We start from the raw sequence: 57,006 nt of genomic DNA, 5'->3' as shown, positions 1-57,006 counted from the left end.
ACCTGATCAGGTACGCCGTCGCGCAGGACGACGTTGGAAAGTTGAGCGTTGTTGTTGATGAGCGACGTCTCGAATAGGTCGTTGGCCAAACGTCCGCGGAAACCCTGGAAAAGGAAGTCGTAATAGACCTCAAGATTGTCGGCGGGCTTCCACTGGACGCTGGCATTGACCGCCGGACGCCAGCGCTTACCGCTGTCATTGTAGACGCCGACACGTTCGGGAATGCGGAACGCGCGCCCGACTGACGCCGGGCTCACCGTCACTCCTGCCGGCAGTTCAGTTGGGACAAAGCCACTCGCCCAGCGCACGGCGTTGCGATATTGAGCTTGCGCGTAGGAGGCGTTGACCAGCACGCCGATCTCGCCCAGCGCCGTATCGCTCCGTGCGCTGACCAGGATATTGCCCAAGGGGTCGTATTTCTTGCTCTGGTCGTTGTACGTACCGCGAATGCCTCCAGCGACGACGAACTTCTCGGAGAAATCGAACGGGCGGTTCGAGCGGACGTTGACGAGCCCGGCCAGCCCGGGCTCGAGCAAATCGGCCGTGCCCGACTTGTATACCTCCAGCCCCGCCAGCACGCCGGCCGGAAAATCCTGAAGCTGGGATCGGCGAAGCTCGGCAGTGAAGATGTCGCGGCCGTTGAAGGTTGTGGCGACGTTGGGGAGGCCACGTACCAGAACCCCCGTTACTTCGTCGCTACCTCTCGTCACCTGAACGCCGGTAATTCGGGCAAGTGATTCGGCAGCTGTATTATCTGGCAGCTTACCGATGTCTTGCGCGACCACTGCGTCGAGGATCGCATCCGAGTTTCGTTTGATCTGCTGAGCGGTACCTAGGCTGGCTCGATAGCCGGTGATGACGATGTCGGCTGCATCGACAGGCTGATCGATATTCTGCGTGGCCTCCACTCCCGGACTGCGACCTTCCGCGTTTGCCACCGAGCGATCTTGGGCAAGAGGCGCTTGATCCTCAATAGAGGCATCATCCTTGGTCGTTGCCGCCCTGGTATCCGCAGAACTGCTCTGAGCAAATGATGGCATCGGGCATAAGGCCACGGCAGCGGCTGACGTGAGCAACATGAAGCGAAACATGGCAATCCCCTCGTGTAACCGCCCGATTTTCCCGGATCAGTCATTTAACTTGTCCGACATTCATTAGCTTGGTCAAGCGTGATGTATGGGATAATTGCATGAGAGAAGCGGGCGTTGCGGATTGGCAACAAAGCGTAAGGGCGACTTACTTTTTCCCAGAGGTAGGCAATTGATCACGTCATTTGGCTCAATCGGCTCTAGCGTCAATGCTTGGGTGAAGCCGATCGATATGACAGATATTCCATGCGACCTTGTATGATCATGGCATTATGTTGTCTTATCCGATTGATATTCAGTGATATAACTGACGATACGGTAAATTATCCTATCGACAGAATTTGTTGCGCCCCCCGCTGATGGCGCTCATTCACGAGCGGCGGCAGCTCGTTCAGCAAGAGACAGGTCCGCTTGGACGCCCGGCAGACACCTGGTTCACCTTCTCCTATTCGCGCGTTCTCGACGGCGATGGTGAGATCGCCGGCCTGTTCATCGTCACCACCGAAGCCACCGAGCGGGTGCTGGCCGACGCCGCTCTGAAGAAGAGTCAGGCGGACCTTCATGCCGCAAACGAAAATTCTGAAACAGCGCGTCGAGGAACGCACCGCCGAACGTGACCGCGTGTGGCAGCTGACCAACGACCTGATGGCAACGGCTCGGCTCGACGGCTACCGCATCCAGGTCAATCCGGCCTAGGCACGGCTGCTCGGCTGGACCAAGGACGAACTGCTGACCCGTCCGTTCATCGAGATTGCCGATCACGCCGAAACGGCGAACGTCGTCGCCACGCTTGCCCAGGGTGAGATGGTGACCGGCTTCGTCGATCATGTGCTGGCAAGTGATGGCACCACGCGCACGGTCATGTGGACCGCCGTTTCCGACGTGAAGTCCAATCTCTTCTACATCATCGGCCGCGATCTCACCGATCAGGAGCGGATCGAAGAATCGCTCCGCCAGACGCAGAAGATGGAGGCGGTTGGACAGCTGACCGGCGGTCTTGCTCACGACTTCAACAATCTTCTGACCGGCGTGATGGGCAATCTCGAGCTCCTGCAGCACCGGGTGGCGAAAGGCCGGATCGATGATCTCGATCGCCTCGTTCTCGCGGCGCAAGGAGCCGGCCGACGTGCCGCCTCCCTGACGCAGCGTCTGCTCGCCTTCTCACGCCGCCAGACCCTCGACCCCAAGCCCACCGACATCAACCGGCTGATCGCCGGCCTGGAGGATCTCCTCCGACGTACGATCGGTCCCGAGAACACGTTGGAGATCGTCGGCGCCGGTGGCCTGTGGACGGCTAACATCAATGCCGGCCAGCTTGAGAATCCGATCCTCAACCTGTGCATCAACGTGCGAGACGCCATGCCTGAAGGCGGCCGCATCACCATCGAGACGGCCAACAAGTGGCTGGATGACCGCAGCGGGCGTGAGCGGGACCTGCTACCAGGGCAGTATCTGTCGATTTGCGTCACCGACACAGGCTGCGGCATGGACGAACACACCATCGAGCGCGCGTTCGAGCCCTTCTTCACTACCAAACCGATAGGACAGGGTACGGGGCTGGACTTATCAATGATCTACGGCTTTGCCCGGCAATCGGGAGGCCAGGTGCGCATCTACTCCGAGGTAGGCATAGGCACGACCTTGTGCATCTACCTGCCGCGCTACAGTGGCGATGCGTCGAACAAGAGCGGAGAGCATGAGGCGGCGCTGCCGGACAGCTGCAGCGGTACGGTCCTGATCGTCGATGACGAAGCTACCATTCGCGATCTAGGCCGGATCGACATTCATCGTAGCCAGATCATGGCGGCGGCGAGATGAACGAAGCCGGTGAAATGGGTGGTTCGGCGGTCGTAGCGAGTGGCGAAGCGGCGGAAATGTTTGAGGCGGCTGAAGCATCGTTCGATCTGGTTGCGATGCCTGTAGATTTCCGCATCGTGCGGGATGGCGACCTTGCGGTTGCGCTTGGACGGGATCACCGCCTCGGCGTGCATCGCGGCGATCTGGTCACGTAAGTCGTTGCCATCATACGCCTTGTCGGCAAGCACCGCTTTTCCGCGCTGACCTTCGAGTAAGCCGGATGCCGAGGCGATGTCGCTGGCTTGGCCGGGCGTGATGCGAAACCGCAAGGGGCGGCCGAACGTGTCGGCGAGCATGTGTATCTTGGTGGTCAGTCCGCCTCGGGAACGCCCCAGCGCCTGATCCTTGGCCCCCCTTTTCCGGTCGCCGCCTGTTGGTGCGCGCGAACGATGGTGCTGTCGATCATCAGATACTGGTTGTCGCGGTCAGCCGTCAGCGCCTCGAACACCCGCTCCCAGACGCCAGCGTGGCACCAGCGGCTGAAGCGTCGATGGACTGTCTTCCACTTGCCGTAGCGTTCCGGAAGGTCGCACCAGTGTGCGCCCGAGCGCAGTACCCAAAGACATCCGTTCACGAACAAGCGGTTGTCCGCACCCGTCCGGCCAGGATCAGCGCTCTTGCCGGGAACCAGCAACGCAATCCGCGACCATTGCGCCTTGCTCAACTCGTACCGCTTAATCCCCATCATCCACTCCGCGCCACAACACGGATGCCTATGAATCAGCCTTTACGCCATTTGGGAATCCTGAATGTCGATCCGGCCTAGTCGACGAGGTGCTCGATGAGGTTGGCTACACCGTGATCGGAGCGGCGGATGGTGCGGCCGGGGTAAAGGTGCTGCAGTCGGGGGCGAGGTTCGATCTCCTCATTACCGACGTAGGCTTGCCCAACGGTATGAACGGCCGATAGGTCGCCGATGCCGCCCGATCGCTTGGCCCCGATTTGAAGCCTCTCTTTATCACCGGCTATGCCGAGAATGCCGCAGTCGGAAACGGTCATCTCGAGCCCGGTATGGAACTGCTTACAAAGCTATTCACGCTAGATGCGCTGATCGGTAAGGTGAATGAGATGATGACGTAAGGGCGAACCGCAAGCTTCGCCTTTGCACTGAGTCGCCGCTGATCCGCCCGACTGTCCAATACAATCTTTTCTGGGACGGCTGGCGGGCGGGGCGGAGGGTAATGCTGAGGCTCAGCACCTCCAGCGCTTTCAGCATGAATGGATGACAGAAGGTGGGGAGCCGAAAAGAGGCCGCGAATGACCGCATGTGGGTCATCTGCCTTCAAGTTGAAGTACCGGACGGGTCAACTACGCAATCGCCGCAGCGCCTGCGGTGGTTACCCGAACGCGCGGAGGAAGGCGCGCCGCATCCGCTCGGGATCGCGAAAGCCTGTAGTCGCGGCGATCCGCTCGATCGGTTCGCGGGAGTTTTTAACCCGCTCGCGGGCCGCTTCCAGCTGCAGCCGCTCGACCGCCTTCGCCGGACCGACGCCGGCCTCCCTGGTGAAAGCGCGGGAGAAGTTGCGCGGGCTCATCGCCATGCGCGCGGAGAGCTCGTCGATCGTTAGCCGCTGCGACAGATTGGCGCGCATCCAGTCGAACAGCGACGAGAACGCGGTAACGTCACCGCCGAGTTCGGCAAGGGCGGAGAACTGCGACTGCCCGCCGGGGCGACGGTAATATAACCATCTCCTGCGCCACGCGCCGCGCGACGGTCTCGCCCAAATCATCGGCGATGAGTGCCAGCGCCAGATCGATCCCCGCGCTGATCCCCGCAGACGTCCAGATATCGCCGTCACGTACATGGATGCGGTCGGGCTCGACCCGGACGTTCGGAAATTGACGCTGGAGCTGTTCGGCGCGACGCTAGTGCGTCGTTGCCCGACGCCCGTCGAGTAGACCTGCAGCGTCGAGCAGGAACGCCCCCGAGCAGACGCTGCATATGCGCCGCGCCTTGCCGGCGGCATGATACAGCCAGCCGGTGCTCGCATCGCATCGCGGCACGGCTGTCTTCGCCGCCGACCACCACGATCGTGTCGACGGGACTGGCCCCTGCCACCGGGTCTGTGTCGATCGCGATACCCGACGAGCTTCGTACCGCACCACCAGCGATCGGCAGCACCGTCATCCGATACGCATCCGGCGCGATGCGCCCGGCGATCTCGAACGCCGTCACCGGACCCGCCGCGTCGAGCAGTTGAAAGTCGGGGTAGAGGAACATGCCGATCGATCGTGACATTGGCCGGAAGTGAGGGATCACTGTCATTCAGTCAACGCCGATTTCCCGTCATGGTACGCATATGATCCTGAAGGGAGCATATCGATGACCGACCAGCCGTTGCGCATCGTCTTCGCCATCTATCCAGGCATGACCCAGCTCGACTTTACCGGCCCGCACCAATTCCTTTCACGACTGCCGGAGAGCGAGGTCGTGATCACCAGCGTGGCAGGCGGCGATGTCCCCAGCGAGGGCCTAACCTTCGCCCATACGACGCGACTGGCCGCCGTCGATCGCTGCGACCTGATCTGCGTTCCGGGCGGCGTTAACGCGACCGAGGTCGCGCTCAACGCGGACTTCGTCGGTGAGGTCCGCCGCCTTGGCGAAGACGCGCGTTACGTCACCTCGGTTTGCACCGGCTCGCTGATTCTCGGTGCCGCCGGGTTGCTGAAGGGTCGCCGGGCGGCATGTCACTGGGCATGGCGGCACCTGCTGCCGGTGTTCGGGACAAATTCACGACGATGCCCGCGTTGTGCGTGATGGCTTGGTCATCACCGGCGGGGGCGTAACGGCGGGTATCGACTTCGCGCTCACCGTGCTGGCAGAGATCGCCGGCCCGCAGGCGGCGCAGGCGACCCAGCTCGGACTGGAGTATGCGCCCGAGCCGCCGTTCGCGGCCGGCCGGCCCAATACCGCGCCGGCCGCGGTGCTGGCGGCGTGTCAGGCCCGCTTCGGTAGCATGATGGCGCGTCGAGAGGCCGAAGCGCGACAGGCCGCAGGACGTCTCGGCCTCGATCGGAAGTACGATGATGAGCCGACCACCACTGCCGTTGTTCGACATGGCCGGCGCCATCGCCAAGGTTCGCCGCGCGGGAAGACGCCTAGAACGGCCGCGATCCGGAGGCGGTCGCTCTTGCCTACACGCCGGACAGCCAATGGCGGAACCGCTCGATGTTCCTGGCCGGGCGGGCGGCGATCGTGGACTTCCTCGAGCGTAAATGGGCGCGGGAACTGAAGTATCGCCTCATCAAGGAGCTGTGGACTTTCGCCGGCAATCGAATCTCCGCCGTTTCGCCTATGAATGGCATGACAAGGCCGGGCAGTGGTTCCGCTCCTACGGCAACGAGAACTGGGAGTTCGACGACGCCGGCCTGATGCAGCGACGGATCGCCAGCATCAACGATCTGGCCATCGCGCCGGCCGACCGGCTATTTCACTGGCCGTCTGGACGCCGGCCGCTCGATCATCCGGGCTTGAGCGAACTCGGGCTTTGAAGGACGCGAGCATACGGGCACTTTAGCCGGACGCTGACAATAACAGATCAGCGGTGTTTCCCTACGCTGCTGGCCCGTTACCTATGACCCGCGGATGCCAAGTTGCTCGGCCATTGCCGCGGCAGTCACGATGCGGGCGGGTCCGTGCCGTTCGAGGGCGAGCAGGTCGTCCTTGTTGCCGGTTACCAGCCAATCCGCCGGACCCGCCTGGCACAGCGAAAGCAGGAAATCATCGCGAGGATCGGGTGAGCGCCGCACATGCGGCAGCGAAGCCGGCATCTCGGCGATCAGCGTGATCTGGTTGACCAGCCGGCCGACTTCGACGGGGCCGAGCAGGACGCGGACTTTATCGCGTCGCGATACCTCGCGCAGCTCGTCGAGCAGGACCGGGTGGCAGAGCAGCGTGAACCGGCGACCGAGCCACGTTTCGATCAACAGTGCAGGGATACCACGTGCCGAGATCAATCCGCTGAGCAGGACGTTGGTGTCGAGAATGACGCGCACGGATCAGCGGCGGCCGGCTGCCCGGAAGGACGATCCGGTTTCCCGCACCTCGTCTTCGATCAGGCGCTCCAGCTCGTCCGGGTCGGCGTCGGCATTGCGGCTCTGCACGTCACGGATCGTCGCACGCAGTACCTCGCGGTTCACTGCTTCCTCCACGAAGCGCGACAAATCGCCCTTCTTGCCGCCGCGAGTTGCCAGCAGCGTGCGAAGTCCGATGTCCGTTTCACGGGATACCTTGAGGCTCCAGCGGACCAGTTCGACCATCGATCCAACTGTAGTTTGTGCGTCCAGGCGTATAGACGTTTACCCAGCCCAATTCAATGATGAGGCAAAAAAGGGAGTGCCATGTTCGCTCGACAAGCTCTTGAAGCGTCGTGGCGGCGGTGGATCGGAAGACGCATTCTAAAGGAAGGTCGGCGCTAAAATCCGGGCGGACGGAGGGCATCCTCCGCCGAGCGGCAGTTTCTTCTTACTTCCGTTCTAAAACTCGATAGGGCGCCCGCCCTTTGCCTGGAGCCTAAATGTCCCGTGTCGCCCTGTATGCCCGTAACTCCTCCGACCGGAAGCGGACGGCCTCGATCGAAGATCAACTCCGTCTGTGCCGCGATCACGCCATCGCTCGAGGCTGAAAGATCGTCAGCACCTACACTGACGAGGCGGCGTCGGGCGCCAGCCTGAACGGCGGCCCGGGATGCTCGCCATGCTGGGTGCGGCCAGGGAAGGGCGCTTCGACACGTCGTGGCAGAGGCTCTGGACCGCCTGTCGCGTGACCAGGAAGATATCGCTCGGTTGTTCAAGATGTTCCGGTTCGCCGGGATCGGTTTGTCCAGGGTCGGTGAAGGACCGATCGACGAACTGGATGTCGGATTGAAGGGCACGATGAATCCGCGCTTCCTCACCGACCTTGCCAACAAGACCCGCCGGGGATTGCGGGGTCGGATCGAGCAGGGCAGTTCGGGTGGCGGTCTCTGCTACGGCTATGACGTGCGGATCGACGCCGACGGGGAAGTCGGTGGCCGGATCGTCAATGAAGCGCAGGCCGATGTCGTCCGCCGAATCCTGACCGAATAAGCCGATGGATCGGTGCCTCGCGTGATTGCCGAGCGCCTCAACATGGAGGGCATATCAGGTGTCGGCGGAAGGCCGTGGACCGCGTCGACGATTCGTGGTCACCGTGCGCGGAGCGACGGCATGATCAACAACGTGCTCTATGTAGGTGAGCTGGTGTGGTACCGGCAGCGGTTCGTTCGACATCCGGAAACCGGTAGTCGCGTGTCGCGGGTCAATCCCGAAAGCGAATGGGTGAGGCGGAGTGTGCTCGCACTGCGGATCGTCAGCGACCGCCTGTGGCAGGCGGTAAGAACATGCGACGCGACTGTCGAACAGCGCAGTCGGGCGGTCAGTAAAGGGATCCGGCGTTCTCGCGAAATCGCGGTCAATGACGTGAGGCAAACGCCGATGCCGCTGCGTAGGATGCTGATATGTGGTGAATGCGGTAGAACCGTCGGCAGCTCGATCGTGGTCGCTATGGCTGTGTCGATGGCGTGCGGCATCGAAACAGTGGCAATGCCGCTGCAATCCGTGGGCATGACATCGAGACGCGCGTGGCGGTGATCCTGTCGGACGGGTTGAAGCGGCTCGATCATGCAACTGTCGGATTCAACGACGATGATTCGCTTGTACGCGAACGGCGGATGGCGATGGTTTTCGGACCGTCATGCCCTGGCTGAGGTTGAGCGAGGTCTGGCGGGCTTTCTTACCGCGATAGAGGATGGTCTTTACCTTCCTGCCATGAAAGCATGGATGACGCATCTCGACGCCGAGGGCGTCAGGTTACGTGCCAGGATACGCGTCGCATCGACGATGGCGGATGCCCACGCACAGCGTGCCGTCCACGGGCGTCAGCACGATCCGCTCAATGAGGCCGCGAATAATCTCCTGCGCCTGTGTGCGGCTGGCAGAGCCGCGAACGCCCCCAGATTGGCGACCTCCGTCCGCCCTTGCCGCCGGGCGACATACAGCCCGATCACTAGCTACCGGAATACACCGAGGAGCTACGTGTTCAACGTGCTGGGCCTACTCGTCGATCTGGAGCCGCGGCAGAGGGGCGTGCTGGAGCGGATCGTAGACGGGCCGCTAGTGCCGGCGGGATAGTTTGGTGGGAGGCGCAGAGTGAGACAGCCTTCCGCTTCCTGAAGCGCCTGAAGCGCCTGAAGCGCCTGAACGAATGGCCGAAGTTGGGTCAGGGTGCAGCGGAGGTCGAGCCTCGAGTCACCAATTTAACCGCAAAGTTTGGCCACGTTAGGGGCTGCGCTGGATCGGTTCGTGTGAGCATGTCAACCGCTGTCGCCGCGATTTCCTCAATCGGCTGACGAAGGGTGGTAAGGGGGGCCAGGTCAACTGAGCGACGTCGCTATCGTCGAACCCGGCGACCGACAAATCCTCAGGCACGCGGACCCGCGCCTGACCAGCCGCGGCAATGACGCCGGCGGCCATGTCGTCGTTGGTGGCGAAGACAAACGACGCGTTGGCTCCGTCCGCCAGCAATCGCTGGCCAGCCGCGAAGCCGGAGTAGAAGGTGAATGCGCCATGTTCGCGGCGGCTGATCGAGCAGCCGTGACGGGCAACCGCGGTGTGGAACGCCGCACTGCGGGTCGTGGACGCACGATGATCCGGAGGCCCTTCGACGATTGCGAAGGTGCGGTGGCCAAGACGGACGGCGTAGGCGACCAATTCCTCGACCCCGACCTCGTCGTCGATCTGCACCAAGGGCAGACCGCATTTTTGATCGATCGGATCGATCAATACCGCCGGCATTTCCCACCGGGCAAGCGTGTCGAGCAGCGCGGAGTTGTTGCACAGCGGCGGGGGGACGATCACGCCGTGAAGATCCGCCGTCCGCAGCATCCGGTCCATCTGGCCGACGACGTCAGGATCATCCATGTCGATCCGGCCTAGCACGAGGTGATGGCCGCGCTGGAGACAGAGTTCGGCTGCGCCGTAGCTGAACGCAACGCTGTAATGCGCGCTGAGCGCGGCTGACAGCACGCCGATCAGGTAAGTACGATCTGCGGCAAGCGCCCGCGCCGCAGTATTTGGACGATAGGCGAGCGCCGCGATCCACGCATCGACGCGGACAATGGTGTCGCTGCGCACGCCCGATTCGCGATTGACGACACGCGCGACAGTTTTCCAGGAAACCCCAGCGTGGCGGACGACGTCGATGATCGTTGGCCTGCGCATCGCCTTCTCCCTCATGTCATGCGGCCAAAATCACGATAGCGAATAAAGTGTAGAATATGGAAACGTTTTCATATTTGCTTTGACAACGTTGCCATTGCTGACCACCCTTGCCGGATGCTGACGCAGAGCAGCCTGATACGGGAAAGGAAAAGGGATATGGGACTGAAACGCCCGAGAACCGTCGTGTCTGTCACCACGCTGGCGATGATGCTGGCTGTGACCCCCGTGACGGCGCAACAGCGGCCGGGTGACCCGCCCGCCGACAGCGCGCAGCGTACGCAGGACATCAACGGTACGCCCGATCCCTCGCTCGCCCCGGATCGTACCCAGGATCCCTCCTCCGCCTCCGATCAGGGTGTGCCCGGCGATGCGGTGTCGACCGGCGATATCGTCGTGACCGCGACGCGCACGTCGACGCTGGCGTCGAAAACGCCCGTCGCGTTGACTGCGGTCACGGGCGATTCTCTAATCGAAACCGGCGTGACGAACCCGACGCAGATCGGTGAGGTCGTTCCTAATATCTCGATCGACCGCGCCAACGGCCTACAGATCACGATCCGCGGTGTCACCTCGACCGACGGCACCGAGAAGGGCGATCCATCCGCGGCCTTCATGCTGGACGGCATCTATATCGCGCGCAGCCAGGCGCAAGAGACGAGCTTCTTCGACGTGGGCCGTGTCGAGGTGCTGCGCGGACCGCAGGGCACATTGTTTGGGCGCAACACCACCGCCGGCTTGGTAAACGTTATCACCAATCGCCCGACGCAGGAACTCGGTGGGCGTGTCGATGTCAGCTACGGCAATTACGGGCAGATACAGGGGACCGCGGTCATCAACGTCCCGGTGACGGACAATTTCGCGCTTCGCGCCGCTGCGAACATTGACCGCCGCGACAGCTTCATCACGCGCGGGCCGCGGCTGAACGCCGATCTCGACCCGTTCAAGGACAATGTGTCGGGGCGCCTGTCCGCGCTGCTCGATCTGGGCGCAGGCGAGATCATCGTGCGCGGCGATTATTCGCACATCGGCGGCAAGGGACCGAACGGCGTGCTGACGTCAAACTTCTTCAGCAATTTCGGCGCGAACCAAGTGCCGCTATATACCGGGCAGGGGCGGTCGAGCGAGGATCTGCGGCGGCTCAACGTGCCGATCAACAGCGGGCTGGAGCGCGATAATCAGACCTGGGGCATCCAGGGCGAGGTCACGTACGATTTTGGCGGGATCGGCGTCGCCTATCTGGGTTCGTACCGCGAGTTCGACCGGCACGAGGATAGCGTGAGCCTGCTCGGTTCGGGGGCGGCGGCAATCCGCGGTCGCTTCGATGGCAATTACTGGCAGAACAGCCAGGAATTGCGCGTCTTCACGAGCGGCGACGGGCCGGTGAAGGCGCAGGCGGGCGCATACTACTTCAAGGAGCGCTCCGGCATCTCGTACAATCTGTTCGGGCTGTTGTCGCCGACGCCGGGAACGGTCGGCTATGTCTTCGGCTTTCCGCAGGATCCTACGATCGCGCGGTCCTATGCCGGGTTCGGGCAGGTGACCTGGAGCATCGTCGAGCATGTCCGGCTCACCGGTGGCGTGCGTTATTCAAACGACTACAAGTCGCGCATCGGCGCCACGATCCGCTGCGGCACCGTCGCGTGCACCGGGGCGGGCGACGTGGTGACGCGCAATATCGCGCAGCGGACGTTCGACAAGGTGACCTGGCGCGCTGGGCTCGATGTCGACTTGGGTGAACGGACGCTGCTGTTCGGGACGGTATCGACCGGCTACAAGGCGGGCGGATTCAACGATGGCTGTCTGTCGACCAGCTCCGGATGTAACAATCCGTTGCCGGAAGCGGCGCTGTTCTACAATCCCGAAACGCTGACCGCCTACGAAGTTGGGCTGAAGACCCGCTTCCTCGACAATGCAGTGCGGCTGAATTTCGCCGGCTTCCATTACGACTACAGCGGCATCCAGTTGACGCAGGTGTCGGATATCTGCGGCGGCCCGTGTTCGGTGACTACCAATGCCGCCGAGGCGGATGTCACCGGTTTCGAATTGGAAGGAACGATCCAGCCGGTCCGGCCCATGCTGTTCAACTTCGCCGTCTCCTACCTCGATGCGACCTACGCCAATTTCCAAGTGACGCCCGCGGTCAGCTTCACCGGGCGCAACCTCGATCGGTCGCCGGGCTTCACGGTCATCGCGGGCTATACGCATACCTTCGAATTGGGCGGCGGCGGCAATATCGAGGCGAACGTGCGCACGCGGGTGAGCGACAGCTATTACCTGTCGGCGCTGGCCACGCTGAACCAGTTCCGGGTGCCGGGGAGCACGCGCACCGACCTGAACCTGACGTACAATGCGCCGGACGATCGCTTCTATATCCAGGGGTTTGTGAAGAACATCGAGGATGCAATCGTGGTGACGACGGCGGCGTCGGGAACGTTTGCCACCGCCAATTTCGCCGACCCACGAACGTACGGCGTGCGGGCCGGCGTGAAGTTCTGACGCCGCCGACGACGATGCAGTGGAGACGACGATGAAATTGGGAATGACGGTGCTGGCGTGTGGCGGTGCGTTGCTCTGCTGTACGGCGCAGGCGCAAACGGTCACGATCGACACCGGTAAGGTCGCAGGTGTCACTGCGGACGGCATCGTCAGTTGGAAGGGTATTCCGTTTGCGACGCCCCCGGTGGGCGAATTGCGGTGGCGTGCGCCGCAACCGGCGGCGCGCTGGTCGGGCGTACGACAGGCAACCGCTTACGGCCACGACTGCATGCAATTGCCGTTCCCCAGCGATGCCGCTCCGCTGGGGACCACGCCGGCGGAGGATTGCCTGACGGTCAACGTGTGGAAGCCGGCAGCCGCCACGGCGAAGCTGCCGGTCATCGTGTGGATCTATGGCGGTGGCTTCGTGAACGGCGGGGCGTCGCCGCCGACCTATTCGGGTGCGAATTTCGCGCGCCAGGGCGTCATGTTCGTCAGCTTCAATTACCGGCTCGGACGGTTCGGCACGTTCGCGCATCCGCAATTAACCGCGCAGGACCCTGACAAGGGCCGGCTCGGCAATTACGGTTATATGGACCAGATCGCCGCACTCCGGTGGGTGAAGCGCAACATCGTCGCGTTCGGCGGCGATCCCGCGAACGTGACGATCGTGGGCGAAAGCGCCGGGGGCATGTCGGTCAACACGCTGGTTACCTCTCCCCTGGCCAAGGGATTGTTCGCGCGTGCGATCGTGATGTCGGGCGGTGACGGGCATAACCGCGGAAACGACGGACTGACCGGGACCGAGCGGATCGGCGTCGACTTCGCCGCCAGCAAGGGCATCGCGCGTGACGATCCTGCGGCGCTCGCCAAATTGCGCGCGCTGTCCGCCGACGACGTGACCGATGGCCTCAATCTGGCGGCGCTGTTCATGCCCGCACCGGGGCCGAAGACCTTCGCCAGCCCCTATGCCGACGGTGTCGTCGCGGTCGACGCGGCCGCCGCCTATCGCAGCGGGGCGTTTCCGAAGGTGCCGATCATGATCGGGGCGACCGACAACGATATCGGCGGACCGACCGGGTATATGGTGGCGGGCGCGCGCCAGCTTGCCGGGGCGATCGCGGCGGCCGGTGCGCCTGCCTATCACTATCGTTTCTCCTATGTCGCCGAGGGGCTGGGGAAGACCGGGGCAGACCATGCAACCGACATCCCGTGGTTCTTCGACACCGCGACGATCAAATACGGCAATGCGATCACACCGCGTGATCGCCGGATGGCGCGCACGATCAGCGCCTATATCGTGAATTTCGCAAAGACCGGCAATCCCAATAGTGCGGGGTTGCCGCGCTGGCCGCGCTACGATCGCGCGCGCGACGAACTGCTCGACTTCACCGCGAAGGGCGAGGCGGTGTCGGGCAAGGACCCGTTGGGCGCCGCAATCGACGCCGCACCCGCATCCATCCGCTGACCCGCCTGCTACAAGGAACCGACCACATGCGTACATTCAAGCTGGCGACACTGGCGCTGGCCGGCGTGGCGTCCGCCGCGCTGGGCGGGAACGCCGGGATTGTGGGGCAGGCGAGCGTCCACGCGCCCAGCGCGTGGAGCAATCCCGCATTGGCGCCGGAGCAGCGCGCGCAGGCATTGCTGCGCGCGATGACGCTGGAGGAGAAGGCCGGACAGGTCTCGCAGCAATTCATGTTCGGGGCGTTCGATCAATTCGCGCCGATCGTGCGCAGCGGGAAGGTGGGATCGCTGCTGTTCGTCACCGATCCCGCGATCATCAACCGGCTTCAGAAGGTCGCGGTCGAGGAGACGCGGCTGAAGATCCCGCTGATCTTCGGCTACGACGTGATCCACGGGTTCCGCACAATCTTTCCGGTGCCCATCGGCAATGCCGCGTCGTGGGACCCGGCATCAGTGGAACGGGTGCAGGGTGTCGCAGCGGCAGAGGCGCGCGCGGTTGGGCTGCATTGGGCCTTCTCGCCGATGCTCGACATCGCGCGCGACCCACGCTGGGGCCGGATCGTCGAGGGCGCGGGCGAGGACCCGTTTTTGGGCGCGGCGATGGCCCGCGCGCAGGTGCGTGGGTTGCAGGGGCCGGCGATCGGCACGCCCGGCCACGTCATCGCAGGGCCTAAGCATTTCGCCGGCTATGCCACCGCGGAGGGCGGCCGTGATTACGACAGCGTCTATATTTCCGACACGCAGCTCTACAACGTGATCCTGCCGCCGTTTGCCGCGGCGGTGCAAGCCGGCGCCGGCAATATCATGAGCGCCTATATGGACGTGAACGACGTGCCCGCGGTCGCCAACCACTGGTTGTTGACCGACGTGCTGCGTGGGCAGATGGGCTTTGAGGGCTGGGTGGTGTCGGACGCCAACGGCACCAAGAATCAGGTCATTCAGAATTTCGCGCGCGACGAGGCGGATGCCGCCGTGCGCAGCATCGCGGCGGGCAATGACATGGAGATGTCGTTCGGCCCGGCGGCGTCGGCAGAGACGCTTGCGGCGTCCGTCCGTGCGGGCAAGTTGCTGCAGGCGACGCTCGACCGCGCGGTGCTGCCCATCCTTACTGCAAAGTTTCGTATGGGGCTATTCGAGCAGCCGTTCGTCGACGAGGCCGCGGCGAAGACGATCTTGTCAGACCCGGCGCACCGCGCGGTGGCGCAGATAGCGGCCGAGCGGGCGCTGGTGCTGCTGAAGAACGACGATGGCGCATTGCCGTTGGTGGTGGGCGCGAACAAGCGTGTCGCGGTGATCGGCGCGATGGCCAATTCGAAGCGCGACACGCTGGGGCCATGGGCGTTCCAATATGACCTGCCTGAAACCGTAACCGTATTCGAGGGGGTGCGCGATCGGCTTGGCACCGGCGCGACAGTCGAAACCGCGCCGGGGGTGCAGTTGAAGCGCAACGTGCCGTCGATGTTCGAGAGCATCACCATTCCCGGCGCCGCGAAGCCGGAGCCGCGCTGGGACGTTGCCCGCGCGCAGGGCGAGTTCGAGCGCGCGCTGGCATTGGCGAAAAAATCCGACCTCGTGATCCTGACGCTGGGCGAGGCCGAGGACATGAGCGGCGAGGGGGCATCGCGTGCGGACCTGAAGCTGCCAGGCGAGCAGTTGAAGCTGTTCGATGCGATCGCGGCGCTTGGTAAGAAGGTGGTGGTGGTGACGATGAGCGGACGGCCGCTCGAACTCGACCAGGTTCTCGATCGCGCACCGGCGATCCTGCATGCATGGTATGGCGGCACGCGCGGTGGCACGGCGGTGGCCCGCGCGCTGTTCGGCGACGTCAATCCGGGCGGCAAGTTGCCGGTCACCTGGCCGCGCACGGTCGGACAGGTGCCGATCTATTATGCGCACAACACCACGCATAGTCCCAAGGGGCAGGCCAAACGCTATTGGGACATACCGTCAACACCGCAGTTCGAATTTGGATATGGGCTGAGCTACACCAGCTTCACGATGACCGATCCGGTGGTCGGCGGCGGAACGTTGGCGCCGGGTGCCACGATCAGGGTGTCGACCGAGGTGACGAACACAGGCACCCGCGCGGGGGACGAAGTGGTGCAGCTGTACATCCACCAGCGCGCGGGACGGGCGTCGCGTCCGGTGCGCGAGCTAAAGGGATTTCAGCGGATCACGCTGCAACCCGGTGAGCGCCGCAGCGTGTCGTTCGATCTGGACGAAAGCAGCGTGCGCTATTGGAACGGCGCGGTTAGGAACTGGGTGGTTGACCCCGGCACCTTCGACGTCTGGGTGGGCGCCAGTTCGACCGCGACGTCGCACGCGACGTTCACGGTCGGCGGGCAGCCGCGCGTCGTCAGGGGATGGAGGTAAGCACGGGTGACTTGCGGATGTTGTGCGAACGCGCATTGAAGAAAGATGAACGAAATACAGATTCGAAGAAACGTTTGGCACGATCCTAGTGACTGCTTGTAGGTCATGACAGAGACAATGCCGCTACGTATGATCATATGCGCGCATGTGCACGGACGCTCATTTACAGGATCGTGCATTCAAACGGGAAACTTCGGCGAGCGAACGCGGACACCAACCTGAGGGGCTCCGGTTCAGGTTGTCTCGGGCTTTGGTGTCCTGCCAACATGAACGAATGGCAGAAGTTGGTGCGTGAAAGCTGGCCGTGGATGGCCGCAATGCGTCTGCTCACTGAGCGCCCACTCCTACATGCGCCGTCAAATCTTCTATCGGCGCATAGAAACGATCGTCATTTGTCGGGTCGACCTAAGGTCTTCGTGCATCACGATGCATACCGGCAGATGAGCGATAAACGTGTCGCGTTGAACCGGCTTGAGCGCGGGATCGCGAAGGGCGATCGCGTATTCGAGTACGCCAATGCCGAACGCTGCTCGCACGGCCGCGATCTGGGTGAGTTGATTGTCAGTTCGCAGTGCAAAGCTCGGCAGGCCGAACAGCGTTGATCGTGGGCAGAGAGGTGATCAAGCAGCGTGTCGGCTATCTGGCCATCATGCGTCTGCCCAGCAGTCAGGTCGAGCCGGATCGGGAGTTCTCGCGCATCGACGGCGACGTGGATATTGGTGGCAAGTCCGCCGCGTGATGAACCAAGACATTGATCTATACCCCTTTTCGCCGTCGCTGGTGGGCGCGAACAGAGGTGCTGTCGATCATCTGAATCTCTGCCATCGTGCGCGGCGGTAATAGCGTCGATCAGCCTATCCCAGCCTATCCCAGCCACCTGCCTTTCGCCATCGCACGAAGCGGTTGTAGTAGGTGGTGCGCCGGCCATACTGCTAGGGCAGGGCACGCCACGGTGCACCGGATCGTAGCACCCAGAAGATGCTGTTTAGCACGCGGCGATCATTGACGCGCGGCACGCCTCGGATCTTATTGCGTTAAATTGTACGTCACTCGAAATCGGTCAGGTCGTATCAGCTCATGCCGGCCACAGCCACCATCAGCACCACGCGCTTTCAGGTAAGTCGCATCCCCTTAGGCTACCACAACGGCCAACCTCCGCCAGCCTTTACGAGGTCGCGACTTGGGTATCTAGACCCGAGGAGTGGCCGTGCGGATCGATTTTGAATCGACCCGATTCTTCTGTCCGGATGCGTGCGACATATTTGTCGGCTGAGGTCATGGAGCATCTTTAGCCGACGGGCATAGTTGTAGGCATCGAGTATGCCTTGAACTTCTGCCTGGTTGGCTTGACACCGTCCACCTCGGGCAACCGGCATGATCCCATGCCACTGCAGGCAGCGGTGTAGCGCGGAACGGGTCAGATGTGGTATTGTCCGCTGGAGGCGGTAGAGGCAGCCGTCCAACGGCAGCAGCGTGTAGCGCCGGAACGCTACAACCATCGCTTCCTCTTCCGGGGTCAGGACGGTGGAATGAATGGCCCTCGGCCCCATTGGGGCATCGCTGACGCTCGCCCGCTTGCGCCACTGCTGGACGGTGGTTGGGCTGATCTCGTGACATCGGGCCGGCGCCCTTACGCTCTCTTCACTCTGCTATATCGCTCGACGGACTGCCTCAGTCGTGCGGGCGATCCCGTGTAGGCCCGGCCCTACAGCTTCTCCCGCCATGCGTGATCGTCAAACGTACCATCAATCCGCGAGATCAAACGCCTGACTCCGCAAATGTCCATTCCCTTAACGTTAATCGATGGCCTGCAGTCGCGGGAGGCATTTCGTGCGTGTGACGGGTGCTCTGCAACGCTTTGCGACAAATAGCACTAGCCTGTGTCTGGATATGAAATATTCTTGCTATGTGTCTTCTATACAACATCAAGAACCGCGATTCATAACGGCAAGCCCGATCCGGTTACGCGTGTCAGGAAGTAAAAAGGTGTCCTATGTTTATAACGACTAAACCCTTCTCTCGTGAACAGCGTCCAGCTCCCCAGGCAGCACTGATTGACAACCTGTTTGCGCCGGAAATCTTTGTGTCTGGCATCGCTGGCTTCGCGCTACTCGCCGACGCGTTGCACCTGACGCTCGATACCGCGCGCTACGACCATTCGCAGCCCTCGCCGGTGCTGGAGCGGGTCGTCGTCGGGCGGTTGGTCCTACCGATTGGGTCCGCACAGGCCCTGGTCACCACGCTCAACGCGTTTCTCGAACAAAATGGCCTCAGCCCTTCCAAGGCGGCCGCTGCCGGAGGCACGTTCCAATGAAATGGTACCCGATCCCGAAGAACGCCCCTGTGTCGATCGGCGATCAGCCTCTCGACGGCACTGCGACCTTGCAGGAGGATGCGATGGCACGGATCTGGCCCGATCTTCATCCAGGCTACAGCTGCATCCGCATATTCTGGAACCTAAACCGGCCGATCCACTGACCCTGCCCGTATCATCGCCCGATCGATCCCGCCACTAAGGAAAATGCGTCTTGTCTCACAATATCCTGCCCTTCACCTACTGCTCACGACGCGCCCGCGAGGAGCAGGTTGCCGCCATCAACGCAAGAAGCGCCGTTGCCGCGGCCGCCCACCGGAAGCTATCCGAACTTCATGCGACGCAGGCGTTGATTGCCCTGTTATCCGCATCGCCAAGCTACGGAAATGTCGAGGGGATATTGCGCGACAATTTACACCTCACTGCCTAGAGCAGGCTACGGACCGTCAGGCTGACGGTCCGTCCCGGCGGGTTCAAATACGCACCCCGATAGGCGAGCGGCGTATCACCGTTCGATTGCGCACCTGCTGGCGGCTGTTCAGCAGATTGGCCAAGCCCAGGCTCACCCACATGGCCCGTGTCCATGCTGTGCGGGGCACCCGCTGTTGCAGGTTAGCGAACAAGCGCATGTGGCAAGCGCCGAGAAACGCAGCGTGTCAACCCATCTGGCTGACCGACGCGGTCAGGCTGATGCCGTTGCGGGGTGTTCAGTTGAAGCCGTAGCCGAACGATCCAACGTGGCATAACCCGATACTCGGCGGACGGCACCGTTCATGTTGGCCGTCACGGTGCCCAGCACACCGAGAAAGCCTGTGCGCCGGCTGGTCAGCGCGACATTCACGCTGGTCTGGGCGTTCAGATCGAACTGCGCGGAGCTGTTTGCCGAAGCCACACCAGTCCGGATTGTGCTGAATGCGGCCAAGCGGCTCACTTCCGTGCCGATGCGGAGCGCCGTGCGCAGCTTACTCGCCGGCAAGCTCAGGGGACTGCCCATGACAATGAGCTTAGCGTTGCCAGCATTGGTGATCGCGGTGGTCCGCTCGCGCAGCAGCCGGTCGGTGAACCGGGCGGTTTCGCCGCGCGCGTCGCCATGGTGGTAGGCACCAGTGACCGTTTCCAAATGGTTGACAGGTCCGGGTTCAGGGTCACGCCGGCATGCGCCGTCGCGGTGTCGCTGTTCTGAGCAAGCGCCTGCAACGCGACCACGTCGTCGATATCGTCCGCGGCGATCGGTACCGCGCCCGCGAGGCCGCTACTGGTCGCATAGCTGCCGCGCATATTAAACGACGCGCTCAGCGTGTCCAAGAGCTGATGGGTATAGGTGCCGTTCACCACATAGCTGGGCGTTGAGGGGCGAAGCGTCCGAAATGCCGATCGTGCGCATAACGGCTGATGACGTTCATCACCTTGCGGCTGATATCGTATCTATAGTTTTAGCGCGACCTCCTCCGGCAGGATGTCGATACGCACGACGGCTCCGGTTGGCAGATCGCCAATTTCGTAGATCCTGGAAATGCGTTTAGCCTTGACGAGGATGACGAGCCTGCTGTTCTCGGGGCCCGATCGCTCTCAGTCTGATCGGCAACCTCGTCGAGCAGTTCCCCGACCGTACCCACGCCATAGATCGCGATCTCGGCGGCTGCAATCTGGTTCTGCGCCGGTATGTCAGCGATCACGGAGCCGGGCGTGGCCCGTCCAGTGGGGCCGCGACCGCAGCACCATCCTGCTGCGCCGCATTGGTCTGTGCTGCCGCAGGCATGGGCGCCAGCATCGCACCGGCCGCGAACATTAGCGACAGGATGGAGGCTGTAATCAGTAGATGATCGTGGGCAGTGGCGGGATCTCGGCGCGTATTCGGCACGTGAGATAGGCTAAGGGAACGCCTGTCAGGATCGCTCGTCTGTCCTGACGTCGTCGGTTGGCGGAGGCACGGGACGCTTGCGAGGTGGACCGGGTGGGCGACCTCGCGGTGTGCCGCCACGGACGCGCGTGTTGACCGCCGGCAGCTCGGCTCGCGTAATCACGCCGTCGCCGTTACGGTCCAGGAGACGGAAGCGCACGTCGGCCGCACGATAGAATTCGTTGATGTCAACGCCACGATTGAAATTGGCGTCAGCCGAGATGACCGGCTGGGGAAGGTCAAGATAGCCGTATTGCGCAGCACCCTGTGCTCCCGCTCGCGTCAACTGGCGCGATGACTGTTCGTCATCGTCACCACCACGTGGAGGGCCACCACTACCACCACCCGGGGGACCACCGCCACCGCTAGGGCCTCCACCACCAGATCCGCTCGGACCACGCCCGCGGCCGCTGGGTCTGCCGCTGCGCGCTATGCCGTCACCATCGGCGACACGAATTTCGGGAACGAGTTCTGTTTCGTACCATTCGGTATCGTCCGGATCGATCTCACCATCGCCCTGCCGATCGAGAAGCTTAAAGACGCGTGCCGCGTCGGCGTGGAACTCCGCACGGCTGATGTGATCGTCATGATCGGTGTCGGCATCCACGAACCAAGCCCGGTCGGGACCCTCAGTACGAACCGGCTCACCCATCGGACTGATGAACAGGAAGCGCGACGGCTCACCGAATTGGCGGGCATCGGGTGGCTTTTTGTCTTCAAGTGGCGCGCGCGCAGCACAAGTGCCTGCCAAGAGGAAGGCAATAAGGATTGAATAACGCACGCTGCTCTCCTCAACACGAGCGACCGGCTCTGCCCGTTGATCGTCTCTGCCATATTTCGTTACGTTACGCGGGGGGCTTGCTGCTGTAACATAACGCTCAAAATACGCTTCAACCGCTCACGCCACGCCGGAGAGTTCACCAGGCAATCAGGTGTCTGGCCCCATAATTTGATGGTGCGACGGTTTCGTCGCCATGGAAGCAAGCGATGTGGGACAGCTTCGTCATGGGTGCGCCACGCCTGTTTTGGAGTTCGCCGAGGAGATCACGCACGTCGTCCGAGCAGCAATAAGGCAATGGCGGGGGATCAATTCTGAGGCTGCCCTAAGCTTATCGAAGGGGCAGTGGCGAAATGGCGGAAACGGGCGACAGTCGCGAATATTGAGACCCCGGCGGCCGCCTCTCACTAATCCGCTCCACCAGATGCCCGGACTGAGAACATACATCGCTTCCGCTTTGCAAGCCCGGTTAGTAGCGCACCGTCACGGTCCCTAAAACCGTCCGCGGCGGGCCATAATAGCTTTGCGTAAAGGTCAGAGAACTGAGATAATTCTTGTTCGTCAGGTTGCGCACATTGACACCAACCCGCACGTGGTCGGTGAGGTCATAGGCGCCGAACAGATCGACCAGCGCATAACCGCCCTGCGTGATGCGGGCGTTAAGACCGGTAACCAGTGCCGCCCCAAAATAGTCGGCGGTGTCGTAGTAGATGCGACTTTGGTACTGAACCGAAGTGCCCAGTTTCAGCGCCGGCAAGGATGGCGGCGAGTAGGTGATATTGAGCCGGCCGACGTTGCGCGGCACGAACGTGCGTGCTTCGGCGCCGCTGCCGTCTCGCAGCTTCAGTCGGAGGAAGGTGAACCCACCCGTGGCTTGCAGTCCAGCCAGCGGTGATCCGCCGACCTCAAGCTCCACGCCCTCGGATTTTGCATTCTGAAGGCTATAGATTGCCTGGAACGTCGTCGGGTTCAGTCCGGTCTGGACGGCGGTGTTGTCCTGATGGACGCGGAACAGCGCGCCGCTGGCGTAAAGCCGCCCACCGAACCATTCGCCTTTCAGCCCCGCTTCCAGGTTGTCGCCCTCGATCGGCGGGAACAGGACGTTCTGCGCGTCCGCGATCGTCTGCGGATTGAAGATCTTTGCATAGCTCGCATAGGCATTAATGCCTGGTGTCAGCGCAAAGGTTGCTCCGACGAACGGGACGAACTTCTTGCGATCATAATCTTGCGCTGTGCCATAAGAGGTCCCCTCACTCTCGGCATGAGTCCAGCTGCCGCCCAGCATCACTTTCAGCGCATCGGCGAGGTCGAGTCGCGTCAGGCCGTAGACCGACAGTCGCCGGGTTTTGCGGTCCAGCTCGAACACGCCGTCAAGCGCCGGGAAGGCAGGGCGTGGAAAGGTGCCGGCAAAGAGTTGCGAAAGCGCGATGGGCACGCCGATCTGGGTAACATCGTACGCCGCGTCTTGCCGGTAGCGCTCAGCTCCGCGCTGAAGGCCGAACATCACGTCGTGAGCACGTCCGCCGACGTCCACCTTGCCGTTCACATAGGCGTCGATCGTAAGGTTGCGCGTCGGTCCCAAGAACTTGCCCGGATAGCTGAACACACCCTCGCCGGTGGTCGCGTTGATGCCCCCCGGCGCGGTTCGCGACGGGTTGCCGTAGACGTAAAAGAGTTCGTTGTCCTCATCGATCGCGCGGCGCAACACCGACAGCTTGGCCGTCCAGCCTTTGCCGAAGTCGTGCGTCAGATCACCGAATATCTGCCGATCGATCACACCCCAGCCTGACCAGGGTTGTCCGGTGTTGCTGTCGCGACCGAATTGGAAGCGCGTGCCGTCGCCGTAGAGCAGTGGTACAGCACCCCACTGTGCGTTATCGCTGTCGTGATCTTGGTGGCCGTACCCGGCGCTGATGACGGTGTTCGGACCCAAATCGGCTTCAACGATGCCGTAACCGGTCCAGCGGGTCAGATGGTAGCGATCGAGATAACTGTCGGTGTCGAGATACGATCCGACCGCACGTGCCCGGATCGACCGGTCCGACGTTAACGGCACGCTGATGTCGCCATCAAGCCGCAGATTGTCGAACGATCCATACTGAGCGTTCGCGACCACCCGGAGATTGCGATACGGCCGCTTGCGTACATAATTTACGACTGCCGATGGATTGCCAGTGAAGGACAGGAGACCCGGTGCGCCGCGTACGACTTCGATCCGGTCGAAGAAGCTGGTGTCGAGGGAGCCCGTTTGAATGCCGAACGCAAAGGGTTGACCGATACCGTCGACCTGAAATGTCGTGATTTCAAACCCGCGCGCTGAATAGTAGAAGCGATCGGTTTCTGCCGCCAATACGCTGACACCTGGCACGGTCGCGAGCACTTCGTTGACGCTATTTAGCTGGAAGTCCTGAATCTGTGCGCGTGTAACGATGCTGACCGACTGCGGCGTGTCTTTCTGGCTGAGCGGCAGCCGGGTGGCGGTACGCTGCTCGGCAACGCCGTAATCGTCGCTTCCCTCCGTTCGCTGACCGGTCACGACGATGTCATCACCTCGCTGTGCGGGTTGCACCGGCTCGAGATCCGCGACTGCGGCGGCAGCGAACATCGCAACGGCTTCCAACATCATAGTGCCCCTCCATTTAGAGCGGGTCTACTTGAACGCCCAAGATATTGCAAGTCGTTATCAACAAGAAGATTGCTTGGCGTTTCTGTGGTTTAAATCGCGAGGTCGTAAAAAACGTCTGCGCGAAATCGGCGTGGCGGATGGCTGATGACGCGGCCACCGGAGGATACGTCACATCAAGCCGACCCGGCCTGCCGGGCGAGCAGCTGAAGGTTGGATGCCGCAGCGGCCATGGTGAACTTCTCAGCGGCTCATAACGGGCCCCGCAGTTTGAGCGTTCGTAGCCCCAGATTGCATTTCAGGTGGCCGAACACGCGCTCGATCCGCTGTCTTCGACGTCGTGCGTGCACATAGGTGTCGGGGCCGACGAGGCGCACACGGTATCTCGGGCTTCCTCGCTGACGAGCCGGGTGACACCCCGCTTCTTACCGGTAATGCATGGCGGCTTCAGTTCGCAGGCGGCGCAATTGGCCGGCCGGCTTCGGTAGACGCGCACCTGTTTGGTCCGGTTGGTGCCGTAACAGCCGAGCAGCTTGTCCGCCGGACAGCGGTAGGCATCCGCTGCACAATCGTAGCGGAAGGCTCTCCGGTGAAGAAGGCGTCCCGCTGGCGGGCCCGGTTGATGACCGGGATGTATGGCGTGATGTTCTGGTCGATCAGCCAGCCGAGCAGCGGACCGCTACCATACGCCTTGTCGGCCGAGAGACTGGCGGGTTCGATGCCCAACCTGGTGCCGGCGCCCGACACCAGGGTCCGGGTCACCGCCAAGTCGCGCCCTTCACCAGCCCGGCGCGGCACACCGCGCGACTACCTGCTCGAATAGCAGACGATGTAGGTCGCAGGCGCGGAAGCGGCCGTGGCATTTGTGGAGAAGGTGGAATGGTCGGGCACTCGATTGCCCACCCGCGCCGTAACTCGACGCTAGCGCCTGGCGCACGAAGCCGAAGTCCAAAACGCCGTCGATGGGTCGGAGCAGGTGGTCGACCGGCACATGCTCATCTAACCGGAAGCCGTAGAACAGCGCGCTCTGTGCCACCTCCCGACCCATCATGTCCGTGATCCTCTACCGCTTGGCCAAAGTAAAATACGCCCTCGTCACGGTCGCAAGCAGCCGTCTTTCAACAGCCTCCGCCGATTTTGGAAATGCCCCGCAAACTTTAGCCTTTCAAGGGGCTGAGGTGTAAAAGGCTGCTCCAGATGTCCGTAGACGACATGCCGAGGCAGGTGCCTCGCACCTAGACTCAATGTCAGCAGTCGAAGGTGGCCGTTATGAACGAGCGACCGCTTTCTAGAGACTGTTTTGAACCACCGACGAGGGCGATAGCCTGTTTTTATCATGATGCAGGAAAAAGCGACGATGTGCAGTCCGGCGATTGTTTGGGCATAGCGTCCATCGTCTTTGACGAGGCGGCGGAAGCGAGTAGCCCAGGCGAATGACCGCTCCACCACCCAGCGTCGTGGCCGGAGGACGAAGCCGCGCTTGGCCGGGGGCAGTCTGACAACATCGAGCGCGATGCCGTGCCTGCATCGGCCGCTCGTTGGCCGGTATAGCCCTGATCTACCCAGGCCAAGTCGACCGCTTCGCCGGTGACCGCCTGCACGGTGCGGGCAAGCCGCTCCCCTTCGCCGCGATCCTCGGTGCTGGCGGGCGTGACATGGATGGCGAGCAGATGGCCTTAGCGTGTCAACGGCCATGTGGATCTTGGAGCCCTTCTTGCGCTTGGCCCATCATAGCCGGCGCGCGCTCGCCGCTCTCCGGCGTGGAACGCAGCGTCCGGCTGTCGATGATCGCGGCGGTCGGCTTGGCCCTGTGCCCGGCCGCCAGCCAGCGTTGCGTCTGCTGATACACCGCCGCCCATGGGGACAGATCGTTGGGCATCCACCACGGTGCACTCGTCTCCACGATGTATCGAAGGCCGTCAACACCTCACGCAGGTCGTGCTCCCGCCGTCCGGCATCCTCGCGTTGCAGCAGTAGGTACGGCGCGACCAGCGACCATTCCTTGTCACTCACGTCAGAGGAATAGGGCTTGCGGCAAATGAACATCCGGTAAGGGATGAATCGCCCAGCCTTAAAAGTTCATAACAGCCTCCAAAGTCAGATGCAGGCAGTTATCGATTGTCGGTCTCGGTTTAATCCCGTCCCCGCAACCATTCTTCGCAAGCGGCCCATTAGCCCACGCACCCGCAGCGCGCTTGCGTTCACATCCCATCAAACCTGCGCCAGCTCCGCCATCGACAAACATCTCGCCTCCCGTCATGAAACCCCTCTCACAAGACGCCAGAAAGACCGCCGCCGAGGCCGTCTCCGCCGGATTTGATTGACGGGCAGATTAGAAGATCAAGAGGATGATATGGCGCACAAAATCCTGCTGGTTGAGGATGACGACACTACCGCCGGCTACATCATGAAGGGGCTGAGCGAGGAGGGCTTCGTGGTCAACCGCGCGACGGACGGTCGTGACGGCCTGTTTCATGCCACGGACGGCAGTTATGACTGTATCGTGCTGGATCGCATGTTGCCGGGGATGGATGGTATGGCGGTAGTGGCTGCGTTGCGGGGGGCGGGGGTGGCGACTTCGGTGATCATCCTGTCGGCGCTGGGAGCGGCTGAGGACCGGGTGAGGGGGCTGATCGGGGGAGCGGACGATTATCTGGTCAAACCCTTTGCTTTTGCAGAACTTTTGGCGCGTATCCGATTGCAGGTCAGGCGCGGTGCCGCAGCACCCCCCGTGGAAACCGTTTTGCGGTGCGGCGATCTGGAAATGGACCTGTTGTCGCGCCGGGTGACCCGCGGCGGCGCCACCGTGACCCTGCAGCCGCGCGAGTTTCGCCTGCTGGAATATCTGCTCCGCCATGCCGGACAGGTCGTGACGCGCACCATGCTGCTGGAAGGGGTGTGGGACTATCATTTCGACCCGGGCACCAATGTCATCGACGTGCATCTGAGCCGGTTGCGCAAGAAAGTGGACGAGGGGTTCGCCTACCCGTTGCTGCACACGGTGCGCGGCGTGGGGTACCGGCTGGGCACGGACGCCTGACATGCATTGGCGATCGACGACGATGCGGTTCGCCGCCCTGGTCTTCCTGCTCCAGATCGGCGCGGCAGCGGCGCTGCTGCTGTGTGTCCATGTCATCGTGCGGGGGCAGGTTCACGGCGGCACGCCCCCTGCGCGGATGGGCGGCGCCGTGGGGGACGGGGCCGACATGATCCGCCTGCTCGAATTCGCCATGCCGGTCGCCTTTTCGCTGGCGATCGCCTTCGCCGCGCTCGCGGCATGGCTGGCGGCGCGGATGATCGTGATCCGGCTCGACCGGGCGGTGGCGACGCTGGGCGCGGTGCGTGACGGCGACCTGACCCGCCGCACCCCGGTGGAGTATGACGGCGACGCCTTTGCGATGCTGGCGGTGGCCATCAACGGCGCTCTGGACCGCATCCAGCAGCTGGTGGAGGAACTGACGCTGGCCACCGATACGCTGGCGCACGACCTGAAATCGCCGCTCACGCGGCTGCGCTCCGCGCTGGAGCGGGCGGCGATGGCGGCGGACACACCGGCAGCGCAGGATGCGGTCGAGCGCGCCCAGGCGGAGGGCGACCGCCTGTTGCAGACCGTGGAAACGGCGCTGCGCATCACCCGCGCGGAGGCAGGGATAGGCCGCGACGCTTTTACTGCGGTCGATCCCGCCGGTGCGCTGGTGGAAATCGCCGAAATCTACGGCCCCTTGATCGAGGATGCGGGCCGGACCATCGGGGTGGCCGCAACCGCCGCACCGGTGCTGTCGCTACACCGCGAGTTGATCGCGCAGGCCTTGGGCAATCTCGTCGACAATGCGCTGAAATACGGCGCGGGCACGATCACCCTGGCCCTGACCGCCGATCCGCGATGGGTGACGATTTCGGTAAGCGACGAGGGTCCGGGTATTCCGCACGCCAGCCGGGCCACCGCGCTGCGGCGGTTCGGCCGGATCGATGAAGCGCGCAGCGGATCGGGTGCCGGTCTGGGTCTTTCGCTGGTCGCCGCGGTTGCGCGATTGCATGGTGGCGAGGTCATGTTGAGCGATGCCGCCGGCGGGGGGCTTTGCGTGGCCATCCGTCTGCCGGTTCGTGCGGAATAGGGGCGCCGAAGCGCAGTTCCGGGGCCGTCCCGTCGGGCGGCGATGAAGCGCAACCGGAACAAGCGGTTTGGACGGGAGCATGCGGGAGGGATGTCGGCGCGCTTGTCGCCCACGGCAACGCCGTCTAGCGGCGGCACCGGCCCAGATGCAAGGGACGGGCGTTCTCGACCAGATCCGGCGGTCCGCCCCAGCGGAAGATCGCCATGTGGATCACGGTTATCTCCACGACGGCCAGTCGAACCAATGGCGGCGGAAGGATTTCCGACGCGGCCGATACCCACCGCTCCTTGCGCCCGATGCCCTGCCGGTTCACCATTTTGCCCGCCCGGACCGTGGCCCGGGACAGGTGGGCCAGGACGACACTTGCCATCGTGACCGCCAGTATCGGCGTTTCCATCAGCACATCACGCATCAGGAGCGGCAGACCGAGCCACACCGTGACGGTGGAGCCCGCCAGTACGCCCAGAACCGCGCTCCACTTGGGCCTGTGCGGCGTCCGGGCGATCATGGACAGCATCAGCGTGTCCGCGACGATCCAGAGGAACAGGAGCAGTGAAGCGAGCGGGTAGGCGGCCGCCAGCGGCGTGCGCACTGCCATTCCGGCCAGGGCGATAACGATAAAGGGCGCGATGTTCGCAGCAAGCCGCCGATGGTCGACACGCTTGTCGGCTTGGTGTGTCAAAGCCCCCCCCTTCCGTCTGCACGAACGACCGGACGCCGATCTTGCGCAGCGTCAGCCCTGTTTATACGCCGACAGTACGGAAAGTCTCTCCTGCAAAACAACCACGCATCCGGGCCCATCGAACATATGCCGCAGAGCCCGGCGGCACCGCTTACGCCGCATAGGCCCGCATGAAGACGCCAACGGCGTCGGCGGCGTGGGCTTGCAGCATCTCGGGGGTCGGCGTGTCCATCACGCCCCACAGGCGCAGGCTCTGGGCGACCTGGGTCAATTGGATCAGGTTGCGCGCGGCATGTTGCGGATCGTCTGCACGAAGGTCGCCCGCTTCCATCCGTTCGTGGAGATAGTTGGACAGCCGTTCGACCACCTGCTTCGGGCCGCGTTCGTAGAAGATGCGGCCGATTTCGGGAAAACGCCCGCCTTCACCGACGATCAGCCGGTGCATGCCCAGAATATGGGGATCGACGATCTTATGGAGGAAGCGCTCCGCAAAGTCGGACAAGGTGGTCCGGCAGTCCCGACCGGGGCGCAACGCATCCTCCAAATTGTCCCGGAAGTTGACGGTGAGGTCGTCGAGTACCGCGGCGAACAGATCCTCCTTCGAGGGGAAATACGCCCAGAGCGTCCCTTTCGAGCCGCCCAATCTACCGGCGATGGTCGACATCGACGTTGCGGCATAGCCCTGTTGGAGAAAGGCATCGCGCGCGAGCCGGACAATCGTTGCCCGCCGCGCTTCGCGGTTTTCCTCTCGTCTGCCCTTCTGCCGTGTCATTGCCGTACTATACGGTACGAAATTGCGTTGACAAGGTCATGGGGCAGGACCATCAGCGCGCCGTACCGAGGAGTACGGTAACCCAATGCAACTGATTCGACTCTCCTGCGGCCTGGCCATCGTCGCAGGGCTGGCGGGATGCGCGGTGCCCGATCTGGGCGACAGGCCGACGCTGGCGAAACCGGCCGATTATGCCTCCGCTGCCAGCCTGACGTCCTCTGGTGGGACGGCATGGCCGACGGCGCAGTGGTGGCGCGGCTATGGCGACCCGCAGCTCGACCGGCTGATCGGCGAAGCGCTGGCCGGATCGCCCGACATCGCGATCGCCGCCGCACGCGTGCGCGTCGCGCAAGGCGCGGTGCAGCAGGCGGGCGCGGCAAACCTGCCGGTGCTGGACGCCGAAGGTGCGGCGGGTCTTACCAAGCAGAGCTACAACAACGGCATTCCCGCACAGTTCGTGCCCAAGGGGTGGAACGACACCGGGCGTGTCGCGCTGAACGCAGGGCTGGACCTGGATCTTTTCGGCCGCAACCGAGCGAGCCTTGCCGCGGCGACATCCGAGGCCGAGGCGGCGCGGCTGGACGGCGAGCAGGCGCGGCTGGTGCTGGCGACCGGTATCGCGGCCAGCTACGCCGATCTGGCGCGGCTCTATGCCGAGCAGGACGTGCTGCAACGGGCGTCCGAGGTGCGCGCCGCCACCGAGCGGCTGGTGGCCGACCGGGTCGCCATCGGGCTGGATACGCAGGCCGAGTTGAAGCAGGCGCGCTCCGCCGTGCCCGCGTCGCGCGTCGATCTCGCGGCCAATGCCGAACAGATCCAGTTGACCAAGAATGCGATCGCCGCGCTGGTCGGGGCGGGGCCGGATCGGGCGTTGTCGATTGCGCGGCCGGTGGTGCCGGTGCTGGCGGTGGACCTGCCGGCGGATGCTGGGATCGCGCTGGTCGGACGGCGTCCGGACATCGCGGCGGCAAGGGCGCGGGCCGAAGCGGCGGGCAGCCGGATCAAGGTGGCGCGTGCCGACTTCTATCCGAACATCAATCTGGCCGGGCTGATCGGGCTGCAATCGCTGGGGCTGGACAATTTGTTTCGTGGCACGTCGAGCATCGGCAATGTCGGTCCGGCGATCAGCCTGCCGATCTTCGACGGAGGCGCCCGTGCCGGTCAGTATCGCCGGGCGCGGGGTGGTTACGACGAGGCGGTGGCGACGTATAACCGGACGCTGATCGGGGCGCTGCGCGAAGTGGCGGATGCGGTGACGAGCCGCCGTCAGGTCGCGGTGCAGATCGCGGATGCGCGGGCGTCGCTGACCGATGCGGAAGGCGCGTATCAGGTCGCGCAGCTTCGCTACAAGGGCGGGCTGTCGACGTTCCTGAACGTGCTGAGCGCCGAACAGACGGTGCTGGCCGCGCGGCGGTCGCTGGCCGCCATCGAGGCGCGGCGGTTCGCGCTGGACGTGCAACTGGTCCGGGCGCTGGGCGGCGGCTTCGGACCCCATGATCTTCAGACGAGCGAGACACGATGATGGATACGCCATCCAACGACGGCGAGCAGGCCCCCGACGCCAAGGCCGCATCCCATGCCAATCCGGCAAAGCGCAAGCGCCTGCTGTTGATCTTTGCGGGGGTTCTGATCGTGCTGGCGATCGGTTATTTCCTGTATGACACGCTGATCGCGTCGAAGCGGGTGACGACGGACAATGCGTATGTCGCCGCGGAGGTGGCGCAGGTCACGCCGCTGGTGAGCGGGCAGGTGACCGACGTGGCGGTCAGCAACACGCAAGGCGTGAAGCGCGGGCAGGTGCTGATGCGGCTGGACGATGCCGATGCGGCGATCGCGGTGGCGCAGGCGGAGGCCGAGCTGGCGACGGCGGAGCGCCGGTACGGGCAGACCGCGGCGACCGGCGATGCGCTGGAAGCGCAGGCGAATGCGCGGGCCGCCGATATCGGCGCGGCGCGCGCGCAACTGGCGCTGGCCGAGGGCAATCTGGAACGCGCACAGATCGATTTCCAGCGGCGTCAGGCGCTGATCGCGGCAGGGGCGGTATCGGGCGAGGAAGTGACCGCGGCGACCAACGCGCTGCGCACCGCACGTGCCAATGTCGCGGTCGCGCGCGCCGGCATCGCGCAGGCCGCCGCGACGCGCGCATCGGCCCTGCAGGACCGCGCCGCCAACACCGCGCTGACCCGTGGCACGACGCAGGCGACGGCCCCCGAAGTGCTCGCCGCCCGTGCCCGGCTGCGTCAGGCGCGGTTGAACCTGGCGCGTACCGTGATCCGCGCACCGATCGACGGCGTCGTGGCGCAGCGGACCGTGCAGGTCGGCCAGCGACTGGCGCCCGGTGCCGTGGCGATGACGATCGTGCCGGTCGACAGGCTGTATGTCGATGCGAACTACAAGGAAGGGCAGTTGAGCCATGTCCGCATCGGGCAACGCGCGACGCTGACCTCCGACCTGTATGGCGGCGATGTCGAATATCACGGCAGGGTCGTGGGGCTTGCCGGCGGCACCGGATCGGCCTTTGCGTTGATCCCCGCGCAGAATGCGACGGGCAACTGGATCAAGGTCGTCCAGCGCCTGCCGGTGCGCATCGCGCTGGACAAGGCGGAGCTTCGTGCGCACCCGTTGCGCGTCGGCCTGTCCATGGATGCCGAGATCGATATCTCGGGCGATCGCTGAGGTTGCGGAAACGATGGCCTCCGCCGCTGCCCCAATTCAGGAAGACAAGCCGCTGACCGGTGGCCGGCTGTTGCTGGCCGGGTTCGTGCTGGCGCTCACCAACTTCATGGTGGTGCTGGACACGACCATCGCCAACGTCTCGGTCCCGCACATATCGGGCGGGCTGGGCGTGTCGGCGACACAAGGGACGTGGGTCGTCACCTCCTATTCGGTGGCGGAGGCGATCTGTGTGCCGCTGACCGGCTGGCTGGTTCGCCGGTTCGGCACGGTGCGGGTGTTCATGGCCGCGATGATCGGCTTTGCGGCTTTCTCCGCGCTGTGCGGGCTGGCGCCGACGCTCGGGCTGATGGTCGCGTTTCGCATCGGGCAGGGGTTTTGCGGCGGGCCGCTGATGCCATTGACCCAGACGCTGTTGCTGCGGATCTTTCCGCCGGAGCGGCGGGCCGCGGCAATGGGTGCGTGGGCGATGACCACGGTGACCGCGCCGATCCTGGGGCCGATCCTGGGCGGCACGATTAGCGACAACTGGTCATGGCCGTGGATCTTCTACATCAACCTGCCCATCGCGGTCTTCTGCATCGTCGGCGTCTTCACGCTGCTGCGCTCCAAGGAGACCGAGACGATGGTGGTGCCGATCGACCGGGTCGGCCTGATCCTGATGGTGATCTGGATCGCGGCGTTGCAGGTGATGCTGGACCTAGGGCGCGAGCATGACTGGTTCGGGTCGAGCTTCATCGTCGGCTGCGCGGTGGTGGCTGCGATCGGCTTTGTAACGTTCATCATCTGGGAGATGACGGAGGGCAATCCGATCGTCGACCTGCGCGTGTTCCGGCACCGGGGGTTCACCGTGTCGGTGGCGGCGCTGTCGTTCAGTTTCGGCACCTTCTTCGCCTCGGTCGTGATCATTCCGCAATGGCTGCAAACGTCGCTGGGCTATACCGCGACCGATGCCGGATATGTCACCGCGTTCAACGGCGTGCTGGCGGTGATCTTCTCGCCGATCGTGGCGAAGCTGACCAACAAGTACGATCCCCGTGCGCTGGTATGCTTCGGCATCTTCTGGCTGGGGGTGACCTCGACCCTGCGCACCTTCTGGTTCAGCGGGGCGGATTTCTGGATCCTGGCGGCGCCGCAGTTCGTGCAGGGGCTGGGCATGCCGTTCTTCTTCGTGCCGCTGACGATCATCGCGCTGGGCGCGGTCGATCCGGAGGAGACTGCATCGGCGGCAGGGCTGATGAGCTTCCTGCGCACGCTGGCCGCCGCGATCGGCACCTCGATCGGTGCGACATTGTGGCAGAACGACGCGCAGGCCAGCCGGGCGGAACTGGCCGGCATATTGAACGGACCCGATCAGGTGATCGCCAGGGCGGCGCAGTCGGGTCTTTCTGCCGAGCAGGGGCGCGGGATGATCGAGCGGCTGGTGGATCAGGAGAGCTTTGCGCTCGCGACCAACCACCTGTTCGCAGTGGCGGCGGTGATCTTCTTCCTGTCGGCGACGATCATCTGGCTGGCGCCGCGGCCGCCCAAGGCAGTGGACACGTCCGCGGCGCATTGAGCCCTCATTTGCAGGCGTCGTCCTTCCCATCGGTCACGCCGAAGTGGAGGGTCGTCGTCTGCCGATAGGGGCGGGCGGGGGTGAGCAGGGTGGACGGAAAGGCCGGATGATTTGGCGAGTCCGAGATATGCTGCATCTCCAGCGCGATGCCGTCGCCGGGTTGATAGACGTGACCGCTGGGGCCGGCGTCCTGCCCGTCGATATAGCCGCCGGTATAGGCCTGTACCGAGGGCTCGGTGGTGGCGACCGTCATCGTCCGGCCGGAGACGGGATCGGAAAGGCGGGCGACGGGCGCGAGCTTGCCCGCCGGCTTGTCGAACAGCCAGGCATGATTGTAGCCGCGACCGTTCATCGGCGGGGTCGTGCTGTCCAGATCGTCGCCGATGGCGCGGGCGCAGCGGAAATCCAGCGGAGTACCCGCCACAGGCGGCAGCGCGCCGGTCGGGATGCCGGCCGCGTCGGCCGCGACATAGCGCGTGGCGTTCAGTTGAAGCCGCTGGCCGCGCACCGATCCGCTACCCTCGCCAGCCAGATTGTAATAGCTGTGGTTGGTAAGGTTGATGACCGTGGGCCTGGTGGTGCGCGCGGTATAATCCATGCGCAGCGTGTTATCCGCCAGGACATGATAGGTGAGGGTGACCGTGACCTGCCCCGGAAACCCCTGAAAGCCATCGGGGCTGACCAGCGTGAAGGTGGCGCGGTCCTGTTTGCCGGCCGCGCGCGTCACCGTCCAGTCGACGGTATCGAAGCCCTGGTCGCCGCCGCCGTGGAGGGCGTTCACGCCGTCGTTCGCCGTTAGCTGTATCGTGCGGCCATCCAGCGGAAAGCGTGCGTTGTCGATGCGCCCGGCATAGCGGCCGATGGTCGCGCCGAAGCCGTTCTTGCGCACCTTGGTCCGGTAGTCGGCCGGGGTCGGATAGCCGAGCACGACGTTTGCCATGCGCCCATTGCGGTCGGGTACCTCGATCGCGGTGATGATCGCACCTTGCGGGATCACGCGGACGACCATGCCGCGCGCGTTACGCAGCGTGACGGTGGGATCGGCGGCGGACGTTTGCGCGGCGGCGGCAAGCAGGATGGCAATGGTCATGACGGCAAGCGTATCGCGGGGTGCGCTGGCGGGCGAGGTATTTTTCCGGCGCCGGGCGGGTCATTCCAGCTTTTCGATCGGGCGCGTCCGTGCGGTGACGACATCCGATAACCACAGCCCGGCCGCGCGCGGCGCACCATGGAGGCGTGCCTGATGGCGGCGATAGAGCAGCGCATGACCGGCCTGGGCGAGGCGACCGCGGAAGAAGCCGTTCTTGATACCGCCCTTGAAGAAGCCGAAATCGCCGAGCGCGCCGTAAGCGTCATAGTCGGCCAGCGACACCAGCGCACCGGCATCGCGGTAGCGGAAGTCGGGAACGGAGCGGCCGGCGATCATCGCGGGCAGATGCCGGCCGAGATAAACCGCCTGACGAAAGGCGACCTGTGCGGTGGGCGGCAGCGGCGTATCGGCCCCGTTTGGGGTGAGTGCGGCGCAGTCGCCTAGCGCGAATACCTCCGGTCGGCTGGTGCGGCAGTGGGCGTCGATGACGATGCGGCTGGCGGGGCCGCGCTCCAATGCGTCGAGCGACGCGGCGAGCGGCGAGGCGCGGACGCCGGCCGCCCACACGATGAAGTCGGCCGCGATTTCCTCGCCATTTTTCAGGATCAGCGCATCTGCCTCTGCACGGGCGACATCGACATTCAGGCGAACGGTGACGCCGAGTTGTTCCAGACGTTCACGCGCCGCGGCGGAGACGGGGGGCGGAAAGGCGACCAGCAACCTGTCTCCCTTGTCCAGCAAGGTCACCTGCATGGCGGCGCGGGCACCGTCGATGCCGAAATCATCCACCGTGTCCGCGATCTGGAGCAGTTCGGCGGCGAACTGAACACCCGTCGCGCCGCCGCCGACGATCGCGACACGATGCGGTCGGCCTGCCTGCGCCGCTTGCACCAGCCGGGGGGCCGTGGCGTCGCGATAGGCCACCGCTTCGTGCAGCGTATCGATGTGGCGGGCATGATCGGCGACCCCGGGAACACCGAAGTCGTTCGCCTCGCTGCCGACCGCCAGAACCAGCGTGTCATAGGGAAGATGACGCTCGGGCAACAGGGTAAGGCCATCGCGGTCGAAGGCGTCGACGGTGACGCAGCGCGCATCCAGATCGACGGCGGTGGCGCGGCCGGGATGATAAAGGAAGCCGTGCTGGCGCGCCTGCGCCAGATAGGGCACGCCGACACGGGCGACGTCATGCGTGCCGGCCGCGATGCTGTGCAGCATCGGTTTCCAGACATGGGCCGTGGCGAGGTCGATCAGCGCGACGTCCAGTTCCTTGTGCCCGGCCAGCGTGCCGGCGAGGTCCAATCCGGCGACGCCACCGCCTACGATCAGGACGCGGTGTGCGTCGCTCTGCCCGGAGGGGCCAAGACCGGCCTTGGCGTTCGTGTCGTTCATCGTCCTGGACCTCCAACATTTTTGTCGATGCCCGGTGCGTCACGCACCCTGGTCCGGTATCGGCGGCGCGGAATATGCGGGCATCGTTGCGGTGCAAACGGTGACCGGGTAGCGATGGGTTCCCGTCTTCGGGCTCGTTCGTCAGCATTTCATCGATCAAACTGCTGATTTGTTGTGGACTATCAGCGTCGTAGCGGTTTGCTCCGATAGATCTGATGGAAGATGACGGACGCGACGATCGTTGCCGTTTCATTGCCTGCATGTTTCCTGGCCGTTTCCGGTCCGCGACATCAACCGATCGTGGATCATCGTGAAAGATCCTGCACCGCCGGCTTCAGCCATCCATTTGAAAACAGGGTGGAACGGGATGCGCGGTTTATCGCTGTCACGGCATGCAACCAAAACGACTTTTGTGCGTAGCCAAGGGAACGAACAGGGGGCGTCGTGCTGAATGGAAGCTATTGCGGGCCGTCACCCTTGCCCGGGACGTTGCTGGCGCATTGGAATTTTGATCCTGTTTTGATCGCCGGGCTGATCGGGCTGATGCTGCTCGGTCGTAGCATGCCGCTGATGGAGCGGCGTTATCTGCTGGGCGCCGTGGCGGCACTGGCCGTTGCGTTCGTTTCGCCCTTATGTGCCCTGTCGGTGGCGTTGTTCTCGGCGAGGGCCGTGCATCACCTCCTGCTCGTCGGTGTGGCGGCGCCGCTGCTGGCGGCAGCGGCCGGACGGCGCGTGCGTGTCGGCATGGCGACCGGACTGGCGGCGGGAACGGCGTCGCTCTGGTTGTGGCACGTACCTGCGCTGTATGATGCCGCGCTAGCCGACAAGGCCCTATACTGGGCGATGCAGGTGACCTTGCTAGCCGGGGCTTGGGCCTTCTGGCGCGCGGTTTTCGTCGCCGCTCCGGCCGTTGCGGCGGCCGGTATCGCAGGTGGCGCGGCGCAGATGGGCATGCTGGGCGCGATCCTGAGTTTTGCGCCGCGGCCGCTTTACGCGAGCCACCTGGCCACGACCGTGCCCTATGGCATGGGGCCACTGGGCGATCAGCAACTGGCCGGACTGTTGATGTGGGTGGTCGGGCTGCTGCCCTATGCGGTCGCAGCGGGCTGGCTGGGGCGGCGTGGCTGGCATCGGCTTTCACCGGGGGTGCCAACGTGACGGGGTTCGCCGGCCTGGCGGTCAGCTTCGTCAAGTTCGTGCATATCGCGGCGCTGGTGATCTGGTGCGCCGGCCTGTTCGCGCTGCCGCTGATGCTGGGCAAACATGAGGCGGGAGAGGCGCAGTCCGATTACGCACGGCTGCGCCTGCTGACGCATGACAGCTATGCCTTTATCGTGACGCCGGCGGCGGTGATCGCGATCGCGGCGGGAACGGCGCTGATCTATCTGCGCGGCGTGTTCGTGCCGTGGATGTTCGCCAAGCTGGTCGCGGTCGGCCTGCTCGTCGCCTTGCACTGCTGGACCGGGCATGTCGTGATGCTGATGAGCGAGCGGCGGGGCAGCTATACGCCGCCGTCGCCCGTGCCGCTGCTCGCCGGCAGCTTTGCCACGATGATCGCGGTGCTGCTCCTGGTGCTTGGCAAGCCCGTCGTGCCGGATCTCGTGCCCGACTGGCTGACCAAGCCGCAGAACCGTCAACTTCCGGTCGACGAGACACCGATTTGATATTCGAACACCAGCTTGCCGCCGTGCCATCCGGTGAAGCCCGTAAAGCCGACCGCGAACAGCGAAAGGAGCAGGCCATAGGGCAGCACGGCCTGTTCATAGCCGGTCAGGCGATAGCCCCAATTGGCACCGATGATCGACAGCAGCATGACCGCGATCACGAAATGCGTCCAACTGGCCGAGCGACTGCGGATGCCGCGGACGAGGAGCAGCTCGGCGGTGCCCGAAAGACCGGCCAGCAGGCCGAACAGGAAGCCGGCGCCCGCCGCCCACAATCCCGCACGCGCCCAGAACGCATCGCCCGTCCACCAATAAAGGACGTCCGCACCCAGCGTGCAGCTCGTCAACGCGATCGGAAAGGCGACCAGCATCGCATGGATGGGGTGCCCGGCGACCGCGATCTTGGAATCCGTGCGGTTGAAATGCGGCTTCTCGGTAATCGGGTCGACCAAGCCCCCGTGCAGCGTGTCATCGTTCATGCCGTGTCCCAAAAGCGCCGCGGCGAATTCACGGCCATGGCCGTGACAACGCCGTTGATGCTGATGGGTTGCACGGTGGCGCCGCTGTCGACGCTGGACCCGGCGGGGCCGCATGCCGGCAGCATAGCGCGGCTATGGTGGGTGATGCTGGCGGGGGCGGGCATCCTCTCCGCGCTGGTCTTCGTGTTGCTGGCACTGTCCTTCCGGCGGCGGGCGACGCCCGGCAGAGCGAAAGCGGGGGTGTGGATCGGCGCACTGGGGCTGGCGATGCCGGTGGCGGTTTTGGGCGCGCTGCTGATCTACGCCCTGTTGGCGGGGGTGGCGACGTTGCCGACCCCGGCCGCCGACACGGTGCGGATCGCCGCGGAGTCCCGCCGCTATGGCTGGCGCTTCACGACGACCTCCGGACGCGCGAGCGAGGGGGTGTTGCATATGCCTGCCGGCCGACCGGTCGATCTGGCGATCACCTCCGTCGATGTTATCCACAGCCTGTGGATACCGCGTCTGGCAGGCAAGATGGATGCGATACCGGGGCACACCAATGTGCTGCGGGTGCGCGCCGACCGGCGAGGTACCTATCGGGGCGAATGTGCCGAATATTGCGGGATCGGGCACAAGGATCACGGCTTCACCGTCATCGCCCATGATGCGGCCGGCTGGGCGGCGTGGGTCGGCGGCGGCACGGCGGGGAACATGGGAGGCGAACGGTGAGGGCGCTGCGGCTGCACAGGACGCTTGACGCCATCTGGCGGACCGAGCCGGGGTGGCGGGGCTGGCTCCGTTCGGTGAACCATTCCGATATCGGCAAGCGCTTCATCATCGCCGCCTTCACCTTCTTTGCGATCGGCGGCGTCCTGGCGATGCTGATCCGCGCGCAACTGGCGACGCCGAACAGCGCGTTCGTGGGGCCGGCCGTCTACAACCAGATATTCACGATGCACGGCAGCATCATGATGTTCCTGTTCGCCATCCCGATGTTCGAGGGGCTGGCGATGTACATCCTGCCCAAGATGCTGGGCGCGCGCGACCTGGCTTTTCCCCGTCTCTCGTCGCTTGGCTGGTGGTGCTATCTGTTCGGCGGCACCATCATCGTCGGATCAATGCTGGCGGGTGTGGCGCCCGATGCGGGCTGGTTCCTGTACCCGCCCTTGTCGGGCAAGCAGTGGACGCCGGGGATCAATTCCGACGTCTGGTTGCTCGGCATCACCTTTGTCGAGGTGTCGGCGATGTGCGCGGCCATCGAGATCGCGGTGTCGATCCTGAAGCTGCGCGCCGGCGACATGCGGCTGGACCGGATGCCGATCCTTGCCTGGTATCTGCTGGCGACGGCGGGGATGATGATCTTCGGCTTTCCGCCGCTGATCCTGGGATCGATCCTGCTGGAGGTGGAGCGGGCGTTCGGCTGGCCCTTCTACACCGCTGCGCTGGGCGGCGATCCGCTGTTGTGGCAGCACCTGTTCTGGCTGTTCGGCCATCCGGAAGTCTATATCATCTTCCTGCCGGCGGCGGGTGCGGTGTCGACGATATTGCCGGTGATGGCGCGGACCCGGCTGCTCGGATACGGTGCGATCGTCGCTGCGGTACTGGCGCTGGCCTTTCTCAGCTTCGGACTGTGGGTGCACCACATGTTCACCACCGGCATCCCGCACATGGCACTGGGCTTCTTTTCGGCCGCCTCGACGCTGGTCGCGATCCCGACGGCGGTTCAGATCTTTGCGTGGCTCGGCACGTTGTGGAACGGCCGGCCGGAGATGAAGCTGCCGATGCTGTACCTGATCGGCTTCTTCATCGTGTTCGTGCTGGGCGGCCTCACCGGCGTGATGCTGGCGGTGGTGCCGTTCGACACACAGGCCCATGATACCGCCTTCGTCACGGCGCATCTGCATTATGTGCTGGTCGGCGGGTTCGTGTTTCCGATGCTGGCGGCGGCCTATTACTGGCTGCCGCACTTTACCGGACGAGGCCGCGTGATGCGGATTGGCGAGGCGGCGTTCTGGCTGATCTTCGTCGGGTTCAACCTGACCTTTTTCGGAATGCACCTGACCGGGCTGCTGGGCATGCCGCGGCGGATCGACACCTATTCGGAAGAGATGGGCTGGACGGCGCTCAACCTGATCTCCTCGGTCGGTGGTTTCGTGCAGGCGTTCGGCTTCGCGCTGTTCCTGATCGATGTCGTGCTGAAAACACGGCTGGGGCAGCGCGTGCGGCGGGATCCGTGGAATGCGGACACGCTGGAATGGGCGATGCCGATCCCGGCGCCATCCTACAACTTTGCCAGTCTGGCGCGGGTCTCCAGCCGCGAGCCGCGCGACGACGTGCCCGATCTTGCCGTGCGGCTGGCGCGCGGCGATGGGCTGCTAGCGAGCGCCGAGAGCGGCCGGCGCGAGACACTGGCGGTGGACATGACGACGGGCACCCCGGAGCATGTCGCGATCCTGCCGGGTAACAGCTGGCTGCCGATTGCGACGGCGGCGACACTGGGCGGGTTTTTCCTGCTGATGCTCGCGGGATTATATCCGTTCGCCCCGCTCTTCCTGATCGGGACGGCATGGCTGGTCTGGCGCTGGGCGTGGAGCAATGGCTCGCGCGCGGACATCGGGGCGATCGATGCCGGTGACGGCCTGCGCCTGCCGACCAGTTTCGAAGCACAGGGCACGACGGGGTGGTGGGGCAGCATCTTTGCGCTGTCGGCCAGTGCGACGCTCTTCGCCTCGTTGCTGTTTGGCTACGCGTTTCTGTGGACGGTCGCGCCCAACTGGCCGCCGCCGGAATTGACCCAGGCGGCGACGATCGAACCCGTTCTGGCGATACTGGGTGCAGCACTGGCGACCTTGGCGGTACGCGTGCGGCGCGCGACGCTGGCCGCAGCGGGGCAGGGGGCGATCCTGCTTGCCCTGGCGGCCCTGATCGCGCTGCGCATGCCGTCGCCGTCGTCGCATGCCTATGCCGCGACGAGCGCTGCGGTGGCGGCATACGGGATCTTCCACGCCGGCGTCGCCATGCTGATGTGGCTGTTCATCCGAGCCAGGAGCCGGGCAGGCTTCCACTCGCCGGCGCGCGATGCCGAGCCCAGGATCGCGACGCTGTGGAGCGACCATGCCGCGGGCGCAGGTGCGTTTGCCGCCATGTTGCTGGTGATCCCGGGATGGCTGGCATGATCGCGCTGCTGCGCATGAGTGCCGGGTTGATCGGATGGGCGATCGCGTTCTGCCTGTTGTATGCGCTGCACGGCATCGGCTGTGCATCAGGCTGGGCAACCACGCCGGTAATGGGCGCCAGCCTGCACCGCGTGGTTCTGCTGGCGGCGTGGATCGGCAGCGTCGCGGCGACGCTGGCATTGGCGCTCCGGTGGCGCGAACCCGGCCCGGCACTGACCGACCGGGCGGCGGCGGTGCTGGCGTGGGTGGGATGCGCCGCGACGGTGGCCGGGGGCCTGCCGATCCTGCTGGTACCCGATTGTTTGTGATGAGGACGAGACCCCATATGATGCATCGCATTGCCCTGGGTGCCGCAGCGCTGCTGTTTACGGCACCGGCAGAGGCACAGATGTTCGTCGATGTGTTCGCCGGTCGGTCCCTGCCCGAGGCGCAGCCGGCGACGATCACCGCGAACGAGGCGCGGGTGAACGACACCGTCGTGCCGGCGCAGTTGCGGGTCGACGTGCGACGCCTGAACCCCAGCAACTCCACGATCTTCGGTGCGCGCGTCGGCTTCTGGTCCGGCGCGGTCGGGGTGGCGGTGGATGCCTCCACGCTCGACCCCGACATCCGGCAGCAGACGGTACGCGCGACGGCCAATCTACGCTTTGACGAGACGGTCTTCGGCGAACGGGTGGTGATCGACCCCGGTCGCGATGTCACGGTGGACGTGCCGCATCTCGGGGTGCCGACGACGGCAACCTTTGCGCTGCTTGCCATGGCGCGCCTGCCGCGGGACAGAGGGGTGCAGCCCTATGCGTTTGCCGGGCCCGCCTATCTGATCACCGACAGCGACCTTTCCGGCGATTGGGGGCTGCGGGCCGGTGGCGGTTTGCGGTTACCCCTGTCCGGTCGTTTCTCGCTGTTCGGCGAATATCGCTACACGCAGGTCGATGCGTCTGCGGTGGCGGGTCGGATCAGCGGCAGCGTGCAGGGCGTGATCGCCGACAGCGGCGCCATCACCGTATCCACCCGGTTGCGCAACCATGCCGGCGTCGGCGGGCTGAGTATCCGCTTGTGACCCAATTCCGTCTCCAGGAAGCCGCAGCATGACCGACAAGGCCGCTTCGAAACCGCGCGTCGCCCTCGCTTTGCAGGGCGGCGGCGCACACGGTGCCTATACCCGTGGCGTGATCGAGCGGCTGCTGGAAGCCGATATCGAAATCGTTTCCGTCAGCGGTGCCAGCGCCGGTGCGCTGAACGGGGCGGCCTTGGTCGCTGGCCTTGCCGAAGATGGTCCGGCTGGCGCCAGGGCAGCGCTGGAGCGCTTATGGCGTCAGGTCAGTCGTGAGTCGCCGCTGCGCGTGTTCGACATGGCATCCTTCCTGCTCCCCTTTGCCGAGCCGTGGCTGACACGTGGGCTGGAGTGGAGCAAGCTGACCAGCCGCTACATGGCGCCGTTTGTGCCGGGGCTGCGCGACATGTCCGCGCTGCGCCGGGTGGTGGGGGCAAGTATCGACCTCACGCAGTTAACCCGTCCCGGTGCGATCCCGCTGCACGTATCGGCGACGCGGGTGAGCGATGGGCAGGCACGGCTGTTCGCCGGCGCGGAGGTCACGCTCGATGCGCTGATGGCATCGGCCTGCCTGCCCGATCTGTTTGCGGCGGTTCGCATCGACGGGAACGAGTATTGGGATGGCGGATTTTCCGCCAATCCGGCGCTGGAGCCGCTGATCTTTGCCGATGACGGTGCAACCGACCTGCTGGTCGTGCAGGTGACGCCCTTTGCGGTGGAGGATGCGGGCGATACGCTCCCCGCCACGATCCGGCGGGTCAGCGACATCAGCTTCAATGCCTGCCTGATGCGTGATCTGAAGGCGCTGGTGCAGGTGCAGCAACTGGCGCGCGCACACGACCTGACTGACGGCAAGGTCGGGCGATTGGCGGCGATGCACCTGCACCTGATGACGCCGGCGCCCGGCCTTGCCACACGCGGCGCGGCGAGCAAGCTCGACACACGCGCCTCAGCCCTCCAGGAATTGCGCGTCATGGGCCATGCGCAAGCCGATGCATGGCTAGAAGGGACAGGCTTCGGCCCGGACGAAGCGCTGCGCCATGTGACGGAGGTGGTGGCTTGATGGGACGCGTCCAACGTGCGACGCAGGATGGATGGTCGGGGAGACAGGATTCGAACCTGCGACATCCTGCTCCCAAAGCAGGCGCGCTACCAGACTGCGCCACTCCCCGACGCGGTGGACAGGCGACTAGGACGGCCGGGCGTTCAGCGCAAGCCTTATGAACCAGAAAGCGTGCCGCACACGTTAAATCGCTCGCGTCTGCCACAGATATCGGCAATTCCTATTTGCCGCTGCGCCGCAGCATCACCATGTGCAGTGCACCAATTCAGAAAGGGAAAAGCCATGTCTCTCATCGGCACCAGCATCAAACCGTTCACCGCTCAGGCGTATCGCGAGGGCAAGTTCCTGACCGTTACCGACGTGGACGTGAAGGGGAAGTGGGCCGTGTTCTTCTTCTACCCGGCGGACTTCACCTTCGTGTGCCCGACCGAGCTGGAAGACCTGGCCGACAATTACGACACGTTCCAGAAGATGGGCGTGGAGATTTATTCTGTGTCGACCGACACGCATTTCAGCCACAAGGCCTGGCATGACACCTCGCCTGCGATCGGCAAGATCAATTTCACCATGATCGGTGATCCCTCGGGCGTCGTGACCAACAACTTCGAAGTCATGCGTGCAGGCCAGGGCCTGGCGGATCGCGGCACCTTTGTCGTGGATCCCGAGGGCGTCATCCAGCTCGTCGAGATCACGTCGGAAGGCGTCGGTCGCAACGCGATGGAACTGCTCCGCAAGGTCAAGGCCGCGCAGTACATTGCCGCGCATCCGGGCGAAGTCTGCCCGGCAAAGTGGGAAGAGGGCGAAGAAACGCTCGCTCCCTCGCTCGACCTCGTCGGCAAGATCTGAGTCGACCTGCGCGGGGCCGGCATTGTCGCCGGCCCCGCGCCACCATTCCGTTTACCCCCAGGACCCTGCACATGCTCGACGCGAACCTGAAGACCCAGCTGAAGACCTATCTTGCGAATATCGTCCGGCCGATCGAGTTGGTGGCGTCGTTGGATGGGTCGGGGAAGTCGCGGGAGTTGGAGGCGTTGCTGGGAGAGATCGCGGCGCTGTCCGATGCGGTGTCCTATGTACGGGACGACGGAGAGGCGCGGCGGCCGTCCTTCCTGATCCGGCGGGTCGGCACCGATGTGTCTGTGCGCTTTGCCGGAATTCCGATGGGGCATGAGTTTACCTCGCTGGTCCTGGCGCTGCTTCAGGTCGGTGGGCATCCCTCGAAGCTGGCGCAGGAGGTGATCGAGCAGGTCCAGGCGCTGGACGGCGACTTTGCATTCGAATCCTATTTTTCGCTGTCGTGCCAGAACTGCCCCGATGTGGTGCAGGCGCTGAACCTGATGAGCGTGCTGAACCCGCGCATCCGCCACGTCGCGATCGAGGGCGGGCTGTTCCAGGACGAGGTGACCGCGCGCCAGATCATGTCGGTGCCCGCGATCTTCCTGAACGGCGAGCCGTTCGGTCAGGGCCGGATGAACGTCGAGCAGATCCTGGCCAAGCTGGACACGGGCAGCAGCGCGCGGGCCGCGGAGAAGATCAGCGCCAAGGCGCCGTTCGACGTGCTGGTCGTGGGCGGCGGCCCCGCCGGCGCCTCGGCCGCGATCTATGCGGCGCGCAAGGGCATCCGCACCGCAATTGCCGCGGAGCGGGTCGGCGGGCAGGTGCTGGACACCATGTCGATCGAGAACTTCATCTCCGTGCCGCATACCGAGGGACCGCGTCTGGCGGGTGATCTGGAGCGGCACGTGGCCGAATACGGCGTCGACGTGATGAACCTGCAGCGGGCCGAGACGCTGATCCCTGCAACCGAGGAAGGCGGCCTGCACGAGGTACGGCTGCAGAGCGGCGCGTCGCTGAAGGCGCGGACGGTGATCCTGGCGACGGGTGCGCGCTGGCGGCAGATGAACGTGCCCGGCGAGGACGCGTATCGCAACAAGGGCGTGACCTATTGCCCGCACTGCGACGGGCCGCTGTTCAAGGGCAAGCGCGTAGCGGTGATCGGCGGCGGCAATTCGGGTGTCGAGGCGGCGATCGATCTGGCCGGTGTCGTGGCGCATGTGACGCTGATCGAATATGCCAGCGACCTGCGCGCCGATGCCGTGTTGCAGCGCAAGCTGGCGAGCCTGCCCAACGTGAAGGTCATCACCTCCGCACTGACCACCGAGGTGACCGGCGACGGCACGCGGGTGACGGGACTGACCTACAAGGATCGCAATCACGACAGCGTCCACCAGATCGAACTGGAGGGCATCTTCGTCCAGATCGGCCTGGTGCCTAACACCGAATGGCTGCGCGATACGGTTGCGCTGACCCCGCACGGCGAGATCGAGGTCGACCACCGCGGCGAGACGTCGCGGCCCGGCATCTTCGGCGCGGGCGACGTGACGACGGTGCCGTACAAGCAGATCGTGATCGCGGTGGGCGAGGGGTCGAAGGCGTCCCTGTCGGCGTTCGATTATCTGATCCGCCTGCCGGCCGATGCGCCGGTGGAGGCGATCGCGGCCTGAGCCCGAGCACCAGCGGGTAAGAGCCCGTTTGAAACCTCGCCAACGGGCGATTTTCGAGGCGGCTCCGGCCCGCTTCCCCGTCCGGCCACCCACAGAGTATCCTTGACGGGTGGCCGGGAGGGGGAGCGGGTCGGAGCCGCAAAACGTGGCCGCTGCACGTTTTCAAACAGCCTCTAAGCGCTTGGCGTCGGGGCTTCGTTTCGGTACCCGCTGCGTCCATGATCCTGATCCAGCGGACGGGCTGGCGGGCCGCGGGCCCGCGCATCGCACTCAACGGCTTCCAGGCGCTACGCCGCGCCTGGTGGCGGATGACGACGCCCGAGACGCGGGGCAGCCGGGGCATCTGCCTGACGCCCGACGGGCGCCTGATCCTGGTGAAGCACAGTTACAAGCGTGGCTGGTATCTGCCCGGCGGCGCCATCGATGCGGGCGAGGACGCGCTCACCGCGCTTCTGCGCGAATTGCGCGAGGAAATCGGGATGGTCCGTCACGGCGCCGCGCGGCACCTTTACGACGTCCGGCACAATCCCGACCACAAGCGCGACCATCAGGCCGTGTTTCTGGTGGAAGATGTCGTGATCGAACCGCGGCTGTCGCTGGAGATCGAGGCGATCGGCGCCTTTTTGCCGGATGCGCTGCCCGGCGACCTGCACCCGGCCACCCGTTACCGGGTGGAGCGGTGGAGGACGGGCAGGACCGAGGGTTCGGCACCGGTGCCGAGCGAGTGAAGATGGTCGCCCGCCGGGTGGGCCACGGTCCCGCACCGGGCCGCATAGCGCGTCGCCACCACCTGCACGCATCGATGAACCAGCCCCATGGCGGCGAAGCACATGAGGCCGTAAACCAGGTAGGAATAGCGCGGGATCGGCTGGACCAGGGCATAGGGCAGGGCGGTCGCCAGCACGAACACGCCGATCGGCGTCAGCCGGAACCGACGCGAGAGCGCATCGAACAGCAACGCCGCAAAGCCGATCAGGTTGATTAGCGACAGGATGATCGGGCGCGCGTCGGCGCGGTGATTGTCGCCCGATTGCCAGACCTGCGGAAAGAAGAACGCCGCATAATGGCGCAGGGCCAGCCGCGCGAAGGCCATCGGGTGGTCGGTCACCCACCTCCATGCCGCGTGTCCGAGCATGCGCGAATAGGCGACCTCGCCCCCCGCCGCCCGGAGCCGCGCGCGTGCGGCGACGCTGCGATAGGGGTGGATCCGGGCGTAGTTGCCTTCATAGGCCACGCTGGAGGGGCGCCCGCTGCCCACCGCCGGGTCGATGCCGAGGGCGAATTCCAGCCCGAAATTGTCCCGTAACAGGATGGGCGTACCCATGGCATGGGCATTGCGCATCGCCCAGGGCGTGACCATCAGCGCGAGTGCGATTGCCGCCGAGCCACCGAGAAGCACCACCCGGCGCCGCGGCAGGCGCGGTATCGCGGTCATGATCCAGGCCGCGACGATACCAAGCCCTGCCGGTGGGCTGACGAAGAAGGTGAATGCTGCGAGTGCCCCCGCGCCGATCGTTCGTGCGGGCGAGAGGACTTCGCCATTTCGCACGCGTCCGATTGCCAGCAGCCCGCAACAGCTCAGCACCACCGCAAGCGCTCCTTCCCAGAAGCGGAAGTCGATGAGCTCCTCCTTGGCGAAGATCGGAACGAGGCAGAAGAAGGCAAGGCCGACGTGCCGTGCAGCCGGCGGTGACCCCAGCCGGGCATAGACACGGTCGATCAGCAGCAGACCGACCGCGAACTGGACTAGCGCGCCGATCAGAAGCACGGTCAACGCGGCCGACGAATGCGCGCCGAACAGGAAAAGGACGCCGGACACGAGCAGCGGCATCACCGGCATCAGATGTGCGGTCTGGCCCATGCCCGGAAACGCATCGGCAAAGCCGCCCCCGGTGGCGAGGCTGATCGCCACCCGCGTCGCTTCGCCCGCCTCGACCATGATCATCGGACCGCGACCATGATAGATCATGACCAGGCGAATCAGGACGCCCAGGCACAGCAACCATGGCGTGAGCCCGAAATTATCGTTTGCCGCCCGATGCTTGCTACGCGGCCGCTCCCCGGTGGGACCGGCGCCTCCCCAAAGTCTCATAACGTGGGTTAGCGAATCGCGGGGTGGGAGGGAATGGGGGTGGTGGGCCCGGCAGGACTCGAACCCGCAACCTAGCCGTTATGAGCGGCCAGCTCTAACCATTGAGCTACAGGCCCCCGCCGCGTCCGTAGCGCGGGGCAGGGCAGTCCCGCAACCGGGGAAACGGTGCCCGCACATGAAAAAAGGCGCTCCGAATGTGGGAGCGCCTTTTTCCGTAACAGCAGAATCGCGTCGGGCCGATCGGCCCGATGCGGCATTACTGCATGTTGTCGGCCTTCGCCTCAGCCGCGTCACGGACGTTGTCCGCGGTCGCGTTCATGTTGTCTGCGGCGTTCTCCAGAACGGCAGCTTCCGAAGCGTTGGCGGTGTTGTCAGCCAGCGCGTCGATGTTGTCGGCCTGCATTTCCATGTTGTCGGCCAGCATGTCTGCGTTGTTCTCAACAGCAGCAGCTTCCGGCGACTTGTTGCAGGCGGCCACGGACATCAGGCCGGCGGCAGCGAGAACAAAGGCGATCTTCTTCATTCGAATGCTCCCAAGCATAAGCAATCATCGCGGCCGACCCGATTGCCGTCGCGAAGCGGCTCAAATACCGCACGCTTCCCCCCGGTCAATCCGCAAAATTCACCTCTCAGCAAGGTTCGCGACGAACCGAGGGTGCCACATCGGATCATTGCAACTGGTTAACGCGGCGATTTGACACTGCCGATTTCTTCCGGCGCGTTGGCCACCACGGCCAGCATCGCGGTCCAGGCGGCGACGTTCTGGCGCAGCGCCTGGGGATCGATCCGGTCAATGGTGTCGTCGGGCGTATGGTGGGTGTCGAAATATTGCTGGCCCGACTGGTTGAGGTCGATGCCCGCCACGCCCAGCCGCAGCGTCGGCCCAATATCGGTGCCGTCACCGGCCACACCGGGGCCGCGCACGATGCCGAGCGGGGCAAGGGCGGTCTGCAACCGATCGCCGACGGCGCGGGCGCTGTCCGGCAGGTTCACCTCGAACCGCCAGATGCGATCGGCGCCGAAATCGCTTTCCGATGCCGTGGCATGGCGATCCTGCGCATGGGCCTTGGCATATTCGGCGCCGCCGAAGCCGCCGACCTCCTCGGCCCCGAACCAGACGACGCGGATGGTGCGGCGCGGACGGCCGGCATCCATGATCCGCTTGGCGGCGGCGGCGGTGATCGCGATGCCGCTGGCGTCGTCGATCGCCCCGGTGCCGAGGTCCCAGCTGTCGAGATGGCCGCCGACAAGGACGATGCCGGCGTTCGGATCGGTGCCGGGCACCTCGGCAATGACGTTGCCCGACTCGCGCACGCCGGTGCGCCGCGGCGTCAGGACCAGCTTCATGCGCATCGGCTTGCCGCGCGCGGCGATGCGTTCCAGCTGCTCGGCATCGGGCACCGACAGGGCGGCGGCGGGGATCGGCTTCACCCCTTCGGGAAAGGTGGTGGTGCCGGTATGCGGGAAGCGGTGATGATCGGTGCCGATCGAGCGGATGACGATCGCCACCGCGCCCTTCTGCGCCGCGACCGCGGGGCCGACGAAGCGGGCCGGACCGAAGGCGCCGTAGCTCGATCCATCCTGCGTCGGCTGCATCGCATTGCCGACATAGGCGATGCGCCCGGCAAGGCTGCCGGCGGGTGCGGCGAGCAGATCGTTATAGGTTGGAAAGACGACGACCTCCGCCGTGATACCGCCCGCCGGGGTCGCGCCCGAATTGCCGAGCGCGGCCAGCGTCAGCTTCTGGGGAAAGGGGGCGAGGATCTCGGCGGTCTCGGCCCCGCGTTCCCATACCGGCATCCGGTACGGCTCGATATGCACGTTCTGGAAGCCCATCGCCTTCAGCTTGGCGACCGACCAGGTGCGTGCGCGCGCCTCCGCCTCGGTGCCGGCCATGCGCTGCCCGACCTCGGTCGTCAGCCCCTCGACAATGTCCCACGCGCTGTTGTCGGCCAGCGCCGCATCGCGCAGTGCCGCCACGGCGGGATCGACCGGGGGCGGCGCAACCTGTTGCGCGAGAAGGGGAGAGGCGAGGGCGGAGGCGGCAAGGGCCGCGGCGATGAAGCGCGTCGTCATGGCAGCAAGGGTTACGTAGTCGCAGCCGGTTTGCCAACGGGGCGCCCACTCATTACATGGCGATCCGATTTCCCGATACTCATTCCCAAGCACGGAGCACGCGCGCCAGATGGCCGTCCAGTACACCTACGTCATGAAGGGTCTGACCAAGACCTTCCCGGGCGCGAACAAGCCCGTTCTCAACAACATCCACCTGCAGTTCATCCCCGGCGCCAAGATCGCGATCATCGGCCCGAACGGCGCCGGCAAGTCGACGCTGATGAAGGTGATGGCGGGGATGGACCCGGACTTCACCGGAGAGGCCTGGGCGGCGGAGGGCGTCCGCGTCGGCTATCTGGCGCAGGAGCCGCAGCTCGACCCGTCCAAGGACGTGATGGGCAACGTCAAGGACGGCGTGCGCCCGGTGGCGGACCTGATCGACCGGTTCAACGCGATCTCGGCCGAAATGGGCGATCCGCAGGACGACACCGATTTCGATGCGCTGATGGAGGAGATGGGCGAGCTTCAGGCCAAGATCGACGCGATCGATGGCTGGTCGCTCGACAGCCAGCTCGAACAGGCGATGGAGGCCTTGCGCTGCCCGCCGGGCGATGCGGAGGTGACGCGGCTGTCGGGTGGCGAGAAGCGCCGCGTGGCGCTGTGCAAGCTGCTGCTGGAAAAGCCGGACATCCTGCTGCTCGACGAGCCGACCAACCACCTGGACGCCGAAAGCGTGTCGTGGCTGGAGAATTATCTCAAGGAATATACCGGCAACGTCATTCTCGTGACGCACGACCGCTACTTCCTCGACAATGTCGTGAACTGGGTGCTCGAACTCGATCGCGGCCGCTACTACACCTACGAATCCAACTATTCGGGCTATCTGGAAAAGAAGGCCAAGCGGCTGGAGCAGGAGGAGCGCGACGAGGCCGGCCGCCAGCGCGCGATCGCCGACGAACTGGCCTGGATGCGCCAGACCCCCAAGGCGCGCCAGACCAAGTCCAAGGCGCGTATCCGGGCGTTCGACGAGCTGATGGAAAAGCAGGAGAACCGCGTCGCCGGCAAGGCGCAGATCCTGATCCAGCTGCCCGAGCGCCTGGGCGGCAAGGTGATCGAGGCCAAGGGGCTGACCAAGTCCTATGGCGACAAGCTGTTGTTCGAAAATCTCGACTTCATGCTGCCGCCGGGCGGCATCGTCGGCGTGATCGGGCCCAACGGCGCGGGCAAGTCGACGCTGTTCAAGCTGATCACCGGTCAGGAACAGCCCGATGGCGGCACGATCGAGATCGGCTCGACGGTGAAGCTCGGCTATGTCGACCAGAGCCGCGACCATCTCGATCCCGACAAGAATGTTTGGCAGGAAATCTCCGACGAACTGGAGGTCTTCCGCTTCGGCAAGCAGGAACTGGGCACGCGCGCCTATGTCGGCGCGTTCAACTTCCGCGGCCCCGACCAGCAGAAGAAGGTCGGCCAGCTGTCGGGCGGTGAGCGCAACCGCGTCCACATGGCCAAGATGCTGAAGGAGGGCGGCAACGTCCTGCTGCTCGACGAGCCGACCAACGACCTCGACGTGGAAACGCTGCGCGCGCTGGAAGAGGCGCTGGAGACCTTTGCGGGCTGCGCGGTGGTCATCAGCCACGACCGCTTCTTCCTCGATCGCCTGTGCACGCACATCCTGGCGTTCGAGGGCGACAGCCATGTCGAGTGGTTCGAGGGCAATTACGAGTCGTACGAGGAAGACAAGCGCCGCCGCCTGGGCGACGCCGCCGATCGCCCGACGCGTCTTGCCTACAAGAAGCTGACGCGCTGAGGTAAGGGGAAACGGGCGGTCGTTCCCGCCCGTTTCCGGTTCAGGCGGGGCAGCGCATCCGGGTGGCCGGCGCGCTCCAGCGGATCGCGTTGGCGATCAGGCGGCGGTAATTGGCATCGTCATACGCCTCAGGCGTGTGGCCGAGCGCCGAATAGACGATGCGGCCGCGACCGAGCATGCGCGTCCAGACGATCGGGTGGTCCGCGCCCATCGCCAGCTTGTCGGACGGGCGATAGCTGGTCTCGTCCAGCGTCGCGAGTACCGTGGTGCCGGCCGCCCGGGCCGGGCTGGCAAAGGAATACCATTCGTCGCGCGGGTTCCAGGGCAGCGTGACGCCGGCCATCACCGGATGGTCCGGGCGCTCGATGCGGATCGCGGCGGGCTGGATATGATCCTCGCCACCGGGATGGCCGATGAACTTCGCGCCGATCATCTCGCGCTGGTAGAGCGGCCAGCCTTCGCTGCTGTTGTCGCCGGCCGCGTGCAGCGCGACCACGCCGCCGCCGGCCTTCACCCAGTCGGCAAAGGCCTGGCGCTGGACGGGGGTGAACAGGTCGCCGGTGCTGCTGTTGAGGATGATGACCGAGAAGCGCGAAAGATCGCGCGGATTGAAGACGGCGGCGTTCTCGGTGGAGAAGCTGGGCGCGCAGCCCTGCGCGAGGTCGGCGATCACCGCATTCGAATGGGGCAGATGCTCGATATGGCGCCAGCTGTTGGTCTTGGAGAAGATCAATATGCCACCGCGCTTCACCGCTGCGGGGATCGGTGGCGCGACACTGTCCATGACCGGCGCCGGGCGGTGCGGATCGGTGGGCGTTTGCCCCATCAGCAGGGCGAGCGGCGCCAGCGCGAGGAGGCGGCGCATCATGGATGCGTGTTTCCGGGCAATGTGGCCGCGATCCGCCTGTGCATGGCATCCATCTCCTTATGCTGGTTTTTCAGCATGATGGATGGTGTCACGGCCGGCGTCCAGCGTGCAGATGCGCACGGCGGCGTCCCCGCGGCGCATATCGCCCAAATCACAACGGTTTAAATTCCACCAGCCGATGCCTATTCTCCTGCAACAGCAAAAGGGGAGCAAGACTGCACGCATGGCCGTGATCGAGCAATCGCCCGGCGGGGACACCGCCACGGGCACCGGAGAACTGCATTACCGCCTGCGCCAACAGTCCGTGCTTGCCGATTTCGGGATCGAGGCGCTGCGTGCGCGCGACCTGGAGCCGATGCTGCAACGCGCCACCGAGCTATGTGCGCAAGGCATGCGCTCGAAATATTGCAAGTTCCTGGAATATCGCCCCGACCGGGAAACGCTGTTGGTGCGCACCGGCGTGGGGTGGGCGCCGGGCGTCGTCGGATCGACCGAGATGCGCACCGATCTGGGATCGCCCGCGGGCTTCGCGCTGCAGACCGGGCAGGGCGTCATCTCCAACCACCTGGAGAATGAGGAACGGTTTCGCACGCCAGAGTTCATGGCCGCGCACAATATCCGCCGCGCGATCAACGTGCTGGTCGAGGCGTCCGGCCGCCGCTTCGGCGTGCTGGAGGTGGACAGCCCCGACGAGGGCAATTTCGAGGAAGCCGACCTGGCCTTCATGCAGGGCTTCGCCAACCTGATCGGGGTTGCGATCGAACGGCAGGAGGCGGAGCGCCGACTGGCCGAGGCGGTGGAACATCAGCAATTGCTGACGCGGGAGGCCAGCCACCGGGTCAAGAACAGCCTGTCGCTGGTGTCCGCGATGCTGAACCTCCAGATGCACGAGGATGAGGATCCCCGCGTCGCGCGCCTGCTGGGCGATGCGCAGGCGCGGATTACCGCCATCGCGCAGGCGCACGACCGGCTGTGGCGCGGCGAGAAGGTGGGCATCGTCGCGCTGGACGATCTGGCATGCGGCATCCTGGAACAGCTGTCCGAACAGTCGCCGGCGCACGATATCTCCTGCGACATCGAGCATCTGGAGATCAGTGCCGATACCGCCATTCCGATCGGCCTGATGCTGACCGAACTCGTCACCAACGCGATCAAATATGCCTATGGCGAGGACGGCGGCCCGATCGCGGTACGGCTGGCGGCGCGGGATGCACGCATTGTGATGACGGTGACGGACGAGGGTGCGGGATTGCCGGACGGCTTCGACGTCAAGGCGGCATCGCGCAAGAGCCTGGGGATGCGGATGATCGTCAGCCTGGCGCGCCAGTTGCGCGGCCGGGTGACGATCGAGAATTGCGCGCGGGGCGCCTGTGCCACGCTCGACATGCCCGATCCGCGCTGTGCCGATCAGATGACCGATCCCGCCGCCTGAGGGCGGCCACGCGTCGTGGTAGCCGGCGATCCCTCAATGGGTAATCCCCTGTTTGAAAGGGGTAAATCCGCTATCTTCGATCACTAACCCCCATACCCAGTGTCTGTCCGGGTGCCGAAGCCTTAGCGATGGATTGTAAATTCCATGAACTGAGGGGGGGGAGCATGGGGGCGAAAGCGTCCTTGTCGGCGATGTGTCTGCTGTGGGCGGCGGCAGCGGCGGCGCCGTCCTCCGCGCAGGATCTGGTGTACCAGCCGGTCAATCCCAGCTTTGGCGGCAATCCCTTCAACTCGGATCATCTGCTCGGGCTGGCCACGGCGCAGAACAAATATACCGATCCGGCCGCCGCCCGCGCCAATGCGACACAGGCCAATAACTTCGCGCAACAATTGCAGTCCCGGCTGTTGTCGGCCCTGTCGTCGCAGGTGGTCGAGGCCATCTTCGGCGAGAACCCGCAGGAGCAGGGGACGATCAAGTTCGGCGGGCAGACCGTGGAGTTCTTCCGCAGCCTGGACGAGGTGACGCTGACGATCACGGATGACGCGACCGGCGGGATCACCACGATCGTCATCCCGACCTTTATCACGGCAAACTGACCGATGCGGCCCCGGGCCCTGCTCGTGATGGCGCCGCTTCTGGGTGGCTGCACGATGCTGAACACGGCGGACCGTTCGCTGCCCTCGACCGCGCAGCAGGCGATCATCCCCGCCAAGACGACCACGCAGCGGATGTTGAACGATATCGCGCCGCCGCCGCGGCCGATCGCGATCGCGGTGTATGGCTTCACCGACCAGACCGGACAGTTCAAGCCGAGCGAGGTCGGCCAGACGCTGTCGCGTGCGGTCAGCCAGGGTGGCGGATCGATCCTCGTCAAGGCGCTGCACGATGCCGGCAACCGGCGGTGGTTCACCGTGGTCGAGCGCGAGCAGCTGAAGAACCTGCTCAGCGAGCGGCAGATCATCCGGGAAATGCGCGAACGCTATCTGGGCGAAAGCGCGATCAATGCCGATGCGCTGCCGTCGCTGCTGTTCGCCGGCGTCCTGCTCGAAGGGGGCGTCATCGGCTATGACAGCAACACGGTGACGGGGGGCGCGGGTGCGGCCTTTCTGGGCCTGGGTGCCCGCACCGAATATCGGCAGGACACGGTGACCGTGTACCTGCGCGCGGTATCGGTACGCACCGGCGAGGTGCTGGCCAGCGTCTCGTCGTCAAAGACCATCGCGTCGCGGGCGATCAGCGCGAGCACCTTCAAGTTCGTCGCCTTCAAGGAACTGCTGGAGGCGGAACTGGGCATCACCAGCAACGAGCCGGACCAGCTCGCCTTGCAACAGGCGATCGAAAAGGCGGTGTTCGGCCTGATCATGGAAGGCATCGACCTGAAGCTGTGGGCCTTTGCCTCACCAGACGCAGGTGCCGAGCAGCTCGATCGCTATCACCGCGAACGCGACGGCGGCTACTCGCCGCAGCAGGTGCAGGCCGCCATCGACGGCGCCGCGCGGCTGCCGCCGTTGCAGGTGCATCGCAAGGCATCGCTCGACCCCATCCCGCCTCCACCCGCCGTTCGCAGCACGCTTTGACCGTTCCTTGAGGGAGACCGCGCATGAAGACCCTGATGATTGCATCGACATCCGCGCTTGCATTGTTGGCCGTGCCGGCCTTGGCACAATCGAGCGCGATCATCGACCAGACGGGCGCGGGAAGCTCCGGCAGCGTGGCGATGGTCGACCAGACCGCGACCGCCGCGGCGGCCGATGTGACGATCATTCAGGTCGGTCGCGGCCATCAGGCCACCGTCACGCAGAAAAGCGATGGCCCAACCGTGGGCGATCGTCGCGATACCGCCTATATTCAGCAGGGGTCCTTCGGTGCCCGCGCGACGATCGATCAGCATACGGCGGCGGGCGCAGCGGGTTCGCATGCCACCATCATGCATGGCGGAACGTCCCAGGCCACGACCGCGCAATATGGCGGTGGTCACGACAGCGTCATCAGTCAGCGCGTTGGCCAGGCGACAGCCGATGTCATGCAGACCGGCGGCGGCCAGGTCGGGAACGTGTCGCAGATCGCTCAATTCGGCCGATCGGTAAGTGCCACCGTGGCGCAGGACGGGCAGAACAACCATAGCGAGGTCACGCAGACCGGCGACACCCAGGTCGCGGTGGTGGACCAGGGCGGCCATTATAACCAGTCCACGATCAACCAGAGCGGCAGCGGCAATTCGGCCTTCGTCACCCAGCGGATCACCAACGTCGCCGTCGTCGATCAGCAGGGCAAGGACGGCATCGCCTATATCGACCAGAATGGCGGCGGCGGTTCGGTAAGGCTGCTCCAGACGGCGGCGTCGGAAGGCTCGGTGGCGGATGTGGGGCAGTCGGTCGCGGGCGGCTCGGTCGATCTGGAGCAACGGGGCGCGGGAACGGTAACGGTCCGGCAA

Annotated in this window: 49 protein-coding genes, 2 tRNA genes and 8 pseudogenes (2 of these 59 cut by a window edge); 33 read left to right on the top strand and 26 right to left on the bottom strand. The window is 64.7% G+C overall.

Going from position 1 to position 57,006, the window contains the following annotated elements:
• Nucleotides 1-1,091: the start of a TonB-dependent receptor gene (locus GQR91_RS13805; RefSeq protein ID WP_149683582.1), read on the bottom strand. It extends 1,897 nt beyond the left edge of the window; only the first 1,091 of its 2,988 coding nucleotides appear in the window; its start codon is at nt 1,089-1,091; its stop codon lies beyond the left edge, outside the window.
• Nucleotides 1,092-1,411: 320 nt separating this feature from the next.
• Nucleotides 1,412-1,651, bottom strand: coding sequence for a hypothetical protein (locus tag GQR91_RS13800; RefSeq protein WP_164727757.1), 240 nt, complete (start codon nt 1,649-1,651; stop codon nt 1,412-1,414).
• Here GQR91_RS13800 and GQR91_RS19800 point away from each other — a divergent pair.
• Nucleotides 1,650-1,784: a hypothetical protein gene (locus GQR91_RS19800; RefSeq protein WP_260173241.1), complete on the top strand. Its 135-nt coding sequence runs from the start codon at nt 1,650-1,652 to the stop codon at nt 1,782-1,784. The two genes, GQR91_RS13800 and GQR91_RS19800, sit on opposite strands and share 2 nt — an antisense overlap.
• A gap of 243 nt (nt 1,785-2,027) precedes the next feature.
• Nucleotides 2,028-2,858: pseudogene (locus tag GQR91_RS13795) on the top strand (ATP-binding protein); the annotation flags it as partial.
• A 14-nt stretch (nt 2,859-2,872) separates the two neighbouring features.
• Here the strand turns inward: GQR91_RS13795 and GQR91_RS13790 are convergent.
• A pseudogene (locus tag GQR91_RS13790) lies at nt 2,873-3,630 on the bottom strand (IS5 family transposase).
• Between the two features lie 77 nt (nt 3,631-3,707).
• On the opposite strand from GQR91_RS13790, the pseudogene GQR91_RS19615 reads away from it, so the two are divergent.
• Nucleotides 3,708-4,025, top strand: a pseudogene (locus GQR91_RS19615) (response regulator); the annotation flags it as partial.
• Nucleotides 4,026-4,282: 257 nt separating this feature from the next.
• Here GQR91_RS19615 and GQR91_RS19610 read toward each other — a convergent pair.
• Entirely contained in the window at nt 4,283-4,750 is a 468-nt protein-coding gene (locus tag GQR91_RS19610) for a helix-turn-helix domain-containing protein (protein ID WP_235904085.1), read from the bottom strand.
• The gene (locus GQR91_RS19605) at nt 4,741-5,166 is read right to left on the bottom strand and encodes a type 1 glutamine amidotransferase family protein (RefSeq protein WP_235904086.1); all 426 of its coding nucleotides are present in this window, start codon (nt 5,164-5,166) and stop codon (nt 4,741-4,743) included. The genes GQR91_RS19610 and GQR91_RS19605 overlap by 10 nt, the downstream gene beginning before the upstream one ends.
• Nucleotides 5,167-5,268: 102 nt before the next feature.
• Here GQR91_RS19605 and GQR91_RS19600 point away from each other — a divergent pair, with 102 nt between their 5' ends.
• Together GQR91_RS19600 and GQR91_RS13770 are read left to right on the top strand one after the other, a co-directional pair.
• Complete coding sequence (locus GQR91_RS19600) at nt 5,269-5,703, top strand: DJ-1/PfpI family protein (RefSeq protein ID WP_235904087.1); 435 nt, start codon at nt 5,269-5,271, stop codon at nt 5,701-5,703.
• A gap of 269 nt (nt 5,704-5,972) precedes the next feature.
• Nucleotides 5,973-6,437 (top strand): annotated as a pseudogene (locus GQR91_RS13770) (nuclear transport factor 2 family protein).
• An 81-nt stretch (nt 6,438-6,518) separates the two neighbouring features.
• On the opposite strand, the gene GQR91_RS13765 reads toward GQR91_RS13770, so the two are convergent.
• Nucleotides 6,519-6,941 (bottom strand): putative toxin-antitoxin system toxin component, PIN family, encoded by a 423-nt coding sequence (locus GQR91_RS13765; protein WP_149682846.1) that lies wholly within the window; start codon nt 6,939-6,941, stop codon nt 6,519-6,521.
• A 3-nt stretch (nt 6,942-6,944) separates the two neighbouring features.
• Entirely contained in the window at nt 6,945-7,205 is a 261-nt protein-coding gene (locus tag GQR91_RS13760; RefSeq protein ID WP_174236650.1) for a ribbon-helix-helix domain-containing protein, read from the bottom strand.
• A gap of 474 nt (nt 7,206-7,679) precedes the next feature.
• On the opposite strand from GQR91_RS13760, the gene GQR91_RS19330 reads away from it, so the two are divergent.
• The gene (locus GQR91_RS19330; protein WP_211368614.1) at nt 7,680-8,012 is read left to right on the top strand and encodes a serine integrase family protein; all 333 of its coding nucleotides are present in this window, start codon (nt 7,680-7,682) and stop codon (nt 8,010-8,012) included.
• Between the two features lie 12 nt (nt 8,013-8,024).
• A complete protein-coding gene (locus GQR91_RS19325) occupies nt 8,025-8,555 on the top strand; it encodes a recombinase family protein (protein ID WP_328592801.1) in 531 nt (176 codons plus the stop codon).
• A 687-nt stretch (nt 8,556-9,242) separates the two neighbouring features.
• Here the strand turns inward: GQR91_RS19325 and GQR91_RS13750 are convergent.
• A complete protein-coding gene (locus GQR91_RS13750; protein ID WP_149682847.1) occupies nt 9,243-10,199 on the bottom strand; it encodes a LacI family DNA-binding transcriptional regulator in 957 nt (318 codons plus the stop codon).
• A gap of 141 nt (nt 10,200-10,340) precedes the next feature.
• Here GQR91_RS13750 and GQR91_RS13745 point away from each other — a divergent pair, with 141 nt between their 5' ends.
• The 4 genes from GQR91_RS13745 (at nt 10,341) to GQR91_RS19160 (ending at nt 17,101) form a co-directional block, all read left to right on the top strand.
• Complete coding sequence (locus GQR91_RS13745; protein WP_235904088.1) at nt 10,341-12,680, top strand: TonB-dependent receptor; 2,340 nt, start codon at nt 10,341-10,343, stop codon at nt 12,678-12,680.
• A gap of 31 nt (nt 12,681-12,711) precedes the next feature.
• Nucleotides 12,712-14,127, top strand: coding sequence for a carboxylesterase/lipase family protein (locus tag GQR91_RS13740; RefSeq protein ID WP_149682848.1), 1,416 nt, complete (start codon nt 12,712-12,714; stop codon nt 14,125-14,127).
• 26 nt (nt 14,128-14,153) lie between these two features.
• Nucleotides 14,154-16,499 (top strand): glycoside hydrolase family 3 N-terminal domain-containing protein, encoded by a 2,346-nt coding sequence (locus GQR91_RS13735; RefSeq protein WP_149682849.1) that lies wholly within the window; start codon nt 14,154-14,156, stop codon nt 16,497-16,499.
• 266 nt (nt 16,500-16,765) lie between these two features.
• The gene (locus GQR91_RS19160; protein WP_162527079.1) at nt 16,766-17,101 is read left to right on the top strand and encodes a hypothetical protein; all 336 of its coding nucleotides are present in this window, start codon (nt 16,766-16,768) and stop codon (nt 17,099-17,101) included.
• Between the two features lie 5 nt (nt 17,102-17,106).
• On the opposite strand, the pseudogene GQR91_RS13730 reads toward GQR91_RS19160, so the two are convergent.
• Nucleotides 17,107-17,524: pseudogene (locus GQR91_RS13730) on the bottom strand (IS5 family transposase); the annotation flags it as partial.
• Between the two features lie 293 nt (nt 17,525-17,817).
• A pseudogene (locus GQR91_RS19595) lies at nt 17,818-18,223 on the bottom strand (transposase family protein); the annotation flags it as partial.
• Nucleotides 18,224-18,492: 269 nt separating this feature from the next.
• On the opposite strand from GQR91_RS19595, the gene GQR91_RS13725 reads away from it, so the two are divergent.
• Nucleotides 18,493-18,813, top strand: a complete 321-nt coding sequence (locus GQR91_RS13725) for a hypothetical protein (protein ID WP_149682850.1) — start codon at nt 18,493-18,495, stop codon at nt 18,811-18,813.
• Nucleotides 18,814-19,027: 214 nt separating this feature from the next.
• Nucleotides 19,028-19,243: a hypothetical protein gene (locus GQR91_RS13720; protein ID WP_149682851.1), complete on the top strand. Its 216-nt coding sequence runs from the start codon at nt 19,028-19,030 to the stop codon at nt 19,241-19,243.
• A gap of 252 nt (nt 19,244-19,495) precedes the next feature.
• Here the strand turns inward: GQR91_RS13720 and GQR91_RS13715 are convergent, their stop codons facing one another.
• From GQR91_RS13715 to GQR91_RS13695, 5 genes and pseudogenes are all read right to left on the bottom strand, one after another.
• Nucleotides 19,496-19,933 carry a hypothetical protein gene (locus tag GQR91_RS13715; RefSeq protein ID WP_149682852.1) on the bottom strand — a complete coding sequence of 146 codons (438 nt, stop codon included), beginning with the start codon at nt 19,931-19,933 and terminating at the stop codon, nt 19,496-19,498.
• Between the two features lie 766 nt (nt 19,934-20,699).
• A complete protein-coding gene (locus tag GQR91_RS13710) occupies nt 20,700-21,494 on the bottom strand; it encodes an EF-hand domain-containing protein (RefSeq protein ID WP_149682853.1) in 795 nt (264 codons plus the stop codon).
• 466 nt (nt 21,495-21,960) lie between these two features.
• On the bottom strand, nt 21,961-24,117 hold the full coding sequence (locus GQR91_RS13705; protein ID WP_149682854.1) for a TonB-dependent siderophore receptor: 2,157 nt from the start codon (nt 24,115-24,117) through the stop codon (nt 21,961-21,963).
• Nucleotides 24,118-24,290: 173 nt separating this feature from the next.
• A pseudogene (locus tag GQR91_RS19940) lies at nt 24,291-25,165 on the bottom strand (transposase).
• 278 nt (nt 25,166-25,443) lie between these two features.
• Nucleotides 25,444-26,160: pseudogene (locus GQR91_RS13695) on the bottom strand (IS5 family transposase); the annotation flags it as partial.
• A 307-nt stretch (nt 26,161-26,467) separates the two neighbouring features.
• Between GQR91_RS13695 and GQR91_RS13690 the strand changes: the two are divergent.
• The gene (locus tag GQR91_RS13690; RefSeq protein ID WP_149682855.1) at nt 26,468-27,154 is read left to right on the top strand and encodes a winged helix-turn-helix domain-containing protein; all 687 of its coding nucleotides are present in this window, start codon (nt 26,468-26,470) and stop codon (nt 27,152-27,154) included.
• 22 nt (nt 27,155-27,176) lie between these two features.
• Nucleotides 27,177-28,229 (top strand): sensor histidine kinase, encoded by a 1,053-nt coding sequence (locus GQR91_RS13685; RefSeq protein WP_235904089.1) that lies wholly within the window; start codon nt 27,177-27,179, stop codon nt 28,227-28,229.
• Nucleotides 28,230-28,353: 124 nt separating this feature from the next.
• On the opposite strand, the gene GQR91_RS13680 is transcribed toward GQR91_RS13685, so the two are convergent.
• Nucleotides 28,354-28,911: a hypothetical protein gene (locus GQR91_RS13680; RefSeq protein WP_149682857.1), complete on the bottom strand. Its 558-nt coding sequence runs from the start codon at nt 28,909-28,911 to the stop codon at nt 28,354-28,356.
• Nucleotides 28,912-29,062: 151 nt separating this feature from the next.
• A complete protein-coding gene (locus GQR91_RS13675) occupies nt 29,063-29,683 on the bottom strand; it encodes a TetR/AcrR family transcriptional regulator (RefSeq protein WP_149682858.1) in 621 nt (206 codons plus the stop codon).
• A gap of 85 nt (nt 29,684-29,768) precedes the next feature.
• Between GQR91_RS13675 and GQR91_RS13670 the strand changes: the two genes are divergently transcribed.
• From GQR91_RS13670 to GQR91_RS13660, 3 genes are read left to right on the top strand one after another with little or no spacing between them, the layout of a single operon-like run.
• Nucleotides 29,769-31,205, top strand: coding sequence for an efflux transporter outer membrane subunit (locus GQR91_RS13670; protein WP_149682859.1), 1,437 nt, complete (start codon nt 29,769-29,771; stop codon nt 31,203-31,205).
• The gene (locus GQR91_RS13665) at nt 31,202-32,359 is read left to right on the top strand and encodes an HlyD family efflux transporter periplasmic adaptor subunit (RefSeq protein WP_149682860.1); all 1,158 of its coding nucleotides are present in this window, start codon (nt 31,202-31,204) and stop codon (nt 32,357-32,359) included. The genes GQR91_RS13670 and GQR91_RS13665 overlap by 4 nt, the downstream gene beginning before the upstream one ends.
• A gap of 13 nt (nt 32,360-32,372) precedes the next feature.
• Complete coding sequence (locus tag GQR91_RS13660; RefSeq protein WP_149682861.1) at nt 32,373-33,914, top strand: DHA2 family efflux MFS transporter permease subunit; 1,542 nt, start codon at nt 32,373-32,375, stop codon at nt 33,912-33,914.
• A gap of 4 nt (nt 33,915-33,918) precedes the next feature.
• On the opposite strand, the gene GQR91_RS13655 is transcribed toward GQR91_RS13660, so the two are convergent.
• Complete coding sequence (locus GQR91_RS13655) at nt 33,919-35,004, bottom strand: aldose epimerase family protein (protein WP_149682862.1); 1,086 nt, start codon at nt 35,002-35,004, stop codon at nt 33,919-33,921.
• Nucleotides 35,005-35,064: 60 nt separating this feature from the next.
• Nucleotides 35,065-36,393: an NAD(P)/FAD-dependent oxidoreductase gene (locus GQR91_RS13650; protein WP_149682863.1), complete on the bottom strand. Its 1,329-nt coding sequence runs from the start codon at nt 36,391-36,393 to the stop codon at nt 35,065-35,067.
• A 444-nt stretch (nt 36,394-36,837) separates the two neighbouring features.
• Here GQR91_RS13650 and GQR91_RS13645 point away from each other — a divergent pair, with 444 nt between their 5' ends.
• Nucleotides 36,838-37,551 carry a cytochrome c oxidase assembly protein gene (locus GQR91_RS13645; RefSeq protein ID WP_311732275.1) on the top strand — a complete coding sequence of 238 codons (714 nt, stop codon included), beginning with the start codon at nt 36,838-36,840 and terminating at the stop codon, nt 37,549-37,551.
• The gene (locus GQR91_RS13640; protein WP_112384122.1) at nt 37,548-38,057 is read left to right on the top strand and encodes a CopD family protein; all 510 of its coding nucleotides are present in this window, start codon (nt 37,548-37,550) and stop codon (nt 38,055-38,057) included. Before GQR91_RS13645 ends, GQR91_RS13640 begins: the two co-directional genes overlap by 4 nt.
• Here the strand turns inward: GQR91_RS13640 and GQR91_RS13635 are convergent.
• Nucleotides 38,027-38,536, bottom strand: coding sequence for a DUF2231 domain-containing protein (locus GQR91_RS13635; protein ID WP_149682864.1), 510 nt, complete (start codon nt 38,534-38,536; stop codon nt 38,027-38,029). The genes GQR91_RS13640 and GQR91_RS13635 overlap by 31 nt on opposite strands.
• A 36-nt stretch (nt 38,537-38,572) precedes the next feature.
• On the opposite strand from GQR91_RS13635, the gene GQR91_RS13630 reads away from it, so the two are divergent.
• Genes GQR91_RS13630 through GQR91_RS13610 form a run of 5 tightly spaced genes read left to right on the top strand, consistent with a single transcriptional unit; the run spans nt 38,573 to nt 43,811 of the window.
• The gene (locus tag GQR91_RS13630) at nt 38,573-39,247 is read left to right on the top strand and encodes a cytochrome c oxidase subunit II (RefSeq protein ID WP_211368612.1); all 675 of its coding nucleotides are present in this window, start codon (nt 38,573-38,575) and stop codon (nt 39,245-39,247) included.
• The gene (ctaD, locus tag GQR91_RS13625) at nt 39,244-41,694 is read left to right on the top strand and encodes a cytochrome c oxidase subunit I (RefSeq protein WP_149682865.1); all 2,451 of its coding nucleotides are present in this window, start codon (nt 39,244-39,246) and stop codon (nt 41,692-41,694) included. The genes GQR91_RS13630 and ctaD overlap by 4 nt, the downstream gene beginning before the upstream one ends.
• On the top strand, nt 41,691-42,002 hold the full coding sequence (locus GQR91_RS13620) for a hypothetical protein (protein WP_112384119.1): 312 nt from the start codon (nt 41,691-41,693) through the stop codon (nt 42,000-42,002). Before ctaD ends, GQR91_RS13620 begins: the two co-directional genes overlap by 4 nt.
• A gap of 17 nt (nt 42,003-42,019) precedes the next feature.
• The gene (locus GQR91_RS13615; RefSeq protein ID WP_149682866.1) at nt 42,020-42,754 is read left to right on the top strand and encodes a porin family protein; all 735 of its coding nucleotides are present in this window, start codon (nt 42,020-42,022) and stop codon (nt 42,752-42,754) included.
• Nucleotides 42,755-42,782: 28 nt separating this feature from the next.
• Nucleotides 42,783-43,811 (top strand): patatin-like phospholipase family protein, encoded by a 1,029-nt coding sequence (locus GQR91_RS13610; protein ID WP_149682867.1) that lies wholly within the window; start codon nt 42,783-42,785, stop codon nt 43,809-43,811.
• Between the two features lie 32 nt (nt 43,812-43,843).
• On the opposite strand, the gene GQR91_RS13605 is transcribed toward GQR91_RS13610, so the two are convergent.
• A tRNA-Pro gene (locus GQR91_RS13605) sits at nt 43,844-43,920 on the bottom strand.
• A gap of 173 nt (nt 43,921-44,093) precedes the next feature.
• On the opposite strand from GQR91_RS13605, the gene ahpC reads away from it, so the two are divergent.
• From ahpC to GQR91_RS13590, 3 genes are all read left to right on the top strand, one after another.
• Entirely contained in the window at nt 44,094-44,657 is a 564-nt protein-coding gene (gene ahpC / locus GQR91_RS13600) for an alkyl hydroperoxide reductase subunit C (RefSeq protein WP_149682868.1), read from the top strand.
• 71 nt (nt 44,658-44,728) lie between these two features.
• Entirely contained in the window at nt 44,729-46,315 is a 1,587-nt protein-coding gene (gene ahpF / locus GQR91_RS13595) for an alkyl hydroperoxide reductase subunit F (protein WP_149682869.1), read from the top strand.
• A gap of 218 nt (nt 46,316-46,533) precedes the next feature.
• Complete coding sequence (locus GQR91_RS13590; RefSeq protein WP_149682870.1) at nt 46,534-47,043, top strand: NUDIX domain-containing protein; 510 nt, start codon at nt 46,534-46,536, stop codon at nt 47,041-47,043.
• On the opposite strand, the gene GQR91_RS13585 is transcribed toward GQR91_RS13590, so the two are convergent.
• From GQR91_RS13585 to GQR91_RS13570, 4 genes are all read right to left on the bottom strand, one after another.
• Nucleotides 46,980-48,284, bottom strand: a complete 1,305-nt coding sequence (locus GQR91_RS13585) for a hypothetical protein (protein ID WP_149682871.1) — start codon at nt 48,282-48,284, stop codon at nt 46,980-46,982. The genes GQR91_RS13590 and GQR91_RS13585 overlap by 64 nt on opposite strands.
• A gap of 163 nt (nt 48,285-48,447) precedes the next feature.
• Nucleotides 48,448-48,523, bottom strand: a tRNA-Ile gene (locus tag GQR91_RS13580).
• Nucleotides 48,524-48,663: 140 nt separating this feature from the next.
• The gene (locus tag GQR91_RS13575) at nt 48,664-48,930 is read right to left on the bottom strand and encodes a hypothetical protein (RefSeq protein ID WP_112383313.1); all 267 of its coding nucleotides are present in this window, start codon (nt 48,928-48,930) and stop codon (nt 48,664-48,666) included.
• Between the two features lie 158 nt (nt 48,931-49,088).
• Nucleotides 49,089-50,483 (bottom strand): M20/M25/M40 family metallo-hydrolase, encoded by a 1,395-nt coding sequence (locus tag GQR91_RS13570; protein ID WP_149682872.1) that lies wholly within the window; start codon nt 50,481-50,483, stop codon nt 49,089-49,091.
• Between the two features lie 109 nt (nt 50,484-50,592).
• Here GQR91_RS13570 and ettA point away from each other — a divergent pair, with 109 nt between their 5' ends.
• Nucleotides 50,593-52,272, top strand: a complete 1,680-nt coding sequence (ettA, locus tag GQR91_RS13565) for an energy-dependent translational throttle protein EttA (protein WP_149682873.1) — start codon at nt 50,593-50,595, stop codon at nt 52,270-52,272.
• Nucleotides 52,273-52,312: 40 nt separating this feature from the next.
• Here the strand turns inward: ettA and GQR91_RS13560 are convergent, their stop codons facing one another.
• Entirely contained in the window at nt 52,313-53,140 is an 828-nt protein-coding gene (locus tag GQR91_RS13560) for a ThuA domain-containing protein (RefSeq protein WP_149682874.1), read from the bottom strand.
• Nucleotides 53,141-53,363: 223 nt separating this feature from the next.
• Between GQR91_RS13560 and GQR91_RS13555 the strand changes: the two genes are divergently transcribed.
• From GQR91_RS13555 to GQR91_RS13540, 4 genes are all read left to right on the top strand, one after another.
• The gene (locus GQR91_RS13555; RefSeq protein WP_149682875.1) at nt 53,364-54,572 is read left to right on the top strand and encodes a sensor histidine kinase; all 1,209 of its coding nucleotides are present in this window, start codon (nt 53,364-53,366) and stop codon (nt 54,570-54,572) included.
• Between the two features lie 164 nt (nt 54,573-54,736).
• The gene (locus tag GQR91_RS13550) at nt 54,737-55,168 is read left to right on the top strand and encodes a curli assembly protein CsgF (protein ID WP_235904092.1); all 432 of its coding nucleotides are present in this window, start codon (nt 54,737-54,739) and stop codon (nt 55,166-55,168) included.
• A gap of 3 nt (nt 55,169-55,171) precedes the next feature.
• The gene (locus GQR91_RS13545; protein ID WP_149682876.1) at nt 55,172-56,149 is read left to right on the top strand and encodes a CsgG/HfaB family protein; all 978 of its coding nucleotides are present in this window, start codon (nt 55,172-55,174) and stop codon (nt 56,147-56,149) included.
• 23 nt (nt 56,150-56,172) lie between these two features.
• Nucleotides 56,173-57,006: the 5' portion of a hypothetical protein gene (locus GQR91_RS13540; protein ID WP_149682877.1), read on the top strand. 891 nt of this gene lie beyond the right edge of the window; the window shows 834 of its 1,725 coding nt (coding positions 1-834); it begins with the start codon at nt 56,173-56,175; its stop codon lies off the right edge, out of view.

The sequence above is a fragment of the Sphingomonas carotinifaciens genome, assembly GCF_009789535.1.
Lineage (GTDB): Bacteria > Pseudomonadota > Alphaproteobacteria > Sphingomonadales > Sphingomonadaceae > Sphingomonas > Sphingomonas carotinifaciens.
This window is presented reverse-complemented; position numbering and strand designations above follow the sequence as displayed.

Excerpts from the sequence above, each read along its gene's own strand:
- GQR91_RS19800 (WP_260173241.1), top strand. The coding sequence starts at position 1,650 with ATGCCGCAAACGAAAATTCTGAAACAGCGCGTCGAGGAACGCACCGCC.
- GQR91_RS13800 (WP_164727757.1), bottom strand. The coding sequence starts at position 1,651 with ATGAAGGTCCGCCTGACTCTTCTTCAGAGCGGCGTCGGCCAGCACCCG.
- GQR91_RS19610 (WP_235904085.1), bottom strand. The coding sequence starts at position 4,750 with ATGTACGTGACGGCGATATCTGGACGTCTGCGGGGATCAGCGCGGGGA.
- GQR91_RS19605 (WP_235904086.1), bottom strand. The coding sequence starts at position 5,166 with ATGTTCCTCTACCCCGACTTTCAACTGCTCGACGCGGCGGGTCCGGTG.
- GQR91_RS19600 (WP_235904087.1), top strand. The coding sequence starts at position 5,269 with ATGACCGACCAGCCGTTGCGCATCGTCTTCGCCATCTATCCAGGCATG.
- GQR91_RS13760 (WP_174236650.1), bottom strand. The coding sequence starts at position 7,205 with ATGGTCGAACTGGTCCGCTGGAGCCTCAAGGTATCCCGTGAAACGGAC.
- GQR91_RS13750 (WP_149682847.1), bottom strand. The coding sequence starts at position 10,199 with ATGAGGGAGAAGGCGATGCGCAGGCCAACGATCATCGACGTCGTCCGC.
- GQR91_RS13745 (WP_235904088.1), top strand. The coding sequence starts at position 10,341 with ATGGGACTGAAACGCCCGAGAACCGTCGTGTCTGTCACCACGCTGGCG.
- GQR91_RS13740 (WP_149682848.1), top strand. The coding sequence starts at position 12,712 with ATGAAATTGGGAATGACGGTGCTGGCGTGTGGCGGTGCGTTGCTCTGC.
- GQR91_RS13735 (WP_149682849.1), top strand. The coding sequence starts at position 14,154 with ATGCGTACATTCAAGCTGGCGACACTGGCGCTGGCCGGCGTGGCGTCC.
- GQR91_RS19160 (WP_162527079.1), top strand. The coding sequence starts at position 16,766 with ATGAACGAATGGCAGAAGTTGGTGCGTGAAAGCTGGCCGTGGATGGCC.
- GQR91_RS13725 (WP_149682850.1), top strand. The coding sequence starts at position 18,493 with ATGTTTATAACGACTAAACCCTTCTCTCGTGAACAGCGTCCAGCTCCC.
- GQR91_RS13705 (WP_149682854.1), bottom strand. The coding sequence starts at position 24,117 with ATGATGTTGGAAGCCGTTGCGATGTTCGCTGCCGCCGCAGTCGCGGAT.
- GQR91_RS13690 (WP_149682855.1), top strand. The coding sequence starts at position 26,468 with ATGGCGCACAAAATCCTGCTGGTTGAGGATGACGACACTACCGCCGGC.
- GQR91_RS13685 (WP_235904089.1), top strand. The coding sequence starts at position 27,177 with ATGCGGTTCGCCGCCCTGGTCTTCCTGCTCCAGATCGGCGCGGCAGCG.
- GQR91_RS13675 (WP_149682858.1), bottom strand. The coding sequence starts at position 29,683 with ATGACACGGCAGAAGGGCAGACGAGAGGAAAACCGCGAAGCGCGGCGG.
- GQR91_RS13670 (WP_149682859.1), top strand. The coding sequence starts at position 29,769 with ATGCAACTGATTCGACTCTCCTGCGGCCTGGCCATCGTCGCAGGGCTG.
- GQR91_RS13665 (WP_149682860.1), top strand. The coding sequence starts at position 31,202 with ATGATGGATACGCCATCCAACGACGGCGAGCAGGCCCCCGACGCCAAG.
- GQR91_RS13660 (WP_149682861.1), top strand. The coding sequence starts at position 32,373 with ATGGCCTCCGCCGCTGCCCCAATTCAGGAAGACAAGCCGCTGACCGGT.
- GQR91_RS13655 (WP_149682862.1), bottom strand. The coding sequence starts at position 35,004 with ATGACCATTGCCATCCTGCTTGCCGCCGCCGCGCAAACGTCCGCCGCC.
- GQR91_RS13650 (WP_149682863.1), bottom strand. The coding sequence starts at position 36,393 with ATGAACGACACGAACGCCAAGGCCGGTCTTGGCCCCTCCGGGCAGAGC.
- GQR91_RS13635 (WP_149682864.1), bottom strand. The coding sequence starts at position 38,536 with ATGAACGATGACACGCTGCACGGGGGCTTGGTCGACCCGATTACCGAG.
- GQR91_RS13630 (WP_211368612.1), top strand. The coding sequence starts at position 38,573 with ATGGCCGTGACAACGCCGTTGATGCTGATGGGTTGCACGGTGGCGCCG.
- GQR91_RS13620 (WP_112384119.1), top strand. The coding sequence starts at position 41,691 with ATGATCGCGCTGCTGCGCATGAGTGCCGGGTTGATCGGATGGGCGATC.
- GQR91_RS13615 (WP_149682866.1), top strand. The coding sequence starts at position 42,020 with ATGATGCATCGCATTGCCCTGGGTGCCGCAGCGCTGCTGTTTACGGCA.
- GQR91_RS13610 (WP_149682867.1), top strand. The coding sequence starts at position 42,783 with ATGACCGACAAGGCCGCTTCGAAACCGCGCGTCGCCCTCGCTTTGCAG.
- ahpC (WP_149682868.1), top strand. The coding sequence starts at position 44,094 with ATGTCTCTCATCGGCACCAGCATCAAACCGTTCACCGCTCAGGCGTAT.
- ahpF (WP_149682869.1), top strand. The coding sequence starts at position 44,729 with ATGCTCGACGCGAACCTGAAGACCCAGCTGAAGACCTATCTTGCGAAT.
- GQR91_RS13590 (WP_149682870.1), top strand. The coding sequence starts at position 46,534 with ATGATCCTGATCCAGCGGACGGGCTGGCGGGCCGCGGGCCCGCGCATC.
- GQR91_RS13585 (WP_149682871.1), bottom strand. The coding sequence starts at position 48,284 with ATGATCTATCATGGTCGCGGTCCGATGATCATGGTCGAGGCGGGCGAA.
- GQR91_RS13575 (WP_112383313.1), bottom strand. The coding sequence starts at position 48,930 with ATGAAGAAGATCGCCTTTGTTCTCGCTGCCGCCGGCCTGATGTCCGTG.
- GQR91_RS13570 (WP_149682872.1), bottom strand. The coding sequence starts at position 50,483 with ATGACGACGCGCTTCATCGCCGCGGCCCTTGCCGCCTCCGCCCTCGCC.
- ettA (WP_149682873.1), top strand. The coding sequence starts at position 50,593 with ATGGCCGTCCAGTACACCTACGTCATGAAGGGTCTGACCAAGACCTTC.
- GQR91_RS13560 (WP_149682874.1), bottom strand. The coding sequence starts at position 53,140 with ATGATGCGCCGCCTCCTCGCGCTGGCGCCGCTCGCCCTGCTGATGGGG.
- GQR91_RS13555 (WP_149682875.1), top strand. The coding sequence starts at position 53,364 with ATGGCCGTGATCGAGCAATCGCCCGGCGGGGACACCGCCACGGGCACC.
- GQR91_RS13550 (WP_235904092.1), top strand. The coding sequence starts at position 54,737 with ATGGGGGCGAAAGCGTCCTTGTCGGCGATGTGTCTGCTGTGGGCGGCG.
- GQR91_RS13545 (WP_149682876.1), top strand. The coding sequence starts at position 55,172 with ATGCGGCCCCGGGCCCTGCTCGTGATGGCGCCGCTTCTGGGTGGCTGC.